This window comes from Opitutus sp. ER46 (assembly GCF_003054705.1).
GTDB lineage: Bacteria > Verrucomicrobiota > Verrucomicrobiia > Opitutales > Opitutaceae > ER46.
Genome location: NZ_QAYX01000023.1, coordinates 574,121 through 631,791, shown reverse-complemented (window position 1 = coordinate 631,791; position 57,671 = coordinate 574,121). Strand labels below are relative to the sequence as shown.

At 68.8% G+C, this 57,671-nt stretch carries 42 protein-coding genes and 1 tRNA gene (2 of these 43 running past the window's edge); 22 read left to right on the top strand and 21 right to left on the bottom strand.

Translation table 11 applies throughout. The annotated features are described in order from the left end of the window. The 11 genes from DB354_RS15435 to DB354_RS15385 form a co-directional block, all read left to right on the top strand. On the top strand, positions 1-291 hold the 3' portion of the coding sequence (locus DB354_RS15435; RefSeq protein ID WP_107836523.1) for a polysaccharide biosynthesis/export family protein. It extends 2,838 nt beyond the left edge of the window; only the last 291 of its 3,129 coding nucleotides appear in the window; its start codon lies beyond the left edge, outside the window; the stop codon is at positions 289-291. Positions 292-325: 34 nt separating this feature from the next. Continuing rightward, entirely contained in the window at positions 326-1,453 is a 1,128-nt protein-coding gene (locus DB354_RS15430; protein ID WP_107836522.1) for a polysaccharide biosynthesis/export family protein, read from the top strand. Positions 1,454-1,619: 166 nt separating this feature from the next. Next, positions 1,620-3,521: a PAS domain-containing sensor histidine kinase gene (locus tag DB354_RS15425; protein ID WP_158277558.1), complete on the top strand. Its 1,902-nt coding sequence runs from the start codon at positions 1,620-1,622 to the stop codon at positions 3,519-3,521. Beyond that, on the top strand, positions 3,518-4,009 hold the full coding sequence (locus DB354_RS15420; protein ID WP_107836520.1) for a response regulator: 492 nt from the start codon (positions 3,518-3,520) through the stop codon (positions 4,007-4,009). Before DB354_RS15425 ends, DB354_RS15420 begins: the two co-directional genes overlap by 4 nt. Positions 4,010-4,284: 275 nt before the next feature. Beyond that, entirely contained in the window at positions 4,285-5,448 is a 1,164-nt protein-coding gene (locus DB354_RS15415) for an acyltransferase (protein ID WP_107836519.1), read from the top strand. 434 nt (positions 5,449-5,882) lie between these two features. Continuing rightward, complete coding sequence (locus tag DB354_RS15410) at positions 5,883-12,344, top strand: glycoside hydrolase family 9 protein (protein WP_107836518.1); 6,462 nt, start codon at positions 5,883-5,885, stop codon at positions 12,342-12,344. A gap of 437 nt (positions 12,345-12,781) precedes the next feature. After that, entirely contained in the window at positions 12,782-14,413 is a 1,632-nt protein-coding gene (locus tag DB354_RS15405) for a hypothetical protein (protein ID WP_107836517.1), read from the top strand. Between the two features lie 188 nt (positions 14,414-14,601). Next, positions 14,602-17,727 carry a glycoside hydrolase family 9 protein gene (locus tag DB354_RS22530; RefSeq protein ID WP_199226861.1) on the top strand — a complete coding sequence of 1,042 codons (3,126 nt, stop codon included), beginning with the start codon at positions 14,602-14,604 and terminating at the stop codon, positions 17,725-17,727. A gap of 203 nt (positions 17,728-17,930) precedes the next feature. Then, on the top strand, positions 17,931-19,784 hold the full coding sequence (locus tag DB354_RS15395; protein ID WP_158277557.1) for a fibronectin type III domain-containing protein: 1,854 nt from the start codon (positions 17,931-17,933) through the stop codon (positions 19,782-19,784). 185 nt (positions 19,785-19,969) lie between these two features. Next, entirely contained in the window at positions 19,970-21,097 is a 1,128-nt protein-coding gene (locus tag DB354_RS15390) for an NAD-dependent epimerase/dehydratase family protein (protein ID WP_107836515.1), read from the top strand. A 17-nt stretch (positions 21,098-21,114) separates the two neighbouring features. Then, positions 21,115-21,906, top strand: a complete 792-nt coding sequence (locus DB354_RS15385) for a glycosyltransferase family 2 protein (protein WP_107836514.1) — start codon at positions 21,115-21,117, stop codon at positions 21,904-21,906. A 79-nt stretch (positions 21,907-21,985) separates the two neighbouring features. Here DB354_RS15385 and DB354_RS15380 read toward each other — a convergent pair whose 3' ends face one another. The 3 genes from DB354_RS15380 to DB354_RS15370 form a co-directional block, all read right to left on the bottom strand. Further along, positions 21,986-22,477: a VOC family protein gene (locus DB354_RS15380; RefSeq protein ID WP_233256655.1), complete on the bottom strand. Its 492-nt coding sequence runs from the start codon at positions 22,475-22,477 to the stop codon at positions 21,986-21,988. Positions 22,478-22,780: 303 nt separating this feature from the next. Further along, positions 22,781-23,800 (bottom strand): N-acetylmuramoyl-L-alanine amidase, encoded by a 1,020-nt coding sequence (locus DB354_RS15375; protein ID WP_146180274.1) that lies wholly within the window; start codon positions 23,798-23,800, stop codon positions 22,781-22,783. A 121-nt stretch (positions 23,801-23,921) separates the two neighbouring features. After that, positions 23,922-24,887 (bottom strand): LysR substrate-binding domain-containing protein, encoded by a 966-nt coding sequence (locus DB354_RS15370; RefSeq protein WP_158277556.1) that lies wholly within the window; start codon positions 24,885-24,887, stop codon positions 23,922-23,924. Between the two features lie 64 nt (positions 24,888-24,951). On the opposite strand from DB354_RS15370, the gene DB354_RS15365 reads away from it, so the two are divergent. The 3 genes from DB354_RS15365 (at position 24,952) to DB354_RS15355 (ending at position 30,529) form a co-directional block, all read left to right on the top strand. Beyond that, entirely contained in the window at positions 24,952-25,617 is a 666-nt protein-coding gene (locus DB354_RS15365; RefSeq protein ID WP_107836510.1) for a cysteine hydrolase family protein, read from the top strand. A gap of 169 nt (positions 25,618-25,786) precedes the next feature. Beyond that, the gene (locus tag DB354_RS15360) at positions 25,787-28,291 is read left to right on the top strand and encodes a hypothetical protein (RefSeq protein ID WP_107836509.1); all 2,505 of its coding nucleotides are present in this window, start codon (positions 25,787-25,789) and stop codon (positions 28,289-28,291) included. 150 nt (positions 28,292-28,441) lie between these two features. Continuing rightward, positions 28,442-30,529: a methyl-accepting chemotaxis protein gene (locus tag DB354_RS15355; protein ID WP_107836508.1), complete on the top strand. Its 2,088-nt coding sequence runs from the start codon at positions 28,442-28,444 to the stop codon at positions 30,527-30,529. Positions 30,530-30,621: 92 nt separating this feature from the next. On the opposite strand, the gene DB354_RS15350 is transcribed toward DB354_RS15355, so the two are convergent. From DB354_RS15350 to folB, 10 genes are all read right to left on the bottom strand, one after another. After that, the gene (locus DB354_RS15350) at positions 30,622-31,416 is read right to left on the bottom strand and encodes a GDSL-type esterase/lipase family protein (RefSeq protein ID WP_199226860.1); all 795 of its coding nucleotides are present in this window, start codon (positions 31,414-31,416) and stop codon (positions 30,622-30,624) included. 138 nt (positions 31,417-31,554) lie between these two features. Then, positions 31,555-33,954 (bottom strand): ABC transporter permease, encoded by a 2,400-nt coding sequence (locus DB354_RS15345; protein WP_107836507.1) that lies wholly within the window; start codon positions 33,952-33,954, stop codon positions 31,555-31,557. Positions 33,955-34,062: 108 nt separating this feature from the next. Beyond that, positions 34,063-34,875, bottom strand: coding sequence for a class I SAM-dependent methyltransferase (locus DB354_RS15340; RefSeq protein WP_107836506.1), 813 nt, complete (start codon positions 34,873-34,875; stop codon positions 34,063-34,065). A gap of 228 nt (positions 34,876-35,103) precedes the next feature. Beyond that, on the bottom strand, positions 35,104-36,303 hold the full coding sequence (locus DB354_RS15335; RefSeq protein ID WP_107836505.1) for an FtsX-like permease family protein: 1,200 nt from the start codon (positions 36,301-36,303) through the stop codon (positions 35,104-35,106). A 94-nt stretch (positions 36,304-36,397) separates the two neighbouring features. Continuing rightward, a complete protein-coding gene (locus tag DB354_RS15330) occupies positions 36,398-37,555 on the bottom strand; it encodes an FtsX-like permease family protein (protein WP_107836504.1) in 1,158 nt (385 codons plus the stop codon). A 50-nt stretch (positions 37,556-37,605) separates the two neighbouring features. Next, positions 37,606-38,316 (bottom strand): ABC transporter ATP-binding protein, encoded by a 711-nt coding sequence (locus DB354_RS15325; RefSeq protein ID WP_107836503.1) that lies wholly within the window; start codon positions 38,314-38,316, stop codon positions 37,606-37,608. Continuing rightward, positions 38,313-39,542 (bottom strand): efflux RND transporter periplasmic adaptor subunit, encoded by a 1,230-nt coding sequence (locus tag DB354_RS15320; protein ID WP_107836502.1) that lies wholly within the window; start codon positions 39,540-39,542, stop codon positions 38,313-38,315. Before DB354_RS15320 ends, DB354_RS15325 begins: the two co-directional genes overlap by 4 nt. A 120-nt stretch (positions 39,543-39,662) precedes the next feature. Next, positions 39,663-40,973, bottom strand: coding sequence for a folylpolyglutamate synthase/dihydrofolate synthase family protein (locus DB354_RS15315; protein ID WP_107836501.1), 1,311 nt, complete (start codon positions 40,971-40,973; stop codon positions 39,663-39,665). Between the two features lie 5 nt (positions 40,974-40,978). Next, entirely contained in the window at positions 40,979-41,497 is a 519-nt protein-coding gene (gene folK, locus DB354_RS15310; protein ID WP_107836500.1) for a 2-amino-4-hydroxy-6-hydroxymethyldihydropteridine diphosphokinase, read from the bottom strand. Next, positions 41,494-41,868 carry a dihydroneopterin aldolase gene (folB, locus tag DB354_RS15305; RefSeq protein WP_107836499.1) on the bottom strand — a complete coding sequence of 125 codons (375 nt, stop codon included), beginning with the start codon at positions 41,866-41,868 and terminating at the stop codon, positions 41,494-41,496. Before folB ends, folK begins: the two co-directional genes overlap by 4 nt. A gap of 220 nt (positions 41,869-42,088) precedes the next feature. Between folB and DB354_RS15300 the strand changes: the two genes are divergently transcribed. After that, complete coding sequence (locus DB354_RS15300) at positions 42,089-43,069, top strand: dihydropteroate synthase (protein WP_107836498.1); 981 nt, start codon at positions 42,089-42,091, stop codon at positions 43,067-43,069. A 129-nt stretch (positions 43,070-43,198) separates the two neighbouring features. Here DB354_RS15300 and DB354_RS15295 read toward each other — a convergent pair whose 3' ends face one another. Both DB354_RS15295 and DB354_RS15290 read right to left on the bottom strand, forming a co-directional pair. Further along, the gene (locus DB354_RS15295) at positions 43,199-43,612 is read right to left on the bottom strand and encodes a response regulator (protein WP_107836497.1); all 414 of its coding nucleotides are present in this window, start codon (positions 43,610-43,612) and stop codon (positions 43,199-43,201) included. A 76-nt stretch (positions 43,613-43,688) separates the two neighbouring features. Beyond that, positions 43,689-44,090 carry a hypothetical protein gene (locus tag DB354_RS15290; RefSeq protein WP_146180273.1) on the bottom strand — a complete coding sequence of 134 codons (402 nt, stop codon included), beginning with the start codon at positions 44,088-44,090 and terminating at the stop codon, positions 43,689-43,691. A gap of 266 nt (positions 44,091-44,356) precedes the next feature. On the opposite strand from DB354_RS15290, the gene DB354_RS15285 reads away from it, so the two are divergent. Beyond that, positions 44,357-45,085: a response regulator transcription factor gene (locus DB354_RS15285; RefSeq protein ID WP_107836495.1), complete on the top strand. Its 729-nt coding sequence runs from the start codon at positions 44,357-44,359 to the stop codon at positions 45,083-45,085. A gap of 95 nt (positions 45,086-45,180) precedes the next feature. Here the strand turns inward: DB354_RS15285 and DB354_RS15280 are convergent, their stop codons facing one another. The 4 genes from DB354_RS15280 to DB354_RS15265 form a co-directional block, all read right to left on the bottom strand. Next, entirely contained in the window at positions 45,181-46,536 is a 1,356-nt protein-coding gene (locus DB354_RS15280; protein WP_107836494.1) for a PepSY-associated TM helix domain-containing protein, read from the bottom strand. Positions 46,537-46,673: 137 nt separating this feature from the next. Next, positions 46,674-47,153: a hypothetical protein gene (locus DB354_RS22380; RefSeq protein ID WP_158277555.1), complete on the bottom strand. Its 480-nt coding sequence runs from the start codon at positions 47,151-47,153 to the stop codon at positions 46,674-46,676. Positions 47,154-47,236: 83 nt separating this feature from the next. Continuing rightward, a complete protein-coding gene (locus DB354_RS15270; protein ID WP_107836492.1) occupies positions 47,237-47,710 on the bottom strand; it encodes a DNA starvation/stationary phase protection protein in 474 nt (157 codons plus the stop codon). Between the two features lie 108 nt (positions 47,711-47,818). After that, a complete protein-coding gene (locus tag DB354_RS15265) occupies positions 47,819-50,050 on the bottom strand; it encodes a TonB-dependent receptor (RefSeq protein ID WP_158277554.1) in 2,232 nt (743 codons plus the stop codon). Between the two features lie 1,166 nt (positions 50,051-51,216). On the opposite strand from DB354_RS15265, the gene DB354_RS15260 reads away from it, so the two are divergent. After that, on the top strand, positions 51,217-52,437 hold the full coding sequence (locus DB354_RS15260) for a multidrug effflux MFS transporter (protein WP_107836490.1): 1,221 nt from the start codon (positions 51,217-51,219) through the stop codon (positions 52,435-52,437). Between the two features lie 83 nt (positions 52,438-52,520). Here the strand turns inward: DB354_RS15260 and DB354_RS15255 are convergent. Both DB354_RS15255 and DB354_RS15250 read right to left on the bottom strand, forming a co-directional pair. Beyond that, a tRNA-Cys gene (locus DB354_RS15255) sits at positions 52,521-52,595 on the bottom strand. Positions 52,596-52,701: 106 nt separating this feature from the next. Then, positions 52,702-53,082, bottom strand: a complete 381-nt coding sequence (locus DB354_RS15250; RefSeq protein WP_107836489.1) for a hypothetical protein — start codon at positions 53,080-53,082, stop codon at positions 52,702-52,704. Between the two features lie 206 nt (positions 53,083-53,288). Here DB354_RS15250 and DB354_RS15245 point away from each other — a divergent pair, with 206 nt between their 5' ends. The 5 genes in view from DB354_RS15245 to DB354_RS15225 are tightly spaced (at most 6 nt apart) and all read left to right on the top strand, a layout consistent with a single transcriptional unit that may run on beyond the window. Then, entirely contained in the window at positions 53,289-53,867 is a 579-nt protein-coding gene (locus tag DB354_RS15245; protein ID WP_107836488.1) for a YceI family protein, read from the top strand. Further along, positions 53,864-54,838, top strand: coding sequence for a polyprenyl synthetase family protein (locus tag DB354_RS15240; protein ID WP_107836487.1), 975 nt, complete (start codon positions 53,864-53,866; stop codon positions 54,836-54,838). The genes DB354_RS15245 and DB354_RS15240 overlap by 4 nt, the downstream gene beginning before the upstream one ends. A 6-nt stretch (positions 54,839-54,844) precedes the next feature. Beyond that, entirely contained in the window at positions 54,845-55,957 is a 1,113-nt protein-coding gene (locus DB354_RS15235; RefSeq protein ID WP_107836486.1) for an ABC transporter permease, read from the top strand. After that, positions 55,950-56,633: an ABC transporter ATP-binding protein gene (locus DB354_RS15230; protein ID WP_107836485.1), complete on the top strand. Its 684-nt coding sequence runs from the start codon at positions 55,950-55,952 to the stop codon at positions 56,631-56,633. The genes DB354_RS15235 and DB354_RS15230 overlap by 8 nt, the downstream gene beginning before the upstream one ends. After that, a protein-coding gene (locus tag DB354_RS15225; RefSeq protein WP_107836484.1) for a hypothetical protein crosses the window boundary here: on the top strand, positions 56,630-57,671 show its 5' portion. 197 nt of this gene lie beyond the right edge of the window; only the first 1,042 of its 1,239 coding nucleotides appear in the window; it begins with the start codon at positions 56,630-56,632; its stop codon lies beyond the right edge, outside the window. The genes DB354_RS15230 and DB354_RS15225 overlap by 4 nt, the downstream gene beginning before the upstream one ends.

Genomic DNA, 57,671 nt, shown 5'->3' with positions numbered 1-57,671 from the left:
ACGCTCGGCGCCATCGCCGCCCGCGGCGGCTTCGCCGACAAGGCCTGGCGCACCCGCGTCCTCGTCATCCGCGGCTCGCTCCAGCGGCCCGAGACCTTCGTCGTCAACGCCAACACCGTCCTGACCGGCGGCGCCGCCGACGTCCGCCTGCAGCCGCACGACATCGTGTACGTCAGCAAGCGCCCTTGGTCCCGCGCCGAGGAGCTCCTCGACGAGGCCGCCACCGCATTCGTGACCTCCGCTGTCGTCACCTGGACCGGCATCCACGTCTCCGCCGAGTTGCACGACTGACGCCACCCGCCCGCCCCCGCTCCTCTTGTCGCCCATGAAACTCGCCCCCGCCCCGCGCCTCGCCGGCTTCGCCGCTCTCGCCATCGCCGTGCTTCTGTCCGGCTGCTCGACGTTCTCCCGTCGAGCCAAGGCCCCGGCGCCGGCGAACTTCGCCACCTTCACCCCCACCGCCGTCTCGGAGCTGCCGCCGCTCGATCCGACGCTGCTGCAGAAGCCCACGACGCCCTACCGGCTCGGACCCGGCGATCAGCTGGAAATCCAGGTCCTCGGCGACGTCGACACCCGCAGCCTCACGACGGTCGGCCCCGACGGGAAGATTTACTTCTACATGCTGCCCGGAATCGACGTGTGGGGCCTCACCGTCCCCGAGGCCCGCGAGCGCATCGTATCCGAATTCCAACGTTTCGTCCGCGACCGCCAGCCCGTCTCCGTCACGCTCCGCGTCGCCAACAGCCAGCGCGTGTGGGTCCTGGGCCGGCTCAACAAGCCCGGCGTGTACCCGATCGCCGGCCCCACCACGTTGCTCGAAGCCATCGCCGAGGCCGGCGGCCTCTCCCCGCGCTCCGCCGCGAGTTCCCTCGCCGGTCCGATGCCCCTCGCCGCCAGCCGCGGCACCCAGGGCACCGACGAGGCCGCCGATCTTTCCCGCGCCTTCGTCATTCGCCAGGGTCAGCTCCTGCGCGTGAACTTCTCGCGGCTGCTGCGTGAGGGTGACCTTTCGCAGAACATCTACCTCCAGCCCGACGATTTCGTGTACCTGCCCACCGGCGCGTCCTCGACCGTCCACGTCCTCGGCGCCGTCCTCCAGCCGCGCGCCATTGAGAGCGACTCCCCATTGTCCCTCGTCCGCGCGGTCGCCGAGGCCGGCGGCACGATCAAGGACGCCCATCTCACCCACGTGGCGATCCTGCGCGGCTCCCTGAGCGAACCCAAGGTCGCGATCGTCGACCTCAGGGCCGTCATGCTGGGCCAGGCACCCGACATCGAGCTCGCCGCCGATGACATCGTGTACGTGCCCTACACGCCCTACCGCGTGCTCACCCGATACGTGGATATGATTCTCACCACGTTCGCCCGCACCGTCGGCGTGAACGAAGGCGCCCGCGCGATCACCAGTCAGGCCGTGCCGGTCGGCGTCAACGTCCCCGTGGGCGGACTGTAACCGCCTCGGGTATTTTCCGACCCCGTAAGCGGGAGTTTCCCGCCGAGATCGGACTGGCACGATGCCGCCTCCGCCCGAAGATTTGGCGCCTCCGCCGAACGCCCGCTCCCACCGGTCCCGCACCGGACGCCAATCAGTTGTGCGTCCGCGGCGGCACGCGCAGCCGATGCGTAACCACTCACCGAGTTCCTCCCACGAATCCGACGCCTTTCTCGCTGCGATCATCACGTCTTCGCACGACGCGATCATCAGCACGGACACCCGCGGGCTCATCACCTCCTGGAACCCGAGCGCTGAACGGCTCTACGGCTACCCGGCATCGGAAGTGATCGGCCGCCCCATCTCGATTCTCTATCCCCCCGGGCGGGAGGCGGATGCCGCCGAGTCGCTGCGCCGCGCGCTAGCGGGTGGTTCGTTCCAGGAACAGGAAACCCTCCGACGCCAGCAATCCGGCGCCCTCGTGCCGGTGGCGCTCACCATCTCACCCATCCGCGACGCCGAGGGCACCATCATCGGCGTCTCCAAGATGGCGCGGGACCTGCGACAGCAAAAACGCGCCGAGGAACGGTTCCTCGTCACGCTTGCCAGTATCGGCGATGCGGTGATCTCGACCGACCTCGAGGGACGCGTTGTGTTCATGAACGCCGTCGCCGAGCAGCTCACGGGCTGGCCGCAGGGAGAAGCAATCGGCCAGCCGCTTGAGAACGTCTTTCGCATCGTGAACGAGTTTACGCGCGTCACCGTGGACTCGCCCGTCCGCCGGGTGCTTCGCGAGGGCAACATCGTCGGGCTCGCCAACCACACCGTCCTCGTCGCGCGAAATGGCCGCGAATGGCCCATCGACGACAGCGCGGCCCCGATCCGCTCGACCGATGGTGAGCTGCACGGCGTGGTCCTGATCTTCCGCGACGTCACCGCCCGCCATGAGGCGGAGATCCAATCCCAGCGCCTCGCCGCCATCGTCGAGGGTTCCGACGACGCCATCATTGGCAAGGACCTCAACAGCGTCGTCACCTTCTGGAACCCGGCCGCCGAGCGGATCTTCGGGTACACCGCGGCGGAGATGGAGGGCCAGTCGATCACCCGGATCATCCCGCCGGAGCGGCTCGACGAGGAACGGCTCATTCTCACGCGCATCCGGGCCGGCGAGCGGGTCGAACACTTCGAGACGATCCGGCTCCGCAAGGATGGCCGCACCTTCCACGCTTCGCTCACCATCTCACCGATTCGCGACCGCGAAGGCACGATCGTCGGCGCCTCGCAGATCGCCCGCGACATCACCGCGCAAAAGGAGGCCGAATTCGCGCTGCGCGCCGCGCAGGCGAAGCTGCAATCCCACGCCCAGGAACTGGAGCGCATCGTCGCCGAGCGCACGGCCCGGCTGCGCGAGATGGTGGGCGAACTCGAGTCGTTCTCCTACAGCCTTTCCCACGACATGCGCGCGCCCCTTCGCGCCATCCAGGGTTTCAGCGAGATCGTACTCACCGAGTACGGCGACCAGATCCCCGAGGGCGTCGACTACCTGCGCCGCGTCGTCAACGCCGCGAGCCGAATGGACCGACTGATCCAGGACGTCCTTGCTTTCGCCCGCGTCTCGCGGCAGGAGATCCGGCTCGAGCGCGTCGAAATCGAGCGCCTCGTGCGCGAGATCATCGAGGAACGCCCGGGCCTGCAGCCGCCCAACGCCGAGGTTGCCGTCGTCACGCCGATGGCCCCGGTCAAGGGCGACGACGCGTCGTTGGTGCAGTGCATGGCCAACCTGCTGGAGAACGCCGTGAAGTTCGTGCAGCCGGGAACCGTGCCGCACGTGAGGGTCTTTACGACCGCCGAGGACGGGCGGGTGCGCGTGTCCGTCCAGGACAATGGCATCGGCATCCCGCCCGAGAACCAGTCCCGGCTCTTCAGCGTGTTTACCCGCCTCTCGGGCGCCCAGGGTTACGAGGGCACCGGCCTCGGGCTCGCCATCGTACGCAAGGCCGCTGAGCGCATGGGCGGAACTGTCGGCGTGACCTCCAGCCCGGGCGCCGGCAGCACCTTCTGGGTCGAACTGCCCCGGGCCGACGCATGACCGAACAAGCCACGATCCTCCTCGCCGAGGACGACGACACCGACGTCCTGCTGCTCAAGCGCGCGTTCGCCGAGGTCGGCATCGCCAACCCGCTCCAGGTCGTTTCCGACGGCCAGGAGGCCGTCGACTACCTGACCGAGCTGCAGCAGGCGCCCGGTCCCCGCGACCGCCTGCCCGCCCTGATGATTCTCGACCTCAAGATGCCGCGCATGACTGGCCTGGACGTCCTGCAGTGGGCGCGCAGCGATCCCGGCACGCGGTGCGTCCCCGCGATCATCTTTTCCTCGTCGTCACACCCGCTCGACATCGAGCGCGCGTACGCCGCCGGCGCGAACGGCTTCATTGTGAAAGCCCCCGCCACCAGCGAACGCATCGAGTTCGCCCGCTTCATCCGCAGCTGGCTCCACTTCAACTTGCTCCCCATGGCGTGCACCGAAGGCTATCGCGCCGCCCACTCCCTCCACTCCGCCCCCCTCCTCCCCCGGTAAGGGCCCTGGGGCAGTCTTCCTCTTTCTCTTACTCTTCCTCTTTCTCTCGAGGGATTGAGGGATTGAGGGAAGCAGTCGGATCGAGAGAAAGAGAAAGAGAAAGAGTACGAGAAAGAGAAAGACCGGCCACTATCCTTCACTCCCTGGCCCGCCTCCGGCCACTTTCACTCTCACTTTCACTCTCACTCCCGGGGGGGCCGGGCCGCAGCGCGGCCCGGCCCCCGGGGTACTCACCCACTGGGGCACGGAGCGGTCGCGCGCATAAACTCGCGCGCATGACCCCCGACGCGAGTCTCGCCGCCGGCTACGAACGTTTCTCGCGCACGTCCTTCTTCACGTCGCTCGATGGGCTGCGCGCGATCAGCATCCTCGCGGTGATCTGGCACCACGCGTCCGAGTCTGCCTTCCCCGCCGCCACCCGGCTCGTCCACGAGGGCAATCGTGGCGTGCACCTGTTCTTCGTCATCTCCGCGTTTCTCATTTCCACCCTGCTCCTGCGCGCGAAGCGCCGCGGCGCACTCGACGTGCCGCGCTTCTGGTGCCGCCGTGCCCTGCGCATCCTGCCGCTCTACTACGCCGTCCTCCTGGGCTACGTCGGACTCGTATGGTATCTCGAACGCGGCCCCGCCGGCCAGGCCTTCTTCGCCAATCTGCCCGCCTTCGCCACGTTCACCTCCAACTGGTTCGTCGAGCTGGATGGGCGCGTGATTTTCTACTTCGCCTGGTCCCTTGCCGCCGAGGAGCAGTTCTACCTTTGCTGGCCGTGGGTCGAACGCGGCTTTGGTCGCGCCTCCCCCGCCTTCCTCGCGCTCGGCCTGCTCGTCGTGACGCAGCTCGCCGGGCTCGCCTACGTGGCCGGCGCCCAGACGCTCCCGCTCAAGATCCTCAGCAGCGTCCCCGCCGCGATCCTGCTCGGCGTCATCCTCGCCCACGTGCTCGACTCCGCGCGGGGCTACCACGCCGTCGCTCGGTTCGCGGGCCGCCGCGGGTCCGCCTGGGCCGCCGCGACCGCCGTCCTCGTCGCGCTCTGGTTCCAACGCGATCTTGGCTTCTTCGGCGAACTCCTGGTTGCCGTGACGCTCACCTTCCTCGTCGCCACCTGCGTCGTGCGCGAGGACAACGATTTTGCCCGCGCCCTCCGGCTGCGGCCGGTCGCCTGGATCGGCACCATCAGCTTTGGGATCTACCTGCTCCACGTGCTGTGCATCCGCGCCGTGCGCGGCGTCCTCGCCGCCGCGCACCTCGAGTCCGTCGGTCTCCTGTTCCTCGGCAGCACGCTCCTCAGCGTCGCGATCGCGTCGGTCAGCTACCTCACGTACGAGCGCTTTTTCCTGCGCCTGAAGGACCGTTGGTTCAGCGACCGCCGCCCTGCGGTCGTTGCGCCCCCGCCACCGGCCGCCACCAAGGTCCCCGCCGTCGCCACGTCGTTGCCGGGCTGACCCCGGCCGACGCCGCGCGCGCGTGGAAAAAGGCAGCGCTCCATCCGACGCTTACTCTTTCTCTTCCTCGTACTCTTTCTCTCGATGTCCTACTCGGCCAGCCCGGTCTTCTCTGTGACCTCCGTGCCTCCGTGGTTCATACCATCGGGGTAACGAGATTCAGATTCTGTGACCGGGCCTCAGGCCCCCACGGGCCAGCCGATCGAAAGAAAGAGGAAGAGGAAGAGTAAGAGAAAGACCGCGATCCTGCAGAGCACCTTGCGGGTTTTCGCTCCGTGTCGCCTGCCCTTGACCGCCCCCGCGCCGCGGCGCCCCCCCGCGGGTTGGGCGTTTTGTCAGACAGACACTGACAGCGAACCTGCGCGCAGACTGACAGGTTTATCAGACCCGCGCGGATAAAGGCATTTGCGCGAGTCGGGCATGCTGGCGGGGCTATGATTCGATTCCTCAGTGCCGCGGTCGCTCTGCTGACCGCCATCACCCTCAGCCTCACCTCCGCCCACGCCGTGGAAAACGTCTGGGACTACAGTGTCCAGGTGAGTTCTGCCGTCCAGCCCGCGCCCGCCAAGATCACCTTGAGCTGGCCGCAGGACACCAACGGCACCCCTTCAAGCTACACGATCTACCGCAAAGCCCCCAACGACACCTCCTGGGGTTCCGGCACCACGATCGCGGGTAGCTCCACGTCGTACACCGACACCAACGTCGCCGTCGGCACCGCCTACGAGTACCGCATCGTCAAGGCGGCGGGCTCGTACACCGGCTACGGCTACATCCGCACCGGGATCCAGACGCCCCTCGTCGAGAACCGCGGCAAGGTCGTCCTGATCGTCGACAACACCTTCTCCACCGCACTCGCCTCCGAGCTTGCGCGGCTGCAGCAGGACCTCGTCGGCGACGGCTGGACCGTCCTCCGCCACGACGTCGGCCGCAATGACTCGGTCGCGTCGGTCAAGGCCCTCATCAAGGCCGACTACGCCGCCGATCCAGCCAACGTGAAGTCCGTCTTCCTCTTCGGCCACGTCCCCGTGCCCTACTCCGGCCAGTTCAACCCCGACGGCCACTCCGATCACATCGGCGCCTGGCCGGCCGACGTCTTCTACGGCGATGTCGACGGCGACTGGACCGACTCCTCGGTCAACTACACGCAGACGATCAACACCGATCCCGCCGACGCGAAGCGCATCAGCAACGTCCCCGGCGACGGCAAGTTCGACCAGTCGGACATCCCATCCAACGTCGAGTTGCAGGTCGGCCGGGTCGACCTCGCCAACATGCCGGGCCGCAAGGAATGGGGCGCCGCCGCCTCCTTTCCCACCGAGCTCGATCTCATGCGCAAGTACCTGAACAAGGACCACGCGTTCCGTACCCGCGCCAACAACCCGCCCCGCCGCGCCGTCCTCGGCGATTACTTCGGTGCCCGCGGCGGCGAGGCCTTCGGCGCCTCCGGCTTCCGCAGCTTCGCTCCGCTCGTCGGCGCGTCCAACATCCGCGATCTCAACCGCGAGTACAACGATCAGCGCGGCGTCTGGATTCCCCAGGCCGCCCAGAACGATTACCTCCTCGCCTACGGCTGCGGCGCCGGCAGCTACGACGCCGTTTCCGGCATCGGCAACAGCGGCCTCTACAACGCCGGCACGACCTACGATCTCGTCACGGCCAACACCCGCGGCGTGTTCAACCTGATCTTCGGCTCCTGGCTCGGCGATTGGGACCACGAGGACAACTTCCTCCGCGCCCCCCTCGCCACCGACTCCGGCCTCGTCTCCGTCTGGTCCGGCCGCCCCCACTGGTTCCTCCATCCCATGGGCGCCGGTGAAACCATCGGCTACGTCGCCCAGCTGACGCAGAACAACGTCAACAGCTACCAGACCCAGATCAACACCGCCGCCCACCGCACGCACATCGCGCTCATGGGCGACCCGACCCTGCGCCTGCACCCGGTCATGCCGGTCTCCAACCTCCGCGGCACCGTCAGCGGCAGCGCCGTGGCCCTCAATTGGACCGCCGCCGCCGACACCAACGTCGTCGGTTACCACGTTTATCGCGCCACGTCCGCCAACGGCCCGTTCACGCGCCTGACGTCGTCCGTCGTCACCAACCCGCTGTTCACCGACACCTCCGCTCCGAGCGGCGCCACCTACATGGTCCGCACCGTGAAGCTCGAGGACACCACCAGCGGTTCCTACTACAACGCCAGCCAGGGCGCCTTCTGGTCGGTTTCCGGCGGCGGCACCACGCCGACCCCGACGCCTGACACCACCCTCCCGACGGTCTCCCTCACGTCGCCCAGCAACGGCGCCACCGTGTCCGGCACCGCCGTGACCGTCAGCGCCAACGCCAGCGACAACGTCGGCGTCACCGGCGTGCAGTTCAAATTCGACGGCGCCAACCTCGGCGCCGAGCTCACGAGCGCCCCGTACCAGACGACGCTCAACTCGACGTCGTTCAGCAATGGCACGCACACGATCACGGCCCTCGCTCGCGATGCCGCCGGCAATATCGCCACCGCGGCCGCCTACACGGTCACCGTGAGCAACGCCACCACGAGCCCCGGTGACACCGGCGGCGGCACCACCTCGCCCACGCCCTCCACCGGCCCGACCATCCCCGGCACCACCGCCGGCACCACGGTCTGGATCGACGACGCCCTCCCGGCTGGCGCCGGCGGCCTCGGCACGAATGGCGACACCTGGAACTGGGTGACCTCGCCCACTCCCGCCACCGGCACCAAGGCGCACCGTTCGGACGCCGCCACCGGTCTCCACGAGCACTGGTTCGGCTGGTCCGCCAGCCCTCTCGCGGTCGCCAAGGGCGATCTGCTCTTCACCTACGTGTACCTCGACCCGGCCAACCCGCCGTCCGAGATCATGCTAAGCTGGTCCACCAGCTCGTCGTGGGAACACCGCGCCTACTGGGGCGCCAATCAGATCGATCGCGGCTCCGGCGCGGGTCGTTACTACGCCGGCGCCCTCCCCGCCACCGGCCAGTGGGTCAAGCTCGAGGTCCCGGCCAGCGCCGTCGGCCTCGACGCCTCCACCGTCACCGGCATGGGCTTCTCCGCCTTCGGCGGCGGCGTCACTTGGGACACCTCCGGCAAGCGGCTGCCCAGCGCGCCGTCCATCCCGATCGTCACCACGCCTTCCCCTGGTTCCGGCAGCACCACAGCCAAAGACACCGTCTGGATCGATGACGCCCTCCCCTCCGGCGCCGGCGGTCTCGCGACCAATGGCGATACCTGGAACTGGGTGAGCAACCTCGCCAAGTACGGCACCAAGTCGCACCGCTCCGATGTCGCCACCGGCCTCCACGAGCACTGGTTCGGCTGGTCCGGCGCGACCCTCCCAGTCGCGGTCGGTGACAAGCTCTTCACCTACGTGTACCTCGACCCGGCCAACCCGCCCGCCGAGATCATGATCAGCTGGTCCACGAACACCTCGTGGGAACACCGCGCCTACTGGGGCGCCAACCAGATCGACCGCGGCAGCGGCGTCGGCCGCTACTACGCGGGCGCTCTGCCCGCCACCGGCCAGTGGGTCCGCCTCGAAGTCCCGGCCAGCGCCGTGGGCATGGAGAAGGAAACCGTCGTCGCCATGGGCTACTCGCTCTTCGGCGGCGCGGCGAACTTCGACGCCTCCGGCAAGTCCACCCCCGGTACCTCCACCGGCGAGACTCCTTCCGGCGGCGGCACCACGTCGCCCACCCCGACCACGCCCGGGCCGACCACGTCGGACACCGTCTGGATCGATGACACCCTGCCCACCGGCGCCGGCGGTCTCGCGACCAATGGCGACACCTGGAACTGGGTGAGCAGCAATCCGACGCCTGTCTCCGGCACCAAGGCGCATCGCTCCGACCTCGCCACCGGCCTCCACGAACACTGGTTCGGCTGGTCTGGCAGCTGGTTGTCCGTCGCCACCGGCGACAAGCTCTTCGCCTACGTGTACCTCGACCCGGCCAACCCGCCGTCCGAGATCATGCTGAGCTGGTCCACGAACTCCTCGTGGGAGCACCGCGCCTACTGGGGCGCCAACAAGATCGACCGCGGCTCCGGCACCGGCCGTTACTACGCCGGCGCGCTCCCCGCGACCGGCAAGTGGGTTCGCCTCGAAGTCCCGGCCAGCGCCGTGGGCCTCGAGAACGAGAAGGTCGTTGCCATGGGCTTCGCACTCTTCGGCGGCGCCGCCACCTGGGATGCCTCCGGCAAGACCGGCAGCACCAGCTCGGGCGGCGACACCTCGCCGGGCACGCCTTCGGGCGGCGCCCCCTCCGGTGGCGACTCCTCCTCCGGCACGCCTACGACCACGCCATCGACCATCCCGACCGATCCGAATGGGTCCGACACTCCCCTGCCTCCGTCCACGTGGGGCGAAAACGTCCTCGCGCGCATTCCGCAGGTTGGTGATCACGAGCTCCGCGTCCTTTCGCCGACGCTGCTCGAACTCCGCCGCGTGCTCGCCAAGCCCGCCGAACCCGCAACGTTCGCCGACTGGAACTTCGTCGACGCGTCCGGCAACCTGAACGCTCCCGCGACGTCGCAGTTCGCCGTCACGTCCAACGGTCAGGCGATCAGCGTCAGCTCGGTCGGCTTCCGCCGCCGCGCCGCCTACGCCCAACTCAACGTTCGCGACCTCCGCGTCGAGGCCAGCTTGTTCCTCAAGTTGTCCGCCCCGATCACCGAGGGTCAGACCGTCGAGGTGAAGAATCCCGGCAACGCGCTGTGGGGCTCCGCCTTCACGTTCTCCAGCAAGGCTGAAGCCCTGCGCTTCAACCCTGCGATCCACGTCAACCAGGAGGGCTATGTCCCCGGCTTCAGCAAGAAGGCCATGGTCGGCTACTACCTGGGCAACCTGGGGGAGATGGACGTCGACGCCGCCAAGGGCTTCAAGCTCGTGAACGCCGCCACCGGCGTCACCGTGTACACCGGCACGCTGACCAATCGTCGCGATACCGGCTACCAGACCAGCCCGATGCCTTACCAGAAGGTGTACGAGGCTGACTTCACCAGCTACAAGACGCCCGGCGAGTACCAGGTCGTCGTCCCCGGCATGGGCGCTTCGCTCCCGTTCGTCATCAACGAAGGCGTCGCCATGGCGTTCGCCCGGGCTTACGAACTCGGCCTGTATCACCAGCGCTGCGGCGGCTCCAACGAGCTGCCCTACACGCGCTTCGTCCACGCGGCCTGCCATACGGCCGCCGCCGAGGTCCCGACGTCCGATCCCGCCTACGACTTCACGTGGCGTGTGATCACCTCGTACAGCAGCGGCAACAGCCGCCAGACCGCGCCGGTCCTCACGGGCCCCGCCACCCAGCTCTATCCGTTCGTGCGGCAGGGCAAGGTCGACGTCTCGGGCGGCCATCACGACGCCGGCGACTACAGCAAGTACACCATCGATGTGGCGCTCCTCGCGCACAACATCCTGTTCGCCGCCGACTCGATCCAGGGCGCCGGCAGCCTCGACAATCTCGGCATCCCCGAGAGCGGCGACGGCATCGGCGACATCCTCCAGGAAGCGAAGTGGGAGGCCGACTACGTGGCCAAGCTGCAGGACTCCGACGGCGGCTTCTACTTCATCGTGTACCCGAAGAATCGGGAATACGAATACGACATCTCCCCGGAGAAGGGCGACCAGCAGGTTGTCTGGCCCAAGAACACGTCCGCCACGGCCGCCTCGGTCGCCGTGCTCGCCGAGTTCGCCTCGTCCCCGGCCTTCAAGAAGGCTTACCCGGACCTCGCGGCCTCGTACCTCGCCAAGGCCAAGCTCGGCTGGCAGTTCCTCATGAACGCCATCGCCAAGTACGGCAAGGACGGCGCCTACCAGCGCATCACGTTCTACGGCGATGAGTTCATGCACGACGACGAGCTCGCCTGGGCCGCCGCCGCCATGTTCGTCGCCACCGGCGAGGCGCAGTACCAGCAGAAGCTGCTCGAGTGGTTCCCGAACCCGGCCGACCCGAACACGCTCCATTGGAGCTGGGAACGCCTGTACCAGGGCTGGGGCGCCGCGATCCGTACCTACGCGTTCGCCGCCCGCTCCGGCCGCCTGGCCGCGAGCCAGTTGAACGCCACCTACCTCGCCGCCTGCGAAGGCCAGATCACCGCCGCCGCCGAGGAGGCGCTCAAGTGGACCAAGGGCAGCGCCTACGGCACCGTGTTCCCGGACAACATCCGCCGCACGATGCAGACGGGTTGGTACTTCTCCATGGAGTCCGCCAACGCGATGGCCATGGCGTATCAGATCAACCCGAAGCAGGAGTACATCGACGCCCTCGTCACCAACATGAACTACGAGACGGGCGCCAACCCGGTGAACGTCTCGTTCATCGCGGGCCTCGGTGTCCGCCGGCCCACCCAGATGGTGAGCCAGTTCCGGAACAACAATCGCTGGGTCCTCCCGCCGATCGGCCAGCCCATGAGCAACGTGCACTCCAGCTTCGCCTGGCTGCCGTTGTACGGCAGCGAGCTGACCGGCGTCAGCTTCCCGGCCGACGGCAGCAGCGGCACGAGCTACCCGCTCCAGGACCGGTTCAGCGACATCTGGAACGTCACCACCGAGTTCGTGACGCTCAACCAGGGCCGCGCGCTCATCGGTGCCGCGTTCCTGGCCGCCCAGACCAGCGCCAAGTCCACGCCGTGGAAGCCCACCGCCTCCACCGTGCAGATCGTCTCGGGCAGCACACCCAAGGTCGGTCAGCCCGTCACGCTCGCGCTCAACCTGAACGGCCTCGACGTCACCGGCGCCCGCATCACGTGGGAAGCCCGTGACCAGCTGCCGGATTTCGGCTCGACGTACACCATCACGCCGAAGAGCACCGGCGCGAACTGGGTCGACGTGGAAATCATGTACCCGGACGGCCGCCGCGTCTTCGCGACCGGCAGCTTCACCGCCCAGTAATCATCGCCGCGGCCGGCGGCGCGGGTGCGCCCGTCGCCGGCCCCTTTCCTTTCCCAGCAAGGCATCCAGGCAAGCATCAACTTTCGGAGCGGTCGCACTACCGCTACCGAACATAGCATCGGCGCCGGGTGGTTATCGAAGCCACCCGGCGCTTTGCCGTCTGCACCCGCCCCACCTCTTTCTCTTACTCATACTCTTCCTCTTTCTCTCAAAAGCCCCTGCCAGTCGCGGACCCCGCGACCGGCAGACGTGGGAGAGAAAGAGAAAGACCGCCGGTGGTCCCCCCCGCCGTCGGTCCGAACGTTAAACCTTAAACCTTGAAACCTTAAACAGCGGCGCGTCCGCGCCGCGTCCGCGCGGCGCTACGGTATTCACCCACCTTCGCCCCACTCGTCCACACGCTAGAGTGACGCTGCTCCCCCCGGCCCCCGTTGCCCGTGCGCCCATCCTCCTCGCTCTTTCCCGTTCGCTCGCCGCACGACGCCGCCCGCTGGCGGCGTTTCCTTCTCGGCTGTTTCCTGTTCGTCGTCGGCGTCCGCTGTTTTCTCGTCGAACGCCTGGGCGCGAGCATCGCGCTGGTCGACGAGTGGGAAGCCACCGGACGCGAGGTGCTCTCCGCCTGGGCTCACGGCACGTTCTCGCTCGCCGCGTTGTTCGAGGCTCACAACGGCGACCACCGCATCGTTGCCACCCGGCTCTGGGAAATCTTCTGGTTCACCGTCAACGGCGCCTGGGACCCCAAGTTGGTCATGATTGCGAAGACGGTGATCTTCGGCGCCGCTGCCACCGGCTTCATCCACCTCCTCGCGGGCGCACTCGATCGCACCCGTTTCGCCCTCGGCACCCTGCTCGCCGCGCTGTTCGCCTTCCCCTTTGGCTACCGCAACCTGCTCTGGGCGTTCCAGTCGCAGTTCGACTTCTTTCTTCTCACCGCCGCCGGCGCGCTCTGCGCCGTCGTGGCCGGCCGGCGCTGGCTCGCCCTTGCCCTCGCCGCCGCGGCTCCGTTCACGCTTGGTGCCGGCCCCGTCGTCGCCGCCACCCTCGCACTCGTCGCGCTGCTCGCCGGCGTGTTCCGCCTCTGGCCCGCGCGCGCTGCGGTCGGCTACGGCCTGGTTGCGCTCGCGCTCGCCGCCGGTGGCGCCGCTCTCCGTGCCGCCCACGCCGCGCCACTCGGCCCACCGGGCGATCAGGCGTTCACCTTGGCCAAGCTGCTGGCGTGGCCGTACAGCAACTTCCTCCTCATCGTCGCTCACCTGCCCGAAACCGCCCGTCTCGTGCCTGGGTTCGTCCTGCGCCTTCCCAGCGCCGAACAGAGTCTCGTCCTCGCCGCCGCCCGCACGCTCCAGGCGCATCCCGCGCTCCACGTCACGCTCCACGTTCTCCTCGCGCTGCTCCTCACCACACCGCTGCTGCTCCTCGCCGCCCGCATCGCCCGAACGCGCCGGCTCCCTAGCGCCGCCATTGGCATCGTCGTCGTCGGGCTCCTCGCCCTCCTCCTGCAGGGTGCGTCCGCCGTCGCGCGCTCGACCGAGATCCTCGTGCAGACGCGCTTCCTCGACGTCGTCGCCCTCTTCGGCTTCACCGCCATGGCCGCCGCCGTATTCCTCGCCCGCTCCGCGCCGCGCCTGCGCCGCTGGCTGGTCCTCTGGGCCGCACTCATCGTGCCCGGTTACCTCGCCACCATGGGCGCCACCGCCATCCAACTTGCCCACGGCAAGGAGCGCGAGTGGGTCCCTGCCGTGCGCGCGTTCTTCCCGAGCCGCGACCTCGCCACGCTGCCGGAAAACACGAACTGGCAGCTCCCGATCCTCGAGCGTGATCCCACCGCGTTCGCGGCGCTGCTCGCGGATCCGGCGATGGCCGCGGTCCTCCCGCGCTCAATTCTCGCACCCGAGGAGCCGCCGCGACCCGTCGCCCGCATCGTGTTCGCCGTCGCGCGCCTCGGCTGGCTACTCGCCCTCGCCGGCACCGTGCTGCTCGCTACCGCCACCCGCGCCCCGCGCCACTGTCACGTATTGCGTGACACCTCCCGCCGCCGTTCCCCCGCCGAAGTGTCACGTATTGCGTGACACTTTTCGCGGCCTTTCCCTCGTACGCCCGCCGCCAGTGTCACGTATTACGTGACACTTTCCGCCCGAGACGCGTCCGGCGACTGTCACGTAATACGTGACACTTCCGGGGTGGCGCCACCCACCCGGGAATGGGGTGTGGACCTCCTTCCGGGAGCGGACGCCGCTTGGTGTGATTGCGAGCCAACATGCCTCCGCCGTTGCGTTTCGTCTCCCGGCTCGTCGCGCTGACGCTGCTGCTGGCGCTGCCGCGATCCGTCGGCGCGGCGCCCATCGACGAAGCGAGCCCGCGGCTGCCCGCGCCAGGCGACGCGACGCTGCGCCTCCTCTCGCCGACACTCCTGGAACTGGTGGTGATTTCCGCGCCCGGCCCCGATGATCCGCCGCTCCCGCTAGAGGCGACGTTCCGCGCCGCGGACTTCAAAGTCTCCGTCGCCGGCCAGCCCGTTACGGTCACCGGTCTCAGCTTCAAGCGCCGCGTGCTCTACGCGCCGATCAAGCGCCGCGATCTGCGGGTCGCGACGCACCTCATCGCGCAGCTCAGCGCGCCGGTGTCAGACAACCAGGAGGTTCGCCTCTCGCACGCAAACAGCCCGCTGTGGCCAGCGAGCAAGGTTTTCCACACCCGATCCGAGCCGCGCCGCTACAGCCCGGCGCTGCACGTCAACCAGGAAGGCTACGAGCGCGGCCAGCCCAAGGTCGCCTTTGTCGGGTACTATCTCGGCACAGGCGGTGAACTGCCGATCCCGGCCGAGGCAGGTTTCGACCTGCTCGACGCACGCACCGGCGAGCGCGTGCATCACGGCGAGCTCCGCCGGCGGCGCGAACAGGGGTTCGCCGTCGTGCCCCAGCCTTACCAGGCCGTTTACGAGGCGGACTTCAGCGCGTTCGATCGCGCGGGCACCTACCAACTCGCCGTCGCCGGGCTCGGCGCCTCCCTGCCGTTCCGAATCGGCGACGGCGAACTCCTGGGCGTCGCGCGCGCGTACGCACTCGGCCTTTACCACCAGCGCTGCGGCTGCGACGAAGGTCCGCCGTTCACGCGGTTCGCCCACGCCGCGTGCCACACCGCTCCGGCCGACGTGCCGCTGCCGGTCGACGCGTTCGCCAAAACCTGGGGAATCATCGCCGATCTCTACAAGGACGCCGGCCAACCCGAGCGCCCCGAGCAGCAGATCCACCGCGCGTCGGACCTCCTGTATCCGTTCGTGCGACAGGGCAAGGTGGACGTCTCCGGGGGGCATCACGACGCCGGCGACTACAGCAAGTACACGATCAACAGCGCCACGTTGATCCACGCGCTCGTGTTCGCCGTCGACTCGTTCCCCGGCGTCGCCGCCCTGGACAATCTCGGCATTCCCGAGAGCGGCGACGGGATCAGCGACCTTCTGCAGGAGGCCAAATGGGAGGCCGACTACCTAGCGAAGCTCCAGGATGACGACGGCGGGTTCTACTTCCTGGTGTACCCGCGCGACCGCCGCTACGAGAACGACGTGCCGCCCGATCGGGGTGACCCGCAGGTGGTGTGGCCGAAGACCACGGCGGCCACGGCCGCGGCCGTCGCGGCGCTTGCGCAGTGCGCGGGTTCACCGGCGTTCAAGCGGCACTATCCCGACGTCGCGCAGCGCTATCTTGCCCAAGCCACGCGCGGCTGGGCGTTTCTCGAGCGCGCGCTCTCGCAGCACGGCAAAGCCGACGCCTACCAGCGGCTCACGCACTACGGCGACAGCTTCCAGCACGACGACGAACTTGCCTGGGCCGCCGCCGAGCTCTTCGTCGCCACCGGCAACCGCGCCTACGAGCGTCGCCTCTTCGAGTGGTTTCCCAACCCGGGGGATCCCGCCACCCGCCAGTACGGCTGGCGCCGCGCCTCATTCGCCTACGGCAACGCCCTGCGCAGCTATGCCTTCGCCCCCCGCAACGGCCGGCTCGCCCGCAACCAGGTCGATGCGAACTATCTTGCCCGCTGCGAACTCGAGCTGCGCCGCGCGGGCGACGATGTCCTCCGTGCCTCCCAGCAGAGCGCCTACGGCGTGAGCTTTCCCGAGGCCTCGAAGCGCATCGGTCGCGCCGGCTGGTTCTTCGCCAGCGACGAGGCGTTCGACCTGACCGTCGCCTACCAACTGCAGGCGCGCCCGGCTTACCTCGCCGGGGTCCTCGCCAACCTGAACTACGAGCTCGGCGCCAATCCCGTGAACCGGGTGTTCGTCACCGGACTCGGGATACGCCGGCAGCACGAGATCGTGCACCAGTTCGCGCAGACCGACGACCGCGCGCTGCCCCCGAGCGGCATTCCGCTCGGCGCGGTGCAGTCGGAGTACCACTACAGCGGCCTGTACCGCGCCCAACTCGCCGATGAAAGCTGGCCGCGCGACAGCGGCGCGGGGCCGATCTACCCGCTCTACGATCGGTGGTCCGACGCCTACAACCTCTCCACCGAGTTTGTCGTCACCAACCAGGCGCGCAGCCTCGCCTCACTCGCATTCTGGGCCGCGCAAACCCCGGCGCGCACCCAGGCGTGGCGCCCGACGCCTGCGCGCATCATCGGCGCCGCCGGCACCGTCGCCGTCGGCGCTCCGCTGACCTTCCGGCTCGAGGCGGGCGCGCTCGATCTCGGCGCCGCCCGCATCGTCTGGGAGGCTCGCGACCAGCAGCCGGCGTTCGGGCCCACGTTCACCTTCGCCCCGACTGAGACCGGCGCACAATGGGTCGAGGCCGAGGCCGCGCTCCCCGACGGCCGGCGCGTCGTCGCGCGGCATGAGTTTCGCGCCACCGCCCCCGTCGTGTACTGGATCAACGGCGCGCTCCCCCGCGGCGCCCGCCCCTCCGCCCAGGGCGGTGACAACTGGGGCTGGATCAAGCCCGCCAGCAAACCGCCGGAGCTCGCTGCCGCGCACAGCACCACACCCCAGCACGAGTCGGCCCTCGCGCCGGCGATTCACGAACACGGGTTCGACGAGGCCGAGACGCGGCTGGAAGTCGATCCCGGCGACGTGCTCTTCGCCTGGATGTTCATCGATCCGAAGCACCCGCCGAAAACCATCATGCTCGAGTGGAACGACGGTTCGTTCGAGCACCGCGCGTACTGGGGCCCGAATCTCATCCCGTGGGGCAAGGCGAACACGCCCGGCCAGTGGCCCATGGGCCCCGTGCCGCCAGCCGGCCGCTGGGTCCGACTCGACGTGCCTGCCAAGGCCGTCGCGCTCGAAGGCCGCACCCTCAAGGGCATGACCTTCCGCCTGCACGGCGGGCGCGTGCGTTGGGACGCCGCCGGCAAGCGGACGCCGCCCGCGCCGCCCGACGCGAAGCGCTGAGCCGCCGACGCCCTCTCCTCCGATCGACCGCGCCCGCTGGGGTCGCGGCCCGGCCTTGCTTCGGGCACGCAACCCATTCTGGCGCGGGGAGAACCCGGGTAGGATCGCGCGCGACACCTGTGCCCATGATTTTCTCTCCCGATCGCGCGCGCCTTTCCTCGCCGGCCCCTCGCTCCGCGTCGCACTGTCGACGCGCGCCGGCCTTGTCCCGCGCCACCCCCTTTTGGCGGGAGGTCTGTTATTGGGGCATCGGCTGCCTGCTGTCGGGCACATTCCCGGCGCAGGCAGCCGATGCCACTTGGAACTACGCTGTCCAGGCCCACGCGACCGTCAGCACCTCTCCCGCCCGCATCACGCTCTCGTGGGTCGAGGACACCACCCCGGGGCGCAACGGCTACGTGCCCTCGTACACCATCGCGCGCAAGGCACCCGGCGAGGCGGCGTGGGGTTCGCCGCAGTCGGTGTCCGCGGGCCAGACGACCTGGACCGACGCCAACGTCCAGCCCGGCGTCGCCTACGAGTACCAGCTTGTCCGCGTGTTCGCCGATCCGGCCGTGCCGGACTGGGACCACGCCGCCTACGGCTATCTGCTCAGCGGCATCAACGTCCCCTTCTCCGACCAGCGCGGACGCGTGATCCTCGTGGTTGAGCAGACGATTGCCGACGACCTCACCGACCGCGTGCAGCGGCTCCGCAGCGACCTCGTCGGCGACGGCTGGCTCGTCACCCAGGTGAACGTGAACCGCAACGACACGCCCGCCAGTGTCCGCGACCGGATCCGTTCCGTGGGTGCGAGCTCGGGCGCCGTTGTCCTCCTCGGTCGCGTGCCCATCGCGAAGGCCGGCAACTACGCGCCCGACTTCCACGAGGACCGCGCGATGCCGACCGACGCCTACTACGGCGATGTCGACGGCAACTGGGTCGACGCCGATCGCAACGGCGTCTTCGAGGGCGACGAGATTCCCTCCGACATCGAGCTGGCCGTCGGCCGCATCGACTTTGCGGAGCTCGGCGGCATCGGCGCCGGACTCGACGAGGTGCCGCTCACCGCGCGCTACCTGGACAAGGACCACGCCTTTCGCCACGCCGCCCTGCGCTTCGACCGCCGCGCCCTGATCGGCGACCGCGTCGGGCTCGACCGGGGGCGCGTCCCCGCCGCAGGGGCGTATCGCGCCTTCTCCGCGATGTTCGGCGCGGAGAACATCTTCCTGGCGAACACCGAGGACGCCGCGGCGGACCAAGAGCGCTGGATCACGCTCCTGCAGCAAAACGCGCCGGCGTGGGCCTTTGGCAGCGGCGGCGGCGGCAATTCCGCAGTCGCGAGCCTCGGCCTCCAGGGCGAGTTCAAGTCCGCCACCAGCGCGGACGTCGCCCGCGCGCGCGCCGGTTTCTATCTCCTTTTCGGCAGCTACTTCCTCGAGTGGCAGCAACCAGACAACCTCCTCCGCGCCACGCTCGCCGCGCCGAACGGCGGCCTCGGCGCAGCGTGGTCGGGCCGGCCCAGCTTCATCCTCCACCCGCTCGGCCTCGGCCAGCCCCTCGCCGAGGGCATCCGGCTCACGCAGAACAACACGACGCTCTACTACAGCCCGGCCAACGCGTACCGCCGCGGCGTGCACATTGCGTGGCTCGGCGACCCCACGCTGCGCCTCGAATACACCGCGCCCATCAGCGGCCTGACCGGCTCGTGGCAGAACGGCACCGTGCAACTCGCCTGGAACGCCTCGCCCGACGCCGAAGCCGGGGGCATGGCGTACGTCGTGTACCGCGCGGCCGCCGCCGAAGGCCCCTACGCGCGCGTCAGCGCGCAGGCCGTTACCACCACGCAGTTCATCGACCGCACGCCCGCGACCGGCGCCACGTACATGGTGCGCGCGGTGCGAACGCACACGACCGCCAGCGGCACCTACGAGAATCCGAGCCAGGGGGTGTTCTGGAACACGACCGCCGCACCGTCCGACCCGCCGCCGCCCGCGCCGAAACCTGACGCCCCCGTCCGCTTCGGTCTGCCCCTCTTGTTCACCCCGCGCTCCGACGCGATGGGGCCGCGCCCGTGAGCCGCACCCGCGCGCATGCGCGTCGCGAACCTGCCGCCCTTCCAACTCCGCCGTAGCGCCACCTTCGGATGGGGTTCGCGCCCCGTTCCTCGGCGTGCCGCGATCCGGCACACTCTCGTCGCGCACCTCGGGCCGCGGCCCCACGCCGCATCCACCCCTGGTCCGAGTCGCGTTCCCTCTCCCGCATGAAAACCCTTCTCGTCACCGGCTCTTCGGGCCTGATCGGGTCCGAAGTGTGCACTTACTTCGCCCGCGAACTCGGCTACACGGTCCACGGCATCGACAACAACCAGCGCGCGACCTTCTTCGGCCCGCAGGGCGACACGCGCTGGAACCAGCGGCGGCTCGCCCGCGACCTCCGCGGCTTCCAGCATCACGAACTCGATATCCGTGATCGCGCTGGCGTGCTGGACCTCGTGCGGCGGCTGAAGCCGGCCGCCATCGTGCACACCGCGGCCCAGCCGAGCCACGATCGCGCCGCGGCCATCCCGTTCGACGATTTCGACACCAATGCGGTCGGCACGCTGAACCTGCTCGAAGCGGCGCGCCAGGCGTGCCCGGAGTCGCCCTTCGTGCACATGAGCACGAACAAGGTATATGGCGACGCCCCCAACCGCATCGCGCTGCAGGAGCTCGAGACCCGCTGGGACTACGCCGACCCGCATTTCGAGCACGGCATTCCGGAGACGTTCACGATCGACCAGTCGAAGCACTCGCTCTTCGGCGCGTCCAAGGTCGCCGCCGACGTGATGGTCCAGGAGTACGGCCGCTATTTCAATCTGCCGACCTGCGCCCTGCGCGGCGGCTGTCTCACCGGTCCCAACCACACGGGGGTCGAGCTGCACGGTTTCCTCAGCTACCTCGTGAAATGCAACCTCGAGGGCCGCGAGTATCGGCTCTTCGGTTACAAAGGGAAGCAGGTGCGCGACAACATCCACTCCCTCGATGTTGCGCGCTTCATGGCGGCCTTCGTCGCCGCGCCGCGTGCCGGCGAGGTGTACAACCTGGGGGGAGGCAAGGGTAACGCCTGCTCCGTGCTCGAGGCGTTCAAGCTCGCGGAGAAGTTCTCCGGCAAGCCGCAGGTGTACACGTACGTCGAGCAGGCCCGCGCCGGGGACCACATTTGCTACTACAGCGACCTGCGGAAGATGCGGGCGCACTATCCCGCCTGGGACATCACCCAGTCGCTCGAAGACACCATTCGCCAGATCGTCGACGCCTGGCCGCGCCGCGGCGCCGAAGCCACGGCGCCGGAATCGGCGGCGTTAGCCGCGCCGGTCAACCACGCGCCCCTCGCCGCGGCCGTCGCCTAACCTCCCCATTGCCGCCCATGCCCACTCCCGCCCCGCTCTCGCTCTACTCGGTGATCATCCCCGCCCGCGACGAGGAGGAGTCCCTGCCGTCCACGATCGCGGACATCGTGCGCGCCTTCACGGCGGCCGACATCCCGCACGAGATCGTCGTGGTGGATGACGGCAGCCGCGACCGCACCTGGGCCGTGTTGCAGGACCTGAAGGAGCAGTACCCCACGCTCGCGCCCACACGGAATACCGGAGAGCACGGCTTTGGCCGGGCCATTCTCTGGGGCCTCGATCACAGCCACGGCGACGCGGTCGTGATCATGATGGCGGATGCGTCGGACTCACCGGAGGACGCCGTCACCTACTGGCGTCTGTTGAACCAGGGGCACGAGTGCGCGTTTGGCAGCCGATTCATGCCTGGCGGCCACGTTTACGACTACCCGCGGGTGAAGCTGACAGTGAACCGCATCGCGAACTTCCTCGTGCGGGTCGGGTTCGGCATTCCGCTCAACGACACCACCAATGCCTTCAAGGCCTATCGCCGCACGGTGATCGACGGCTGCCGGCCGTTCCTGAGCGCGCACTTCAATCTCACGGTGGAGATTCCACTCAAGGCGATCGTCCGCGGTTACCGTTTCGCCATCACGCCGATTTCCTGGCGCAACCGCCGTTTCGGCGTCGCGAAGCTCAAGATCAAGGAAATGGGCAGCCGGTACTTCTTCATCTGCGCGTACGTGTGGCTCGAGAAGTACTTCAGTCGCGGGGATTATCGACGCCGCGAGCCGCGGGAGAGTCAGCTCCTCACGCTCGCGCCCCGCTGAGCGTCGCGCCGCCCCTTCGGCGGCGCCGCACGGCAGGAGATCCACGGGGTTCAGCCGTGGATCTCCGTTTCGGAAGTGATCAAGCGCCGAACATCTGGCGCAACGCGTTCGCCATCTCCTCGTGGCTTACGTCCCGGAGATGCGTCGCGACGCCCCAGCGATGGCCGAACGGATCGTCGATCGTACCGTAACGGTCGCCCCAGAATTGGTCCGACGGCGGCATCACGACCTTGGCGCCGGCCTTCACCGCCTGGTCGATGAACGCGTCCACGTTGGGCACCTGCAGATGGATCGTGACGGGCGTTCCCTTGAGGGTGGTCGGGCTCAGCGCGCCCCACTCCGGTGCCTCCTCGCCGATCATCACAATGGAGTCTCCGATCTGGATCTCGGCGTGCACGAGCTTCCCGTTAGGTGCCTTCATCGCCATGAGCTCGGTGGCACCGAACGCCTGCTTGTAGAACGCGAGCGCCTCGAGCGCGTTCTTGATGACGAGGTGCGGCGTTACCGTGTGGCGGCAGCCGGCGGGTTTGGCCGTGGCGTTCGGCGCGTCCATAGTGGTGGTATTCTTCATTGTGGGTGTGGGATTTACGGCAGGGCCCCTCATTGGGCCGCACCACCCCTACAACGAACCAGCCCGGGGTTTCCGGACACGGGGGGCAAAGTGCCCCCCAAATCTTTCTCTTACTCTTCCTCTTTCTCTTACTCTCGAGGCCTTGGTTCTCGTTCTCGGCCGGCGGACGTCGGCCGATCAGGTCGGAGAGAAAGAGAAAGAGTACGAGTAAGAGAAAGACCGGCCAGTCGCGGACCAGGTCCCTGCAACGTTCCAACCTGCAACTTGCCAACTCTGGCGGTGGCGGCCACCGCCGGCGCCGGCTCAGCCGCGACTGGCAGCCTGCCGGGTCGTCCGGTGGGCCTTTACCGCTGTCGCGATGGCCTCGGCGATCCGCTGGCGGTGAGCGGGATCGGCGACGCGCCGGCCTTCGGTGTCGTTGGAGAGGAAACCGGCTTCGACCAGCACGGCCGGACAAGACACGGAGCGCAGCACGCTAAACCGGAAGCGCTTCAACCCGCGGTCCTCGGCATGCGTGCCCATGACCAAGGCCCGCTGCATCTGGTAGCCGATGACCGCATTCCAGTGGTCGTGCGCGTTACCCGGGAAGCGCGTCCGCAGCATCTCCAGGTCGCGCTCCCGTTGCGGCGTCGAGCGGTCGCGCAGGGGCGTCATCACGAACGTTTCCACCCCGGAGACGGTGCGGTCCGAAAACGCGTTGAAGTGCAGGCTGATGAACAGATCGGGCCGATGGCGGTCCGCCAACGCGGCGCGCTCCTCGAGCGAGACGTACCGGTCGCGCGTGCGGGTCATCACCACGCGAAAGCCCGCCGCCGTGAGCAGGCCCGAGAGCCGGCGGGCGATGTCGAGCGTGAACGTCTTCTCGTGCAGCCGCAGCCGGAGGTTCTGGTTGCCGGGATCCCGCCCGCCATGCCCGGGATCGATCATGACCGTCCGCAGGGGCGAAATCCGCGGGCCGAGTCGTGGCACAAGAATCGGGGCGAACAATCGTTCGGCGTCGTTGCGCGCGATGTACAGCGAGCCGAGCCGCGCCACCACGGGCTCGCTCAGGAAGACCGTCACGCCGTTCAGCCGCGCCTCCACGCGCCGCACCGTGAACTCGAGCGTCGTCCACGTGCTGCGCAGCCGCAGCGTGTCGCGCGCGGTGATCCACTGTGGCGCCAGCCCATGACGCCGACCGACGTCGCGGACATCCACGTAGTCGACCCCAAACAGCCGCACCGCCTCGTACGCCGATGCCGCCCGACTTGCCGGCGCGAGCGCCAGGACCACCAACGAAATGAAGAGCGCGAAGCGAAGAAGGGAACGAAGGGGACGAAACATCACGACGAGCCGTCCACGCTGCCGGTCGTCCCGCGGCTGTCGATGCTCGATCGCGAGCTCGGAACCGACATCAGCCGACTGGCCGCCGACATGGAGACGTCGATTCGCGACGCCGAGGCTTTCATCCGCGGCCTGAAGCAGGAGCCGTCGCGGTAGGCGTCCGCAGGCCGGCACCCTCGCGCGAACCCTCGGCCAGGGTCGCGGCCAGCTCCGCGAGCACTGCGGCATGGCGGGACTCCCGTCGCCACGCCGCATGCATTTCAAAGCAGATGGCCGGCGGCTGGAGCCGCGCGAATACCACGCCCGAGTGCGGGAGCTTCCGCGTCATCGGCAGCACATACCCGACCGCCCCGCTCGTCGCGACGGCGACGAACATGGAGGCGACGCTGTCGACGCCCGCGACCACGCGCGGCGTGAACCCCGCCTTGGCGGCCGCGGTGCGGAGCAGGTCCACGCGACCGGGAAAGGCATGCTCGTCCCACACGACCCAGTCTGCATCGCGCAGGTCCGACAGCGTGAGCCGGCGGCGCTTCGCGAGCGGATGGTCGGCCGCGAGCGCCAGCACGGCATCAAGGGCACAGAGCCGCCGCGTGGCGAATTCCCGCTCGAGCCGCGGGCTCACGCCACCCACGAGCGCAAAATCGAGTTCGTCCCGCCGCAACGCCGCCACCAGGTCCACCGGCGTCAGCTCCACCGGAGTCAACGAGAGCTCGCGATGCGCCCGGGAGAATCGCCGCAGCGCGGCCCCGAAGTAGTCGGTCCACAGCGTGCCGTAGTGCCCCACCCGCAGCGATCGCCCGAGCGTGCGCACCTCGAGCACCGCCTCCTCCGTCGCGGCCAGGATTTCCCGCGTGCGCCGCAGAAACTGCTCCCCCGCCGGCGTCAGCGCCGTCTGCGTGCGGTGGCGGCGCAGGAGCGTCACACCCAGCTCGCCCTCGAGATCGCGGATCTGGCGCGAGAGCGCAGGCTGCGTGACGTGCAGCCGCTCGGCGGCGCGCGAGAAATGAAGCGTTTCCGCCACGACCGCGAAGTACCGGAGATGCCGCAGTTCCATGTCCCCCCAGCAGGCGACATAACCAAAAGGCATACGAACAAAAAATCCCGGCATTAGCCGCGGCGCGCCGGATCCGCTAGCATCGCGTTCTCCGCTCATGAAACCACTCCTCCTGCTTCCCGCCTTCTGGACCCTGTTCTCCCTCGCCGCCACCGTCTCCGCCGCGCCGCAAACGCTCGTGCAGCTCGGGGGCGGCCAGCCACGCGCCAGCCGGCTCTCCGAGAGTGTGGTCGTGATCATCGATGCGCAGCGCGAGTACCTGCCGAGCGGTCGGGTACCCCTGGCGGGCATCGACGCCGCGTTGTCCGAGATCGACCGCCTCCTGCAGCGGGCCCGGGCCGCCCATGTGCCGATCATCCACATCCAGCACCTGAGCCCCGCGGACAGCCGCCTGTTCGCCGCCGGCTCGCCTGGCGCGGAGTTCGCCCCCGGCGCGCAGCCGCTCGCGGGCGAGACGGTGATCCCCAAGCAGCGGCCGAGCGCCTTCGCCGGCACGACCCTAGCCGAGTCGCTGCAGCGGCTCGGACGCCGTGAACTCATCCTCGCCGGGGCCATGACCCACATGTGCGTGAGCACGACGGCCCGCGCCGCCATCGACCATGGCTATCACGTGACCGTCGTGGCGAACGCCTGCGCCACGCGCGACCTGCCCGACCTGCGGGGCGCGACCGCCCCGGCGGAGACGGTGCACCGCGTGGCCCTAGCAGAACTCGCCGACCGGTTCGCCACGGTCGTTGCGAGCACGACCGACCTCCCGAACTAGGCCGGCCGCCAGCCGGGCTGACCGCGCGGCGGGCAACGTGCCCGGCCGCGGCCTCACCTCGCCGCGGCAGACCCACAGCGCGGCGACGTGGCGGCGGCGCCAACCGACACATGCCGGTGCGCCGCAAACAAATGCAACCAACCGCCGTTTATCGCGTCAGAACGGGCGCATGACCCTCCTCCGCGCCTGGTTGCTGCGCCTTCGGCTCCTGCCGGCGGGATGGACGATCGCGCTCCTCGCGGCCGCCGGCATGGTGTTCAGCGCCTATCCGGTCGTGTTCCTGGGCAAGAGCTACGTTTCGCCGCACTACGGTTCGCCGCTGCTATACGAGTCGCCGCCGATGCTGCCGCAGGCGCGGCCGGCGCGGACCACAACGGTGCAAGGCTCCGACGTCGGGGCGCTGATGTGGCAGCACGTGCCGTATTCGATGTTCCAGCACCGCGCGCTGGCCGGTGGTGAACTACCGGTGTGGAACCGCTACTCCGCGTCCGGCATCCCGCTCCTGGGCCAGGGCCAGACGATGTTTGGCGACCCGCTGCACTTTCTCGTGATCGCCGCGCGGGGGGCCGCGTGGGCCTGGGACCTCAAATTTCTGCTCGCGAAATTCCTCCTGGGTCTCGGCCTCGGCTTGACCGTGCTGGTCGCGACCGGTCACCACGGCGCCGCCGGTTGGGTCGCGTTCGCCGCGCCGTGCATCGGGTTCTTCGTCTTCCGCGTGAATCACCCCGCGGTCTTCAGTCTCTGCTACGCCCCGTGGCCGCTCTACTGCTGGCTCCGTCTCGCGCGCAGCACCCGCCGGCGCGCCTGGGCGGGCTGGCTGGGGGCACTGCTCCTGGCGAACTTCGCACTGCTGCACAGCGGCACGATCAAGGAGGCGTATGTCCTGCTCATGGCGCTGAACCTCACCGGGGCGCTCGTGCTCCTGCTGGACTGGGCTCCCTGGCGGACGCGTCTCGCCAAACTCGCCTTGGCGGCGTGGGCCGGCGTCCTGTTCGTCGTCCTCACGCTCCCGACGTGGTGGACGTTCCTATCGGTGCTTCAAGATGCCCGCACGAGCTACGATCTCCCGGGCGCGCGGCAGCTCTCCCTGTCCCTCCTGCTCGCGAGCTTTGACGAAGCCCTCTTCCGTCCGCTCACGCCCGGCACCGTCGTGCTCGATCCTTCCGCCAACTTCCTGGTCCTTGGCGGCTGCCTCTACCTCGTGGCGGGCTGGCGTCGGTTTCGCGCCGACCGCACGTTCCTGGCACTCGTCGCCGCCACGCTGCCGGCGATGGCGATCGTGTACGGCCTCGTGCCGGCGCGCTGGATCAGCGCCGTGCCGTTCCTCGGGCAGATCATCCACGTCGATAACACATTCTCCTGCGTGCTGATCATCCTTTGGAGCGTGCTCGCGGGCTATGGCTTCGCTGCCGCCGCGGCCCGGCTGCGGAAGCCGGTCGGCCGGCGGGACCTGCAGATCGCGGGCGCCGCGCTGGCGGTTCTCCTCGGCGCCTACGTCGTCGGGCTCCTCACCTATGTCTCGCCCGAAACGAAGCCCGTCGCGGGCCGCCTTGGCAGCGAGCCTTTCGTCTGGGGCTATCTCGGCGTGCTCGTGGCGGCGCTGTTCGGCTTGAGCCTCGCTATCCGCCGCGTGCTGACGGACCGCCGCCCCACGCGCGGGCGCGCCGCCGGCATCGCGTTTTGCACGCTCGTTCTACTCTGGCGTCCGGGTCTCCACGCCGAGGTCGGCTTCTCGCACTTCACCGTCCGCCCCGGTCCGCGCGCCGACCTGCACGCGCCGTCGCCTGCGCTGGAGCAACTCCGCCCGGAACTCGCGCGAGAGCCGGGGCGGGTGGTCGGACTCCGCCGCACGCTCATGCCCGGCTGGTCCGGTGTGTACGGCATTGAGACGATCAGCGCGCCCGACGCGCTGATGAACGTGGCGTACCGGGAACTGATGGAGGCGTCGCCCCTCCGACGCGAATGGGACTGGCGCTATCACCTGGAAGCCGCGGACGCCGCCCGCTGCCAGCGCTTCCTCGATTTCCTGAATGTCCGTTTCTGCGTGCTCGACGCCGGCAAGGCTCCAGCCGGCCTCCCCGGCTGGGTGGTGCGAGGGACGCAAGACCTGGGCGTTTACGAAAGCCCATCAAGCTGGCCCCGCGCGTTCTTCACCGATCGCGCGCGGCGGTATGAGCACGCGACCGACCTGGTGCGCGAGATCGAAACCGGAGACGGACGTCCCTTCGCGGCGGTGCAACGCACCACCGCGCAATCGCTTCCGGCAACGTTGCGGCTCGATGACACCGTTGGTCCCCGCCGCATCGTGCCAGCGACCCGTTACCGGCTGACCGAGGCCACCACCACCTTTCACATCGCGGCGCCCACCGCCGGCCTCGTGGTGCTCACAGAGGCGCGGTGGCCCCGCCACGGGCAAGTCCGGGTGGATGGGCAAACAACCGCGTTGCTGCAGGTTAACCATGCCTTCCAGGGCGTCCTGGTGAACGCGGGCGGGCACGAGATCAGCGTTTCGTATCAGCCGGAAGGGCTGGCGTCGTCGCTGCGTCTGAGTGCGGGCGCCCTGCTCCTGCTGATCATCAGCGGGGCCGCGCTCTTCGCGTGGCCTTCCCGGCGGCTCGTCGGCGGCAAACCGGCCATCCAAGCCGGCCCGGATCGTGCAGGATGCAAGGTGTAACCTGATTTTGGAGACGCTCCGCAAGGGCCGAGCGTGATTTGGCAAAAACCGCGCTACGGTCCGCGCCGAGGTGGCCGAAAGATAGCGATCCACCAATCAATCCCGCTGTTTTCTGCCACCGGCGAGCGGGGAAGTTCGCTGTCTTTCGCCATGAAGAAATGGAGTCTCCGCAAACGCATCGGAGTCGGCTTCGGCCTGCTCTGCCTCACCTTGATCGTGCTCGGCAGCTTCGCCCTCGTGCGCCTGCGCGTCGTCGGCCGCCACGCCAGCGATGTCAGCTCGCTCTTCACCAAGCAGGGCGCGCTGGCCACCGAAGTGCTGGCGCGCGCCAACGCCGTGGCGATCAGCGCCCGCGGGTACGACGTCACTTCGGACGACACCCATTGGCAGGTCGTGGAGAGTGATCTCGAGCACACGCGGGCGGCGGTGAAGGCGATCGAAGCCTTCAGCCGCGCGCACGGGGAACTCACCAGTCTGCGCGACGGTCTCGCCACCGCCTTGCCCGCCTTCCAGCGCTATCAGACCACGCTCGCGGAGTTCCGGGAGTCCACTCTCGCCTTCCAGGCGCAGTGGAACGAGCTCGTCCCCGCCGGGGGCCGGTTGTTCGAGGCAATCATGGCCGTCACCACCCAACTGGAGCAGGCCAGCACCGAACTCGCCAAGGGTGGTTCCGCCGCGGCCGTCCATGAGAACGTGGTGCTGATGAAGCTCCTGGCCGACGCTTTCCGCGATGCGGCCGAAGTCCGCATGTCGTGCTGGCGCGTGGTTGGCACGCAGGATCCGCAGCACGCGGTCGCAGCGAACGCCCGCGCAAAAGTCGCGGCGTTGAAGCTCCTGCAACTGAAGGAGCGCTCCCGCAGCGCCGCGATCGTCGCACGGCTGGACGAAGCCATCGCGGCCCTGCGGACCTACGAGCAAGGCACCCTCAGGCTGAAGGACGCCATCGACCACAAACTCGCGGCCCGCGACGCGCGGACCACCGCCTATGGCGTGTTCGCCGCCGCGGTGAAAACCATTCAGCAAGGCTCGACCAACCTCGTGGATGCCGGCGCGACCGATACCACCGCACGCGTCAGCAGCCTCATGGTGCTCCTCGTCATCGGCGGCGCGGTGGCCGTCGTCATCGGAATCGCCACGGCCGTCATCGTCACCCGCCAGACGAACCGCGTGCTTTCGCATGTCGCCCAGATACTCTCCGAGAACTCCGAGCAGACCGCGTCCTCGTCCGACCAGGTTTCAAGCGCCAGCCAGACCCTCGCCAACGGCGCCAGCGAACAGGCCGCCAGTCTCGAGGAAACGAGCGCCTCGCTCGAGGAGCTCTCCAGCATGACCAAACGCAACGTGGAGAGCGCCGAGCAGGCGAAGACATTGTCGGACCAGACGCGGCTCGCCGCCGAGACCGGCGCGAAGGACATGCGCCAGATGGAGGCGGCCATGGACGCCATCAAGACCTCCTCCGACGGCATCGCGAAGATTATCAAGGCCATCGACGAGATCGCGTTCCAGACGAACATCCTCGCGCTCAATGCGGCGGTCGAGGCCGCCCGCGCCGGCGAGGCCGGCATGGGTTTCGCCGTGGTCGCCGACGAGGTGCGCAACCTGGCCCAGCGTTCCGCGCACGCCTCCAAGGAGACCGCGCAGAAGATCGAGGAGGCGATCAGCAACAGCGAAGCCGGTGTCCGCATCTCGCACGCCGTGGCCAAATCGCTCGGCGAAATCGTCGAGAAGGCGCGCCGGATGGACACGCTCGTCGGCGAGATCGTCCTCGCCTCCACCGAGCAGAGCCAGGGGCTCACGCAGGTGAACACCGCAGTGGGTCAGATGGACCGCGTGACGCAGTCGAACGCCAGCAGCGCCGAGGAGACCGCGGCCGCGGCCGAACAGCTCAAGGAGCAGGCGTCGGTCCTGCGCACCAACGTCGCCGAGCTGCTGGCACTGGTCCACGGCGTGAATGAGCAGACCGCTGCGTTGGCGCAGACCCGACGGGCGGAGCCGGTCGCGGGGGCCGCGGGCAAGCCAGCGCGCATCGCGTCCCAAGCCGCACCCCGTTCGAAGCCAGCCCCGCACGCACGCAGCACGCCCGAACTGACCTTCGAAGATGTCGATCCGCGGCACGGGGCTTCGCACCGCAACGGCAACAAGAGCGCCGGAGCCGACCTGAACTTCGAGGATTTCACCTCGCGCCCCACGTCCCGGGTCAACGCGACCAACGGGCGAGGGCGCAACGGAAGTCACTAACGCCGGCGGGCGCGGCCTCGCCGCGCCCTGCCGACCGAACGCGCCGGGCGTGCCCCGGGGTATCCACCCGCGTCGCACGCCCGCGCCGTCACTTACTTCAGCATCTCGGTCAGGAGCGGCTGCATCGCCTCGGCCCAGAGCTGGTAGCCCGCCGGGGAAGGATGGAGCTGATCGGGCATGATGAAGTGCGGGATCTTCCCGTCCTGTCCGAGGAAACGCTCGTTGATATTCAGGAAGCGCACGGTCTTGCCGTCATCGAACTTCGCGAGGCCGGCGTTCACCGCGTTGATGACCTCCATGCGGCGGTTGGAATCGGCTTCGTCGAGCACGCCCTTGACCTTGCGCGGCCCGCGCGGGAACACCGCGAGCACGAGCACCTTCGCGCCGGGGACCTTGGCGCGGATCATCTCCACGATCTTCTTGTCGGCAGCGATGATCTCGTCGGCCGTGTGCTGGCCGGTGTTGTTGGTGCCGAGCATGAGCACGACGACCTTGGCCTTCACGCCGTCGAGTTCGCCGTTCTCGATGCGCCAGATCACGTGTTGGGTCTGGTCGCCGCCGATGCCGAAGTTGGCCGGCTGCAGCATGCCGTAGAAATAGTCCCAAATGTGCGGCGCCTTCCGCCAGCCCTCGGTGATGGAGTCGCCCAGGAAGAGGACCTGGATGGGCGACTTGGCCCGTTCGAGGAACTCGGCGTGGAGCCGCTGGAAGCGGCCGCGCGGATCCTTCTTCTCGATGGCGGCGCTGGCGTCCTCCCTGGCCGCGGGGGCCGCGGCGGCGGGCGCGGCCGGCGGCGGTGTGGTGGGCGCCGGCTGGGCGCAGACGAGGGACGCGAGGACCGTGGCGGAGAGCGCCACGCAAAGGCGGCGCAGGGTATTTTTATTCATATTGGAGTCGAACTCGCCTCCGGTTCAGCCACACGGCCCGGGAAAGCTCAAGCCCCGCGGGTGGCATGTCGTCGACACCACCGACGACGCTGCCGCGAGCGCGGGCGCATCTCGGCGGAGCCTTCCCCGCCCCACGCCTCAATCCGCCCGCAGCGCCTCGAGCGGGTCGAGCCGTGCCGCACGGAAGGCCGGGAGCCAGCAGGCGATGCCGCCGGCGAGCGCAACCGCGACCATCGCGGCCAGCACGGGCCCGAGCGTCAGGCCGTCCATGTGGTACACGAGCGTCTTGAGCACGGAGGCCAGGGCGAAGCTGCCGGCGACGCCGAGCGCGAGTCCGATCGCCACCCAGCGGCCGCCCTGGACCAGCACCAGGCGGAGGATGTCCCGTCCGACGGCCCCGATCGCGATGCGCACCCCGATCTCCCGCGTGCGCTGCTGTACGTGGTAGGAAAGCGTGCCGTACAGGCCCACCGCCACGAGGCCGAGCGCCGTGATCATGAAGAAGTTCACCAACCCGGCGACCGCACGGTGACCCTGCGTCGACTCGCCGACGACCTGCCGCATCGTGCGGACCTGCCGCAGCGCAAGTTCGGAATCGATAGCCGCCAACTCGCGCCGCAGCAGCGGCGCCAACTGGTCGAGGGGCCGCGCCGTGCGAACAATGAGGCAGGCGTTGACGCCCCAGTGGCCCTCGGGAGTCGTGTACATCTCGGGCTGCACCGCGGCCTCGGCGCTCCATTGTTTCACGTTTTCCACCACGCCCACGACGCGCGCCGTGAACCACGGCTTGCCGGAAGTGTTGCCCCGGATCAACTGCCCGATGGGGTCCTTGTCGGGCCAGGCCTTGGTGACGAACTCCTGGTTCACCACCACCCCGCGAATGTCCCCTGTCCGATCCTCCGCGCCGAGTAGACGTCCGCGCAGGAGGCGCACGCCCATCGCGGCGAAGTAGTCCTCGGTGACCGATGAGCGCTCGACCAGCGTGCGGCGCTGCGTCGGATCGTAGGTCTCGTCGTTGACGAGGACGTTCGTATTGCTGCCGCCCTCGAGCGGGAGCTTCGAGGTCAGGCCCACCTGCGTCACCCCGGGGAGGGCCCGGACGCGCTCGGCAATTTGATACCAGGTGCGAACGCGATCGGCGTCCTCCTTGTACCGCGGGCCGCGCAGCGCGATGCGCGCGGAGACGACCTCGTCGGTCGCCAGCAACCGGTTCTCCTCCCACAGCCGCGAGTAGCTGGCGGCGAGCAGGACGGCCCCGTTGGCGAGGACAAACGCCACGGCGACCTGCGCGATGATCAGGAAACGCAGCATGCGGTGACGCTGCGACGAACCGACGGCGCCGCGCGCGTCGCTGCGGATCGCCCCAAGCGGAGAGGTGCGCAGCGCGGCCAGGGCGGGCGGCAGCCCGGCCAGCAGCGCGGACACCAGGGTCGCCACGACCGCAAAGCCGAGCGCGAAGAAATCAACCGCGATGGCGGCCTTGCGCACGTCGCTCACGGGCGTGAGCACCCGTAGCACCTCGACCCCACCATAGGCCAGCGCGACGCCGAGCGCCGCGCCGGTCGCGGCCAGCACGAGGCTCTCCAGCAACGCGAGTCGGATCAGGTGCGCGCGCGCCGCCCCCAGTGCCACGCGCACGGCGAGTTCGCCCTGCCGCCGGGCGCTGCGGGCGAGCAGCATGCTCGCGACGTTGCCACAGGCCACGAGCAGCACGAGCGCGACCGCGGCAGACAGCATCCAAATCTGGTTCTTAATCCCGCGCGTGATCTCGAAATGCAGCGACCGCACCAGGAATTTCTTGTGCGTGTTGCTTTCCGGATACTGCGCCGTGAGCCGCCGGCCGATCGTCTTGATCTCGGCGTCGGCCATGGCGACCGAAACGCCCGATTTCAACCGGGCAATGCCCAACAGGCCGTGGTTGTCCCGCCGCGCCTTCTTCGGATCGATGGCATACGGCAGCCAGAGCTGCGGGCTGTCCGCCCGCATCCACGGGCTGACGAACTCGAAGCTCGGAGGCATGACGCCGACCACCTGGTAGTCGGCGCCGTTGATCCTCACCTTGCGGCCGAGCGCGTCGCGACTCCCGCCCAACACCTGTTGCCAGAGCGCATGGCTGATGATGGCCACCGGCGGCGCGCCGGTCTCGTCATCCGCCTCCGTCAGCAGCCGGCCGAGCATCGGCGCCACGCCAAACGCCCGGAGCACATCGGCCGTGCCGGAGATGGCGGAAACCGACTGGGCGTTTTCCTGCCCGAAGTTGACCGGCATCGGCTGGTACACGCCGAAGGCGGTGAAACACGAAGCCTGCTGCCGGAGGTCGAGAAAGTCGGCCTGCGAGAGCGGCCAGCGGTCCCCCGACCACACGTGCACGAGCTGCTCACTCTGCGGGAAGTGAAAGGGGGTGAGCACGAGTGCGCGCAGCGCACTGAAGATGGTGGTCGCGGCACCGATGCCGACCGCCAGCGTCAGGACGGCGGTCAGCGCGAAGCCGCGCGATTTGGCGAGCGTACGAACCGAGAGACGGAGATCCGAGAGCATGCGTCATCACGAAAACCCGCGGGCGGCCGAAACGTTACAGGGCCGTTTTCGCTGCCGTGCAAACGGAAGGTGGAAAACAAGGAAATGCGGAGCGGCGCTCCGCGGGACTCAAGCCGGGCGGCAGCCGATGGTAACCAAGCCCTGGCTGAGCAAGGGTTGGCGCTCGACGAGACGCGCGATGGCGAGGAGGCGGTCCAGCTTTGCCGGATCGGCGACCGCCGCGGCGGCGTCCGGGGTGTTCCAGCCGGGCCCGGCGACGCCGAGCGTCTGCTCCACGGCAAAACCGTGCACGCGCAACTCCGCCTCGAGTTCGTCGGGCAGGTGGAAGTACGCCTTCAGCATCGAGCGGATGCGCGGTGGATTATTGTCCCGCACTCCCGTGCTCACCTCGTGTTCGATGACGGAGTAGTAGGCGTCGTCGAACACCAGATTCTGCGAGAGCCCGTACACGAGCCCGGCGTGGCGTGAAATTGCGAAGCCAAAGACAAGCCCGCGCGGGCGCAGCAGCCGCCTAGCCTCCGCCCACACGCGGTCGCGATCCGCGCGTGCAGCAAGGTGATACAACGGACCATGCAGAATCACCGCATCGGCACTGCCGTCCGGAAACGGCAGCGCGCGAGCATCCGCGACGACACAGCTGCGCAGCGGATGGACGCGGTCGTTGCGCTGCCGCGCCAGGTCCACGTGCCGGGGCACCAGATCGACGAGGTGCACGGCGTAGCCGAGATCAGCGAGCCAGAAAGCGTAAGGGCCCGTCGCGCCGCCCACATCGAGAACGTCGGCGGGAGCCGGCGGCAGATACCGGCGCAGGATTTCTTCCGTATGCCGACGTTGCAGCACGCCATACGGATCCGCGAGCCGCTTGTCTTCGTCGAAGTGCTCGTAGCTGCCCAGGATTTCATCCGCGGCATGATCTTTCATGCGCCCCGATGTAGCCCCCGCCGGGCACGCCGGCGAGTCTCAGCCGAATTGGCCGCGCGCCCGAGCGACGGAATCACGCGTTGGTTCGGGAAAGCCAACGATGCGAGGGCAGGAGGGCTGCAATTATAAAACCCCGTCGGACGGAAACTTATCGAATAATGTCCAGATACTCCGGAATAATGTCCGGATACTTTCCTGCGGCATTATGAAGAAAGCCGCCGCGCGCGCTCACAGTTCGCGCAGGGCCTTTGCGACGGGTTGGCGCGCGGCGCGCACCGCCGGCAGCAGACCGCCGATGATTCCAATCACGGTGGCGAGCACGACTCCCTGCAGGAGCAGCGCGGGGGTGACGGCAAAGGCGAAGGTGACTTGGCTGAAACTCTGCCAGTTCACCGTGGCAGCCTGGAAACCGTTGAAACCCAGATAGGCGACCACCGCGCCCAGCGCGCCGCCGACCAACGCGAGCGCGATCGACTCGAGCATCACCGCCACGACAACGGCACCGCGCCCGAAACCGAGCGCCCGCAAGGTGGCGATCTCCCGTGTGCGCGCAGCCACCGAGCTGTACATCGTGTTCAGCGCGCCAAACACCGCGCCCACGGCCATGAGCGCGGCCACGAGATAGCCGAGCGTCGTGATCAGCCGCACCAACGCAGTGGACTGCTCCGCGTAGTAGTCCGCCGTGCGCAACACTTTCACCTCCAGGCGCGGGTTCGTCGTGAGCGCATCCTTGAAAACGCGGAAGGCCTCGGGCGATTCGAGCCGCGCGGCAACCGACTGGAAGCTGTCGCCACGCTGGTAGGCAGACTGCAGGACCGTTGCGTCGCTCCAGATCTCCGATTCGGCCGCCCCGCCCTCGGCGGAAAACACGCCGACCACCGGCCACTCGCTGCGGCCAACCTTGAGCCGGTCGCCAACGCGCAGGCCGGCAAATGTCCGCGAGGCGCCGACACCCACGATCACCTCGTTCTTGCCCCAGGCAAACGCCCGCCCCTCGACGATCCGCACCTGGTCCCGCACGAGGAACGCGGGACGCTCCACGCCGCGCAACGGGACATTGGCATCGGTGCCGGTCGAGAGCTTCGGGAGATTGATGATCACGAACAGTTCCGCCGAAGAAAGCGGCCCCTCCGCGCGGCGCACGATTCCGGGCGTGTCCGCAATCAGCCGCGTCTGCTCGCGTGACAGCCCGCTCACCATCTCGGTGTCCGCGCCGCTGCGCAGCACGATGACGGTGTCGGGCGCGCCCGAGGACATCATGGCCCGCCGGAAGCCGGCGCCGATCGACAAGACGCCCACCAGCACCGCCACGACCCCGGCGATGCCGCACACCGCCGCCGCCACCGAGCCGCGACGCTGGGGGATGCCGAGCAGACCGAACGTCGTCACGGCGCCGATCTGGGAGAGCCAATTGAAGAGGGAGGACAACGGGGAAGTGAGAGTGAGAGTGAGAGTGAGAGTGAACGTGGGTGACGGAAGGGATGAAGGACGGAAGCAGGCGAGGAGGGCGGGGAAAGGGCGGTCAGGCGAGGCGGCGGAGGGCGTCGGCAACACGGAGGCGCATGGCCTGGAGCGCGGGGAAGAAGCCGGTGACTAGGCCGAGGGCGAGGCTGAGCAGGACGCCGAGCAGGAGGTCGCGCGTCGGGAACGCAAACATCGGCAGCATGCCGCCGGTGGGATCGCCGTTGGCCGTCACGAGCGCGGCGAGCCCGAGTCCGCCGCAGCCGCCCACGAGCGCGAGGCAGCAGGACTCCGCGAGGACGAGGGCGACGACCTGGCCGTTCGTGAAGCCGATCGCCTTGAGCACGCCCAACTCGCCGGTACGCTCGCGCACGGCCTGCGACATCGTGTTTCCGGTGACGAGGAGGATGGTGAAAAAGACGGCCCCGAGGATCGACGCGGTGATGAGGGCGATGTCGCCGATCTGGCTCGCCCACCCCTGGATGAACGCGCCCTCCGGCTCGGTCTTCGTCTCAGCCGGAGAATTCTCGAATTCGGCGTCGACCCGCTGGGCGACGGCGGCGGCCTGCGCCGGGTCCTCGATCTTGATGGCGTACCAGCCGACCCAGCCGCGGATCTGCTCCGGCCGCGACTCGTTGAAGTAGTCGTACCGGAAAAACATGCTGGTCGTGTCCGTGTTCTTCTCCCGGCCGTCGTAGATGCCGACGAGGTCGAACTGCCACTGGTGGGTGCCGTCGGCGTTTCGCCAGATGGGGGCCGTGAGCGGGATGCGATCGCCGACTTTCCAGCCGAACCGCTCGGCCGTCTTGCGGCCCACGATCGCGCCGGTGCGGGTGCGCCGCCACGTGGCCAGTTGCTCCGGCGCCAGAACGATCTCGGGGTTCATGGCAACGAATTCATCCGGGATCACCGGCTGCTGCATGAAAAAGTTCTTCGGGTCCTGATAGATGCCGCCAAACCAGGTATAGTGGGTGGCCAGCGCCACGCCGGGGATCCGCTGCATGCGCGCCTGGTAGCTCTCCGGCAGCAACTGGATGATCGAGACCTTGTGGCGCACGATAAGCCGGCTGGCGCCGGCGAGCGTCACGCCGCCGAGCAGGCCCTGCTTGATCGCAGCGAGCAGCCCGAACAGCAGGAACGCCACGACGATCGACAGCAGCGTGAGGCCGGTGCGGAGCTTGTGCCGCTTCAGGTTGGCCCAGACGAGGTGCGCGTACATGGCGTGGTGATACGGGCGGCGGCGGAGCGAAGGCGGCGGGGCACGGCGGCCTACACCCCCGGGGTGGCCTCGATTTGGCCCTTGTTGAGGTACACGGTGCGCGACGCACGGGCCGATGCATGCGGGTCGTGCGTCACCATGATGATCGTCTTGCCGTGCTGGCGGCTGAGCGCCTGCAGGAGGTCGAGCACCTCGTCCCCCGCCTTGCGGTCGAGGTCGCCGGTGGGCTCGTCGCACAACAACAGCGTCGGATCAGTGACGATCCCGCGGGCGATGCCCACGCGCTGCTGTTCGCCGCCCGAGAGCTCGCGGGGGAAGTGCGTCGCACGATGCGAGAGCCCCACGACCGCCAGCGCCGTGGCCACGTGCTTCCGCCGCTCGGCCCGGCCCAGGTGCGTGAGCAGGAGCGGGAGCTCGACGTTGCGCTCCGCGCTCAGGACCGGGAGGAGATTGTAGAGTTGGAAGACGAAACCGATGTGCCGCGCCCGCCAGCCGGCGAGCCGGTGATCCGAAAGCGTGTGCACGCTCTCCCCTGCGACCTCGACGACGCCCTGCGTCGGCCGGTCCAGTCCGCCGATCAGGTTCAGCAGCGTGCTCTTGCCCGAGCCCGACGGGCCCATCAGCGCCAGGAACTCGCCCGGCGCGACGGTGAGGTTCACGTCGCGCAGCACATGGATGTCCTCCGCGCCGCGGTGGAAGACCTTTTCGACGCCGGTCAGCCGGACGACGGCGTCGCCGGCAGTGAGGGGGGACGTGCTCATGGGGTGAGGAGATCGACGCGCGTGCCGTCGGTGAGGCCCGGAGGTGGACGAAGGATCACGCGTTCGCCGGCGGCGAGCCCGGCGGTCACCAGGGCGTCCTCGCCCTGCCCGGCCGCGACGGTGACGGCGCGGCGCTCGGCGACGCTGCCGCTCACCACCAGCACGACGGCGCGTCCGCCGTCGGAGATCACCGCCGCACGGGGCACGAGCACGCCGCGGCGGGCGGACGACGGACCGACGACGCCGGAGGCCGCTTCGCGGAAGCCCACCTTGGCACTCATTTCCGGCAGGATGCGCGGATCGAGGGCCTCAAAGCCGATGCGAACCCGAACGGTGGACTTGTTGCGGTCGGCGGTCGGGATGATCGCGACGACGTGGCACGGGATGCGCCACTCGGGATAGGCGTCGAGCGTGGCCTCGACCGGCTGACCGGCGCGGACGCGGTTGATGTAGCTCTCGTTGACGTCGATTTCGATCTCGAGGGACTGCATGTCGACGATCGTGCAGATGCCGGTGCGGGTGAAGCCCCCGGTCGACATCGGGGAGATCATTTCGCCCGGCTGGGCGTTCTTGGAGGTGACGGTGCCGGCGAACGGCGCGCGGATTTCCATATCGTCGAGCTGCTGCTGCCAGACCGCGGCGTTGCGCTCGGCGACGGCAAGTTCGGCCTGCTGCTGCTCGAGCCGGGCGCGCAACGCGTCGGTGGCCGCCTCCGCGCGATCAAGCTCGGCCTGGGCGGCAACGGCCTGCGTGCGCAACTGCCGCTGGCGCTTGAGATCGAGTTCCGCCTCGCGCAGGTGGGCGCGGGTTTCGCCCAACGCGGCCCGGGCGGCGTTTACCTGAGCCTGGGCCAGATCGAAGCTGGCGCGCACGTTGGTGTCGTCGAGCCGGGCGAGCACCTGGCCCTCGGTCACGGTCATGCCCTCCTCGATGAGGATACCGGCGACACGGCCGGTGACTTTGGAGGACACGGTCGCCTCGCGGCGGGCCACCACGTAGCCCGACGCGTTGAGGACAACGCCCGGGTCGGCGCTCGTGGCGGCCGCCTCGCGCGCGACAGCGACGCGGACCTCGACGGCGCGGCTGCGCGAATACCACCACGTGCCTCCCGCGACGAGGACCGCCGCGACGGCGGCGAGGGCAACAGGCAAAAGGGCCGAGCGGCGGCGCGGCGCATTCTCACGCGCAATGCGCAACCCATCCAGGTTCGGGAGCGGCTGGCTCATGGCAGGAGGCGATACCAGCCTCAGTCTGGCCCCAGTGACAAGCCAGGAGGAGCCAGGCCCGGACGCAGGTTCACGGGATCTGGCTCTGCCCACCTCTCCCGCCCGCGCCGCCGCGAGCCGCTAGAAGTCCTGCAGGTCGGATTCGAGCGGCCCGCGCTGCGGCTCGAGCCGCGCAAGCACTTCGCCGGCGAGATAGATCGAGCCCGTGACAACGAGGGGGACCTCGAGCGGCACACCGGACAGGCAGAGGCCCGGAGCCGGAAAGATCCGCGCGATCTCGTCCCGCACCGCCCGCCCCCGCCACTCCGCCGGCAACAGCGCCTCGAGTGCCTCGAAGCCGCAGGCCCGGGACTGCGCGGGGACGACGAGATGCAGGGCGGAGGCGTGCCGGCCGAGCACTTCCAGCAAAGGCCGCGCGCGGGCGGCGCCCAGCACGCCCGTCACCACGACGGGCCGGTGGCCGGTCTCGCGCCGCAGCTCGGCCAGGTTGGCATCGAGCACCTGCGCGCCTTCCGCGTTGTGAGAAGTGTCGATCAGGACCCGACGACCGCCGACCTGCAGCGTTTGCCACCGGCCGGGCCAGTCGACCTGCAGCAACGCCGCGGCGATCACCTCCGGCGTGAGTCGCCAACGCGCGGGCAACTGGCGCGCCGCGAGGGTCGCGGTGGCCGCGTTCACCCGCTGGTAGTTGCCAGGCAGATTCGTCGTGGGATACGTCGCAAGGTCGGGTCCAAATTCCGCGGCGACCGACCCGACGGGGGCGCCCTGCGCGCGGGCGACGAGCCGCACTGCCTCCTCGGCCTCGGCGGGGAGGCGGCCGATCACGACCGGGCGCCCCGGCTTGATGATGCCCGCCTTCTCGCGCGCGATCGCCGCCAGCGTCGTGCCCAGGAAGTCACAGTGATCGAGGCCGATGGAGGTGATAACGCTGACCTCGGGCATCACGAGGTTGGTCGCGTCCAACCGGCCGCCCATGCCAACCTCCACCAGCGCGATGTCGCAACGTGCCTGGGCAAAATGCCGGAGCGCGAGGCCGGTCATGAACTCGAAATAGCTCGGCCCGGCGGACACACCGCCGGGCGCGACGAGCGCATCCACCGTCGGGCGCAATTCGTCCACGAGGCGGGCGAGTTCGGCGGCGCCGAGCGGCCGGCGGTCCACCTGCACGCGTTCGCCGAGCCGCACCAGATGCGGGGAGGTGTAAAGCCCGGTGTGCCAGCCGGCGTGCCGCAAGATCGCCTCGAGCATCGCCGCCACTGAACCCTTGCCGTTGGTCCCGGCGACATGGATCATGGGCAGGTCGCGCGGGAGACCACCGGCTGCGGCCAGGAACGCCTGCATGCGCTCGAGTCCCAGCGCCACGCCGCGCTGCTTCAGCCCGTGCAGGTACCGCCGCGTGTCGGCGTCGAGCGGCGGCTCCGGTGTGCTCATGCGGCTCAGCGCTCGGGCGCGCACCCGAGCTGCCACACGCCCGACTCGTCCGCCAGCGGCTGCGCGACCTGGGCGCGGAGGGCATCCCAAGCCGGCCGCTGGAAGGAAGGACGCGCGAGCAGCTCGCGCAGCGGCACGAGCACGAACGCGCGCTCGAACAGCCGCGGATGCGGCAGCGTCAGCCCCGGCGAAGCGCGCACCTCGCCCTCGTAAGCCAGCAGATCGAGGTCCAGCGTGCGGGGGCCCCAGCGCACGGAGCGCTCCCGACCAAACTCGGTTTCGATCGACTGCAGCATTTCGAGCAGCGTCTCCGGTGAAAGCGCGGTGGCAACGCCGGCCGCAAGGTTGAGAAAGCGGGGCTGGTCGGTGAGTCCGACGGGATCGGTTTCGAAGAGACCCGACATCTCCAAATTTAGGATACCGGGCATCGTGCGCAGCCGCTCCATGGCGTCGCAGAGGACGGCGGCGCGGTCGCCGAGGTTGGAGCCGGCGGACAACAGGGCCTGGCGGACGATCGGGCTCATCGGGCGGCCCCTCCCTGCTCCCGGCGGATCTTCACGCTCACCCCGGCAAACTGGAAATCGACCGGCGGCCGCGGCTTCACCACCTCGACCACGACCGCGTGCACCTCGGGAAACGCGGCGAGCAGCCGCCCCGCGATCTGCTCCGCCAGCGTCTCGATCAGGTGTTTCCGCGAGCCGCCGATGACATCGCGCACGACGCCCTGCACCTTGCGGTAATCGATGGCGTCCTCGATCCGGTCCGAGGCGCCCGCGCGGGCCGTCGACAGCTCGAGTTCCACGGTCGCGGAGAACGGCTGGTCGTTCTCCGCTTCGGCCGGCAGCACGCCATGTCGGGCCGAAAAGTGCATTTCACGCAGGATGAGTTTGTCCATCGGGGAGGAGGTGACGCGGGACCATAGCGGCCGGCGGTCCCGAATAAACGGGAAAGTGAGGAGTGAGAGTGAAAGTGACAGTGGGGACCTTCACGGCGATCGGGGTGGTTGAACGCCGGCCCTGACCTTTGGTCGTCCCCGCTCAGGAGACGTATCTCCGGAGTGGCTCGTCCGCTTCCGGCCTTGTCAGCGTGCGGCGCTCGGGTTTCGTCTCCCGGGCATGGCGCAATGGATGAGTCCGCATGGTCGTTCGCTGCCGGTCGTTGGCCGGCGGACGCTGGTCATGGGCATCCTGAATATGACGCCGGACTCGTTTTCCGACGGCGGCCAGCTGCGGGACCTCGACGCGGTGCTGGCGCGGGCGGAGGCAATGATTCTCGCGGGGGCCGACGTGCTCGACATTGGCGGCGAGTCGACGCGACCCGGCGGCGCGCCGGTCGCAGAGGCGGACGAGCGGGCGCGGGTGCTGCCGGCGATCGAGGCCATTCGGCGGCGGTTTCCCGCGGTGGCGATGTCGGTTGACACGTTCAAGCCCACGGTCGCCGCCGCGGCCATCGAGGCGGGCGCGGACATCGTGAACGACGTCTGGGGATTCACGCACGGGATGGAGGTCGCGACGCGCGCGCAGGCGATTGCGGCACTCGGAACCGGCGAGGTGATTCCAACCTGCGCCGCCTCCGCAATGGCAGCAGTCGTCGCGCGGCTGGGTTGTCCGGCGATTCTGATGCACAACCGGCCGGACCGGGAGTACCGCGCTTTCTGGCCCGACGTGCTGAACGACCTGCGGCTGAGCCTCGCGCTGGCGGAACGGGCCGGCGTGGCGGCGCATCAGCTCTGGCTGGACCCGGGATTCGGCTTCGCGAAGTCGCCGGCGCAAAACCTCGAGGTGATCAAGCACCTCGAGCGCATCGTCGCGCTCGGGTTTCCCGTGCTGGTAGGAACCTCGCGCAAGTCCACGCTCGGCAAGGTGCTGGGCGGCGCGGCGGTCGACGACCGGATGGAAGGATCGGCGGCGACGGCGGTGTGGGCGATCCAACGCGGGGCCGCCATGGTGCGCGTGCATGACGTTGCGACCATGAAGCGGATCGCGGTCGTAACCGACGCCATCGCCGCCGGCGAAGCGTGGAGTGAGGACGGAAGCCAGAAGCCGGAGGTCGGAAGCCGGAAGCCCGAGGCCAGAAGCCAGAAGCCTGAAGCCTGAAGCCAGCGGCCGGATGGCGGAAGTCGGAGGCCGGAGGACGGAATCCAGAGGCCAGAGGCCGGAAGCCAGAAGGCGGAGCGGGATGATCAGACAGATCGGTCGGATCTGTCGGATCTCAGCTCTCGATGGCTAGGCGACGCAGTCGCGGTCGCCTTTCGCGTCCTCGGCGCGGTCGCGGCTGGCCATGTGCACCTCGACGATGGAGCCGATGCGCAGCCATTCGTCGTAGTTTAGGAAGCTGGTCGCGCCGGCATCCAACGCCGCCTTTTCCCGATCGATGCCGGACACCATCACGATGGGCACATCGGGATCGACCTCGCGCAGCGCGCGCACGAGATCGGCGCCAGCGGTTTCAAAAGTGCGATGGGTGACGATGCAGGCGACGTCCTGCGTGCGCGCCATCTGGATCGCCTGCTCGGCATCCTCGCATTCGCGGATGACCGCCTGCGGAAACTTCCGGAGGAGGGTCTTCACCAGCAAGAACCGACTCTCGCGTTGGAAATCAACGACGAGGAAGATCGGGGCTGTGCCAGAGACGGACATTATACCGGGGAATACTGTGCCTCGGTTCGGTTGGCGGCTCCAGTAGGTTGACACCCCATGCCTGAGCGGGTGGCGGTCAGGGCCGCGAACGGAGCTCCGCCTCGACCTCAACGTCGAACTGCGCGCAGCTTCGCTCGATCAGCGCCCGCGTGCACGGCGCCACCTGCTGCCAGAGGCTGAACGCGACCTGGTAGTCTTCGGGGTCATCAAGTTGCGCGCAGCCGATGGCGATCAGCACGCCGACCCGGCGGCCGGCGGCGAGGAACTGCACCCCGCCCCCGTCGACGATCTCGGCGGCGTCGAACTCGAGGACATGACCGTCGTCGAGCCTATCACCATGCGCCGTGAACCAGAACACGCGGTGGGCATCGATCCACCGGAACGAGCCGACCAGGAAGGTGCGCGTCGGCGCGGGTCCGACCTGAAGCACGGCGCCACTCGCCGTGAGCCGGGAGGTCGTTGATTGCAGGGTAGTCATGAACGTGCTCGGTCTGGGGTCGTCTCCCCCTGCTCCCGGTCCAGGAGGGATGCGGCTGCCGACACGACCGCCCGCAGGCGGTTCCGCGCGGGATCCCAGGCGCCGCGGCAGGTGGAGGCTCCAACCCGGAAACCCGCGGGCAACACCTGCTTCCGCGCGGGGCAAATCCCACGGCAGTTTTCGCCGCGAATTTGCGGTGAGACGGAACATCACTGCCGCACTCGCAACGGTGAGGCGTGCCCGGCGATTGCCGGTGCACCTCTCTCATGAACAACCCGGGAAAATCACAACGTGTCTCCACTGTATCCACGATCAGCGTATCCGGAGAGCCAGAACACTCGTCGAAGGTCCGCGTGCTGCTGGTCGAGGATCATCCGATCACGCGCCAGGGACTGAAGGCGCTGGTCAACCAACAGCTCAACCTCGAAGTCTGCGGCGAAACCGATTCCGCCACCGATGCCGTGGAACTCGTGGCGCAACTGCGGCCCAATATCGTCGTCGCCGACGTGTCGCTGAAGAACGCGAGCGGCCTCGATCTCACCAAACTCCTGAAGGAGCGGTATCCCGAGCTCCCCGTCCTGGTCGTGTCGATGCACGACGAAGCGCTCTTCGCGGAGCGCGCGCTGCGCGCGGGCGCCATGGGTTACGTGATGAAGCAGGAGGCGGGGGAGAAGATCGTCACCGCGATCCAGCAGCTGATCCGCGGCGAGCTCTACCTCAGCAACAAGATGAAGGAGCGCGTGCTCCACCGCTTCGTCAGCAAGAAGAGCGACGGGATGGTGTTCGCGATGGATACGCTCAGCCACCGCGAGATGGAGGTGTTCCAGCTCATCGGCAACGGCTACAGCACGCGGCAGATCGCGGAGAAGCTGAACCTCAGCTCCAAGACGATCGATTCGTACCGCGAGCACCTGAAGCTCAAGCTCGGGCTGGATTCCGGGGCGGACCTGATGCGCCACGCGATCCAATGGGCGCGGGCCGAGGTCGCGGTCTGACGCCCGCGCTCGAAGCGGGAGCAGGACGCAACGACCGCCCGGCCACCCGCTCGGGTCGGAGGCGCGGCCCGCGCTTTAGGAAGCGGAGCGGCACGTCATACCGAGGGCGTCACCTTGCGCGAGAAGAAGCGCCGCCACGACAGGGCGAAGCCGGTGTAGACCAGGACAACCGCGCCGAGCGACGCCAGGCCGGCTATAAGTTGCCCGAGCCAGCCGAGCGCCTCGCCCGTATGCAGGAAACGCGTCCACGTGCGCACCTGGCGGGCGAGTTCCTGGTCGGCGAAGCCCTCGCGATGCAAGGCGCTGCCGGTGTACGGATCAAGTGACAGCGTGGTCGTGGCGGTGCGCGGCCAGGTGCCGGCCTCCTTGAGCGTGATCACGACCGCGCCGGTCGCGCCCGGGCCGCGCGACGAGCCAGCCTTCGACGCGGCGCTGCTATTGGCCTCGGCGCGCGACGGCCGCTCCCCTTCCATCCGGCGCGCAGGCCCCTCGCCCATGGCGCCTTCCGTCCGCGCCCCCATGCGGCCCGCGCCCTCGGCGCGGCTCCCGCCGGCACCCCGTTCCGGCTGTGCGCCGGGCAGGCGCAGCGTAAGCTGCTCCCAACGCGGATGGAGCTTTTCCACGGCGACGACGAGGGCGTTGTAGCCGAGACGTCGCGCGCCCTCGGGCGGCGCGGGCACCTGGATCTGCGGGGCGTTCGTGGCGGGTGGTCCGCCGCGCCCGGCCCCGGGCGCCGGCGGCTCGCTGCCCGTGAGCCGATAGATGGCGTCACCAGCCCAGTGATACGAGATGGGCAGGGCGGTTGCGGTGAGGACGATCAGCACGAGGACCGACCAGATGCCGATCGCGTTATGCCAGTTGAAGTCACGGGCCTTGCCATGCGCCCGCGGGTTCAGCAGCGCGATGGCGCGCAGAACGCGAACGCTCCACGCGCGCGGCCACCAGAGGTAGAGGCCGGTGAGTCCCAGCCCGAGAAAGGCCACGTTGCAGGCGCCGGTGATCGCCTTGCCAATGGCGCGACGCTCCTCGCCGGCGCCGAGCCAGCGATGCCACGCCGTCATCGTGCGCAGGAAGGCGCGGGTACGCGGGGCGGCGGCCTCGCGCACCTCGCCCGTATAGGGGTTGGCATACAAGGCAGTGGCGGCGCCGCCCCCGCCCCCCGGGCCGCGGCCGCCGGCGGTCAGCGCAATCGCGGCGGTGGGATCATTTGTGAGCACCACGTTGCTGATGCGGGCGTCGGGCCGCGCCGCGCGCACCTGGCGCAGCAACTCCTCGAGCGGCAGGGCCTGGGCGCCGGCCGGGACCTCGACCCGGCGCGCGTCGCGCTCGGCGTACGCGATGAGTTCCTTCTCGAAGGCGAGCGCCGCGCCAGTGAAGGACATGATGGCGATCACGACGCCGGCGATGACGCCACAGATGAGGTGCAACCAGAACAGGGTCTTGCGAAACATGGAGGCTGGAACGGACGTTGAGTGCGGGAGGAAAGAGTAGAACGACGAGTCGGGGAATGGACGCGGACGCAGCAGGAAAGTGAGACAAAAAGGTCCCGGCGGAGCGCGGCGCCCGCGGTCGCCCGAACGGTCGACCCTCAGCGGCAAGCTGCGCTCACGCCAGTTGCACGGCGCGAGGCGGCAGCGAACGTGAAGCGGACCTGGGCGAATGGCGGGATGCCACCGGCGGCGTCGGCGAACGCCGCGAGCGCCTCGTTCACCACCTCGTCGACTCGCGCACCGTTGCGCGGGAACGGAAGCGAACGCCAGGCGGCCGCGCGGTGCGGCCGCACCTCGACGCGAAGCGTCCGGTGGGCCCAACAGCGCACCCGGTAGAACGCGAGGTAATGCACGTCGCCCAGCAGGGCGCGGACGCGGAACAGTTGGTCGACGCAGGCCGCCGCATCGCGCCCCTTCTGCGCGAGCGTGCGCAAGTCGAGGACGGCATCGAAGCGGGCCGGCTCGCTGGGGTTAAGCTCCGCGAGCAAGGCGTCGAGCGTGTCGAGGCCATCGTGAAACGGACAAATGGAAGGCGAATGGGCCGGGCGAACGATGGGAGTGGAGAACAAGGCGGGCATTTGGCAGGCGAGCGAAACTCAGTCGCAGGGATCAGACTCAAAAAAAGCGCGCCGACAAACGGGCCGGCGCGCCGAGCGAGGCGTTACTTCAGGTAGCTCTTGAGCATCCAGGCCGTCTTCTGGTGCCACTGGATGCGGCCGATCGCGAGGTCCTGCGTCTCGAGGTCGTCGGCATTGCCGGCGGCGTCGCGGAGCGTGACCGCATCGGCGATCGCCTTCTCGTGGGCGACGACGAGAGCGGCGACGAAGTCCTTGGCCGCGGCCGGCGTCTTCAGCTCATCGATGCCAGACTCACTGGAAAAGTTGCGCAGTCCACCCATGGCGTAGGCATCGAGCGCGCGCACGCGTTCGGCGACCTCGTCGACGGCTGCGAAGAGCGACTCGTACTGTTCCTCGAAGGCCTTGTGCAGGGAGAAGAAGCCTTCGCCCTCCACGTTCCAGTGCGCGTAGTGGGTGTTCGCCATCAGCGCGTAGGAGTCGGCGAGGAGTTGGTTGAGTCCCTTGACGACGGACGAATCAGTGCGGGTTTTCGAGGTGGATTCAGTGGTAGTTTTCATAGTGCGGAAGTGAGACCTCACCGCCGGCGAGGCGTTGCGACGCACGGTGTTTCGCCGGACAAACGTCGTCACGGCGGGCAAGTGTCTCGTTAAGCGTACGCCGCACCATCACCAGGTTCGGGAAACCCGCAACGCGTAGGACCGGGGATTAACGGGGCTAAAGGCCACCCCCGTGGATCCGGCGAGGAGGTAGTACTCATTAGTGATGTTCTCGATGCTGAGCGCGAAGCGCCAGCCGCGGTAAACGTAGCCGAGTCCGGCATCGATCCGGTGGAAGCTCTCGAGCAGCAGCGGGTCGGGCGCGGTGGGCGTGCGGGACGCGGCCCAGCGCTCACTCTGCCAGATCACCCCCGCGCGGAAGCTCAGGCCCTCGAAGCGGCCCTGCGTGATGGCGTACCGCGAGTAGGCGCTCACGGCATGTCGCGGCGTCATCTCGGCCGGCGTGTCGGGCAACGCGGCCGTCGAGCCGCGATCGAACGCATCGATGTAGGCGTAGGTGAAGGTGGTGTCCCACGCCTTGATGGGGCTCACGGTGAACTCCGCCTCGACGCCGCGGGCTTTCCGGCCGTTGTCCATCTGGCGATAGAACCGGTTGCCGTTGGGGTTGAGCTCGTTGACCTGCGACTGCACGAGGACGCCGTTCAGCTCGGTGTCGAAAACGCTCAGGCTGGCGGCGACGAGTTCGTCCCAGAGGGCGGCCTTGGCGCCGACCTCGTAGTTCTCGCCTTCGATCGGATCGAAGGCGCCGGTGCGGCCGGTGACATCCTCATAAGTGGAATCGGGCAGCGAATAGCTGGTCGAGTAGCTGGCGTACACCGAGAGATTCTTGGTGAGCCGATGGAGCAGGGCGACGTTAGGGGTGAGCGAGCTCTTGCGATCAGGCGGTTCGGTCACGACGCCGGCCGGCGTGGTGGTGCGGCTGCGGTCGCGGGCGGTGCCGAAGCCGAGGGTGAGGACGGTGCGGCCGAAGAACTCGGTCTGGCTCTGCGCGTAGGCGTTGGCGGTGAAGGTGTCGGTGCGGTTGCCCGGGACGAGCGCAGGCGCGTTGGCGACGAGCGGCGCGGCGGCGACACCGGTGTAGATGTTCACCGGCGACTGGTCGGCGCCATTGCCGCTGGAGGCAGTCGTATTGAGATTGCGGCGACCATTGACGCCAAGCTGAAGGAGACTCTTGGCCCAGGCGGCCGGACGGAATTCGTAGGTCGTGGAGGCATCGAAGCTGGTGGTGCGGTAGGTGTTGGCAGCGCGCGAGTGGCGGCGCGACACGACCCAGGCGCGGGGATCGGCGGCGTTGGTTTGCCGCAGCGTGGCCGTGTTGAGCGCATAGGCGTCGTTGACGTAGTCGCGGTCGATGTAGCGGAAGCCAACGTTGGCCTTCCAGACAGAGGTCAGGTTGGCGGCGAGGTCGGCGCCCCAGGTTCGATTGGTGTCGACGCGGCCGCCGGCGACCAGGTTGACGCTGCGGGAGTTGACGTCGGCGAACGTGTAGTCGGTGCGACCGTCGGCGGTGGTGCGGGACGACGCGGGCGAGATCGTCGGGGCGCGCTGGGCGCGGTCTTCGCGGGTCCACTCGTAGCTCGGGGTGAGGTCGAAACGGCCGGCCGCGTCGAGCTTGTAGGAGAAGGCGAGCCGGTAGAACTGGTTGTCGTCGGCGGGAGACTCGGCGGCGAGCGCGCTGCGCTCGAGGCTGGCGAGGGCGCGATAGCGCAGGCGGGCGTCGGCGGTGACGGGCCCGGTGGTGTCGAGTTCGACCTCGTTGGACCAGCGATCGGCGAGCGGCACCTCACCACCGCCGAAGGTGCGGACGCGGGTCTCGATCGTGGTGCTGGCGACGTCGCGCGGCTTCTTGGAAACCAGGTTGATCATGCCGCCCGGGGAGCTGGTGGCGCCGTAGAGGAGACCGGCCGGGCCTTTGAGAATGCTCACCTGCTCGACGCCGAAGAGATTCGGACTGTAGCTGCCGCCGACGACGCGGCCGGCGAAGCCGTCGACGCGCCAGTCGTTCGGCACCATGCGGTAGCCGCGGGCATAGAAGTGGTAGCTCTCCTGGACGGCGCCGTTGGTGTTGAGACCGGGGACCCAGAAGAGCAGGTCGCCGCCGGTCTGGATGTCCTGCTCGCGGAGCCGGGAGGCGTCGAACACGGTGACGCTGCGCGGGGTGTCGAGGACGGTGGTCGACAGCTTGAGCGCGGTGGCATCGCTCGCCTGGGGGCGGGTGCCGACGACCTCGAATTTGGACAGGGCGACCACGTCGCGGTCGACGTCTTCGGCCTGCGCACGGAGCGGCAGGGCGAGGAGCAGCGAGAGGCCGGCCAGCAAGGCGGCGCGACCAGGAGACATGGGACTCAGGGTATGGGCTTTCATGAGGTAAGGAATGTGCGGCAGCTGTGGCTCGCGCCGGACGCGGAGGGCGGCGCGGGCCATTGGCCAGACAGTGACGGCACGGCCCGGCCGTGGGCGCAGAGCAAGGCTCCGGCGGACCAGGCGGCGGCAGGGGGGTGGCGCGGGAGGTTCGCGTCGGCGGCAGCAACCGGACCGGCGGAACGGGAAAGGAGAGCGGAACAGCGCGCTAGGCGCGCAACGGTAACGGAGGAAGGCAGGGCAACTTCGGAGCAGTCCGTTTCCGCGGTGAAGTTGCCGGAGGTGAAGGCGGCGACCGCGGTCGGTTGGACGTGGCGGGAGCGCGACGGGGGGCCAACGGCGAAGGGGAGTCGAAGGTGCGCGCAGGAAACAGGAACGAGGAGGGAATCGAGACCGGGTGGGAGGGGCGTCGCCACGGCGCGAAGACGCGGAGGCGGCGGGCAGACGGGAGCCGATGCAGGCGGAGCGTCCCCGGAGTACGAAGCGAGGATGCCGGCCAGGGTGTCGGGGGCAGACGGGGCAGACGCCAGGAGCCAGGCGCTGGCAAAAGCAGCCGGTGAGAGCCAGGGCGAGACGTAGCTGGGCACGACGGCGTACGAGGTTTGGTCACGGTCCGGCGCCCGGTCGACGACGCAGCCGGCGTCGTGCGCATCGGCGGCGAGACGGCTGGATTCTATCTCGGACTCCGTGCGGGCGAGCCCCGCCGCAGCGGCCAGCGCGATCAGCGCGGCGCACTGGGTCGATAGCAGGGAGCAGGCGCACGGGAACATGGCTGCATCTGTTAGCGAGACCTATTCTCACCTAGCAAGCTTCAATTAATCCTAGATGCATAAAAATCGCTACCTTTTAATCATATGGTATTTATGAAGAACAATGTCCACGCATGCCGTCGCGCACTAGAGACCTAATCTCACGAAATTGTGCTCGGCCGTGCAATCCTTGCGCGGATGGTGATCGCCAATACGGGCGGTCCCTACCCTGCCTAAAGGCTTCCCTAAGGTGGCCACCCGGGTGTTATGATTGCCCGCTATGTCTCCAGTCAGGTCAGTTGAACAGGACGCTGACACGTTGCCGGGCCAAGGGTCCGGCCTGCGCGTGGCGTGCTCGCATCCGGCGCGGCCGGATCGCGTCCCGGTCGGTCGCGGATGAGCGCGGCCAGAAATCAGGCCCATCACCATCGCGGGTTGGCGATGCTGTTGGCGGGATTGTCGGCCATCGGGCCGTTTTCGACCGACACCTACCTGCCCTCCTTTCGCGAGATTGGGAAGGAGTTCGCCGTGCCGCAGCTCGTGGTGCAGCAGACGCTGACTGCTTACATGGTCCCGTTTGCCGCGATGACGATCTGGCAGGGGGCGATCTCAGATGCGCTCGGACGCCGGCGGGTGACGTTGACGATGCTGGCACTTTTCTTCTGCGCCTCGATCGGCTGCATGTTTGCCTGGAACATCGGTGCGCTGCTGGCGTTTCGGGCGCTGCAGGGAATGACGGCCGGCGCGGGCATGGTGATCGGACGGGCGGTCGTCCGCGACGTGCTGGACGGGGCGGAGGCGCAGCGGCTGATGAGCCATGTGGCGATCATGTTCGCGCTGGCGCCGTCGCTCGGCCCGGTGGTGGGCGGATGGCTGCACGTGTGGTTTGGCTGGCGTTCGGTGTTCGCCTTCCTGGCGCTGTTCGCGGGCACGATGTGGTACGCCTGCTGGCGGGCGATGCCGGAGACGCTGCCACCGCACCTGCGGCAGCCGCTGCAGGCGAAGGCGCTCCTGCGCGGCTACGTGGACGCGCTGCGCTCGGTGCCCTTCGTGGCACTGGTGCTCGCGCTGACGCTGAACTTCTCGGCGAGCTTCGTGTACATCGTGTCGGCGCCGGCATTTCTGCTCGGCCACCTGCACCTGGCGGAAACGCAGTTCCTGTGGCTTTTTGCGCCGATCTCGCTCGGGATTCTTTTCGGCACCTGGATTTCGGCCCGACTGGCGGGGCGGGTCAGCCGCGGGCGCACGGTCGCATTCGGTTACTCGATCATGGGCGTGGCGGCGCTGGGCAACCTCGCCTTCAATACCCTGCACGCGCCCGCGCTGCCGTGGAGCATTGTGCCACTCGTGCTTTACCTGCTGGGCAACTCGATCGCCGTGCCTTCACTGACGCTCATGGCGCTGGACCTCTTTCCCACCCGCCGCGGGCTGGCGTCCTCGTGCCAGAGCTTCAGCCAGAGCTCGGGCAACGCGATCGTGACCGCGATCATCGCGCCACTCGCCTGGGGCACCGCGCTCAACCTTTCGATCGCGATGGCGACACTCCTGACGGGCGCGATGACGATCTACGTCGGATACTTGTTCATCCAGCGACGCAAACAGGCTGCAGCGGTGTAGGGCAGGTGCCGTAGGCCGACTATCTGGGATGCCGTATTCGCCTCAGCATTCGCATCTAAACACCTGATAATCAGGAATAAGCTTGGAGGCGCGGGTCGGAATCGAACCGACGCATAGAGGTTTTGCAGACCTCGGCCTTACCACTTGGCTACCGCGCCCTAACAAAGCCTGGGAAGCGGCGAAAGTGGCATTTACTGCAGACGCGTCAAGTAGAACGGCGGACAAGCTTCCGCCGGGCCGCCAACCGCGTCTCAGCCTGCCCGCTCAGCGCTCCCGGGTCGCGAGAAAGGCGGCGAGGTCGACGACGCGGACCGTGTGCTCGCGGACCTTCTCGCCCGCGACCTTCGTGCCGCGGTTGGGAATCGCCTTGGGGTCAAAGCCATCCGGATACAGCCGGTTCTGCACGACCACGGTGTCCTTCACCCGGTAAAACGTCCACGCCCGCGCGGCGGTGCGCTTGTCACCCGAAACCAGCAGCGCGGTGCGCTTGGTGTCGCCGAGCAACTTGCGCAGTTCGCGGTACCACGCGGTCTCCTGCTCCCCGGTGGGCTTCCCAGTCGGAACCTGAAAGGCGTCCGTGAACGAACCCGCCTGGATGCGGGCAAGGCGTTTGCGGCGATCGACAAACTGAAGGGTGAAGGCCATGGCGGGTAAGAGATCAGGGTGCGGACGACAGAGGCAGATATACGAGAAGACACCCGGCGCCCGCAAGTGGCGCTTTCGACCGCTGCCACCATCGTGCGGACGCGTGCCCCCGCCGCACCCGCGATCGCCCCAAAGTGCGCCGCCACGATGAACAGAAATTCATCTCCGGTTAAACCGGCATTCATCTCCCTGCGGTATCAAGGGGCATGTTCCCCCGGTTCGCCCTTCTGCTCGTCTGCCTCAGTCCCGGCGTCTTGCACGCCGGCGAACGTCCCCTCGCCATCGACTTCGCGCAGTCCCAGGTCGAGGTGCTCGTCAAAGCCACCGTCGATTCCTTCACGGGCCATCTGACTCGATTCGAGCCGATGATCACTGTCGGCGACGACGGGATGGTCTCGCATGCCCGGCTTGCGTTCCACTTCCGCGACGTCGACACCGGCAAGCCCAAGCGCGACGAGGCCATGCACGAGTGGCAGCACACGTCCGAACACCCCGACGGCGAGTTCATCCTCGGGTCGCTCCACGCCAACCCCGACCAGGGATTCACGGCGGCCGGCTGGCTGACATTCCACGGGGTGCGCCGCGAGCTCTCGTTCCCCGCGACGGTGACGAAGGACGGAACGCTCTACGCGATCGATGGCAACGCGGCCGTGGACACCCGCGAATACGGTCTGCCCATCATCCGGATGTTCGGCCTCCTCAAGGTCGACCCGGTCGTGCATGTGCGCTTCCACGTGCAGGGACGGCTCCCGGCCTCCGCCGCCACCGCCGCGGTTTCGCCATGAGCGCGCCCTCTCCCACCCTCGTGAACGTTGCGCCCCTTCAGCCCGCGCCAGCCCGGCCGGGCGGCGCAGATCTCCAGGCGCGTCTGGCCGCGGCGCTCGTCGAACATGCCCCGGTCAACCCGGCCACGGAGCCCCGGTTGCGCGCGGCGATTGGCATGCTTGCCGGCCGCCCGGGCAAGCTTGTGCGCGCCCAACTCGCGTATGCCACGGCCACGGCGCACGGCGTCGCCGCGCCCGTAGGTCTCCAACTCGCCGTCGCGGTCGAGTACTACCATCTGGCGTCCCTGATTCTTGACGATCTGCCCTGCATGGACGACGCGGCGGTGCGTCGGGGCCAGCCATGTGTTCACCGGGTGTACGGCGAAGCGACGGCCGTCCTCGCCGCGCTGGCCTTCATCAACCGGGCGTACGCCACGTTTGGCGAAGCCTTCGCCAGCTTTCCGCCCGCGGTGCGCCGGCGGGCGCACGCGGCCCTCGAGGCGAGCCTGGGGCCCAATGGGCTCGTCGGCGGGCAGGCGCGCGATCTCGGTTTTGCGCGCGGGCCGCGCACGACCCGCGAGGTCGGTCGGGTGGCGCTCGCCAAGACCGGGACCACCTTCCGCCTCGGGCTCGCGATTCCGGCCCTGCTGGCCCGCCCCAGCGCCGCCGAGCAGCACGCGCTGAACGCCTTGTGCACGCACTGGGCGCTCGCGTTCCAGGCCCTCGATGACCTGCAGGACGTGCTGGGCAACAGCGTGGACACCCAGAAGACCACGCAACGTGACCGCGCCCTGACCCGGCCCAACCTGGCCCTCGCCCTCGGAGTATCGGCATCCCGGGTACGCATCAACCGGCTGCTGACGCTCGCCGCGCGCCAGGTCGACCAGCTTGGGCGGCTCCGCCCGGCCTGGGGCTACCTGCACGGCTTTCAGCGCAGTTTTGCCGAAGCCGCCGCCCCGCTGGCGGGGAAACTCCGCCGGCTCGCCGCCTGAATCCGCATGCAAGTTCTCTCCCTCGTCTTCACCAACCTGCGCCGGCACCGCGGCCGCGCCCTGATCGGCACCGCCGGCATCGCCTTCGGCGTCGCCGCCATGCTCACGATCGTCGCGATCGTGACCGGCGCCATCGGGATGTTTCAACGGTTGCTCTCGAGCGACAGCCACTACCTGGTCTTTGAGCGCAACGTGTCGGACCTGTTCTTCAGCTCGGTCACCCGCGAGCAGGTCGCGGCCATCCGGGCCCGCCCCGAAGTCGAGTCCGCCCACCCGGTCCTGTTTGGCGTTGTCTCCGCTCCGGACCATCCGGTCATCACGTGCTTCGGCATCGAGCCGTCGGACCCGCGGTTGGCGCGGGCGAAGTGGCAGTCCGGCACGCCGGCGGCGTTCGGAGCGCGTGAGGACGAAGTGTATCTTGGCTCGCGCGCGGCCGAGTTCCTGCAGGCCCGCGCCGGTGAAACCATCGCGATCGGCCGCGGCCAGTTCCGCGTCGGCGGCGTGTTCCAGACCGAGAACGGATTCGAGGACGGCGGCGTCTTCATGCCGCTGGCGCAGGCGCAGGCATTCTTCCACCGCGGCGACGCCGCCTCGGTCGTCACGGTCAAGCTGCGCGACCGCCGCCGCGGCGACGCGTTCAAGGCCGGCATCACGACCGCAGAGCCGGGCGTGATCGCGCTCGAGAACCGCGAGTTCAACTCCACGTACAACAGCTTCAAGATTCTCAACTTCACGGCCTGGGCCGTCGGCATCTGCGCGTTCTGCCTCGGGGGGCTGGGCGTGGCGAACACGATGCTGCTGTCGGTCTTCACCCGGATCCGCGAAATCGCGGTCCTGCGGGTCTGCGGCTTTTCCCGCGCCCAGGTGGCCGGCCTCATCTTCGGAGAGGCCGCCTCGGTCGCGGCTGCCGGCGTGACCGCCGGCTTTGCCCTTGGCTTCGGGCTGCTCGCCGTGCTGCAGCGGCTCCCGCAGTTCCAGGGTTACGTCCGCTCCGGCATCGATGTGCCGGTGCTGCTGGGCATCATCGGCACGGCATTTGTGACCGCCGCGGCCGGCGCCCTCTATCCAGCCCGCTTCGCCGCGCGCATCGAGCCCGCCGAGGCCCTTCGCTATGAGTGAACCACGCCCGCTTCTCGTCCGCGCCCGCCACGTCTCCAAGAGTTACGATCGCGGTCGCATCGCGGTCCTGCGCGACGTCAGCCTTGATGTCCGGGCCGGCGAACTGGTCGCGTTGTGGGGCGCGTCGGGTTCCGGCAAAAGCACGCTCCTGCACCTCCTGGGCGGGCTCGACGTGCCGGACCGGGGCGAGCTTGCGGTGTGCGATCTCGATCCACGGCCGGAGGCCAACCGGATCGTGCTGCGGCGCCGGCGGCTGGGCTTTGTCTTTCAGCTGCACAACCTCATCCCCGACCTCACCGTGGCCGAGAACCTGCGGGTGCCGGCGCTCGCGATCGGCACGCCCCGGGCGGCCGCCACCGCGCGGCTCGAGCAGCTCGCCGGGCACCTCGGGATCGGTCATCGCCTCACCCATCGCATCCAGGACCTCTCCGGCGGCGAACGGCAACGCGCCGCGATCTGCCGGGCGCTGATGAACGCCCCGTCGCTCCTGCTGGCGGACGAGCCGACGGGCTCGCTCGACGAGGCCACGGGCGCGACGGTGTTCGGCTTGCTCCGCGACTTGGTCGAACGCGAGGGCATCGCGGTGGTGCTCGCCACCCACGAACGTCGTTTCGCCGAAGCGTGCCATCGGATCATTCGCGTCCGCGACGGCGGCCTCGACGAGATCGCCACATGAGTGCCGTGGTTGCGGCACCGCCCCCTTACGGTCGCACGGTCGCTCGGTACTGCCTGGGCTGGCTGGCGGCGGCCAACCTCGTCGGCGTCTGGCTCGCGCTGAGCCTGCTGTGGCCCGCGCTCGGCAACGCGCTTGCGCCGCTGACGTTCGGCCGCTGGGCGCCGCTGCATCTCGACTGGCAACTGTACGGCTGGTGCTCGCTGCCGCTCGTGGGCGCGCTGTTCGCCTGGTACCTCGATCCCGCGGATTCCAGGGCGACGCGCGATGCCCGGCTCGCGCTGTTCGTCTGGAGCCTGGCGCTCCTGCTCGGCGGCGCGTCGTGGCTCGCCGGCAACGTGAGTGGCAAGCTGTTCCTCGACTGGCACGGCTGGGCGCGCCCGCTGCTGCCCGCGGCCATGGTGGTGCTGTGGGGCGTGCTGGCGCGCCAAACCTGGCGGCGTTGGCCCATGCTCCCGCCGCTGGCCCGCGCCGGGCGGGCCGGTTTGCTCGCGCTGCTGGCAGTCGTGCCGGGCGTCCTCTTTCACACGCTGAGCCGGGACATCTATCAGCCGATCAACCCGGATAGCGGCGGGGCGACCGGCGCGGCGCTGCTCGGTTCAACCCTCGGGATCGTGGCCATCTTCATGCTCGTTCCCCTCTGGCTGGGGCTGCGCACCCGCCGCCCGGTCCGCTGGTTCTACGCCGTGCTCGGACTGGGTTGGCTCGTGTTTGCCACCGTGGATCGCGGCTACGTCTCCCACCACGTGCGCGGCACGGTGCTGACGCTGACGACCCTGTTTCTCTGGATTCCGCTCCTGCCGCTGTTCTGGCGTCACCACGCCTGGCCGGACTCCGCCCGCATCTGGCTCCGCGCCGCCGCGGTGTGGTGGGCGGTGCTGATCCTCACCGGCTGGATCACGTACCTGCCCGGGATCTCGGAGCGCCTCAAGTTCACCCACGCCATGGTCGGCCACGCTCACCTGGCAATGGCGGGCCTGGTGACCTGCGTCCACGCCGCCATCCTGACCGTGCTCACCGGCCGGCCCGCGCCGCGCGGCG

What these genes read in the sequence shown, in the direction of transcription:
- DB354_RS15430 (WP_107836522.1), top strand. Translation starts at nt 326, where the DNA reads ATGAAACTCGCCCCCGCCCCGCGCCTCGCCGGCTTCGCCGCTCTCGCC.
- DB354_RS15425 (WP_158277558.1), top strand. Translation starts at nt 1,620, where the DNA reads ATGCGTAACCACTCACCGAGTTCCTCCCACGAATCCGACGCCTTTCTC.
- DB354_RS15420 (WP_107836520.1), top strand. Translation starts at nt 3,518, where the DNA reads ATGACCGAACAAGCCACGATCCTCCTCGCCGAGGACGACGACACCGAC.
- DB354_RS15415 (WP_107836519.1), top strand. Translation starts at nt 4,285, where the DNA reads ATGACCCCCGACGCGAGTCTCGCCGCCGGCTACGAACGTTTCTCGCGC.
- DB354_RS15410 (WP_107836518.1), top strand. Translation starts at nt 5,883, where the DNA reads ATGATTCGATTCCTCAGTGCCGCGGTCGCTCTGCTGACCGCCATCACC.
- DB354_RS22530 (WP_199226861.1), top strand. Translation starts at nt 14,602, where the DNA reads ATGCCTCCGCCGTTGCGTTTCGTCTCCCGGCTCGTCGCGCTGACGCTG.
- DB354_RS15390 (WP_107836515.1), top strand. Translation starts at nt 19,970, where the DNA reads ATGAAAACCCTTCTCGTCACCGGCTCTTCGGGCCTGATCGGGTCCGAA.
- DB354_RS15385 (WP_107836514.1), top strand. Translation starts at nt 21,115, where the DNA reads ATGCCCACTCCCGCCCCGCTCTCGCTCTACTCGGTGATCATCCCCGCC.
- DB354_RS15380 (WP_233256655.1), bottom strand. Translation starts at nt 22,477, where the DNA reads ATGAAGAATACCACCACTATGGACGCGCCGAACGCCACGGCCAAACCC.
- DB354_RS15375 (WP_146180274.1), bottom strand. Translation starts at nt 23,800, where the DNA reads ATGTTTCGTCCCCTTCGTTCCCTTCTTCGCTTCGCGCTCTTCATTTCG.
- DB354_RS15370 (WP_158277556.1), bottom strand. Translation starts at nt 24,887, where the DNA reads ATGCCTTTTGGTTATGTCGCCTGCTGGGGGGACATGGAACTGCGGCAT.
- DB354_RS15365 (WP_107836510.1), top strand. Translation starts at nt 24,952, where the DNA reads ATGAAACCACTCCTCCTGCTTCCCGCCTTCTGGACCCTGTTCTCCCTC.
- DB354_RS15360 (WP_107836509.1), top strand. Translation starts at nt 25,787, where the DNA reads ATGACCCTCCTCCGCGCCTGGTTGCTGCGCCTTCGGCTCCTGCCGGCG.
- DB354_RS15355 (WP_107836508.1), top strand. Translation starts at nt 28,442, where the DNA reads ATGAAGAAATGGAGTCTCCGCAAACGCATCGGAGTCGGCTTCGGCCTG.
- DB354_RS15350 (WP_199226860.1), bottom strand. Translation starts at nt 31,416, where the DNA reads ATGAATAAAAATACCCTGCGCCGCCTTTGCGTGGCGCTCTCCGCCACG.
- DB354_RS15345 (WP_107836507.1), bottom strand. Translation starts at nt 33,954, where the DNA reads ATGCTCTCGGATCTCCGTCTCTCGGTTCGTACGCTCGCCAAATCGCGC.
- DB354_RS15340 (WP_107836506.1), bottom strand. Translation starts at nt 34,875, where the DNA reads ATGAAAGATCATGCCGCGGATGAAATCCTGGGCAGCTACGAGCACTTC.
- DB354_RS15330 (WP_107836504.1), bottom strand. Translation starts at nt 37,555, where the DNA reads ATGTACGCGCACCTCGTCTGGGCCAACCTGAAGCGGCACAAGCTCCGC.
- DB354_RS15325 (WP_107836503.1), bottom strand. Translation starts at nt 38,316, where the DNA reads ATGAGCACGTCCCCCCTCACTGCCGGCGACGCCGTCGTCCGGCTGACC.
- DB354_RS15320 (WP_107836502.1), bottom strand. Translation starts at nt 39,542, where the DNA reads ATGAGCCAGCCGCTCCCGAACCTGGATGGGTTGCGCATTGCGCGTGAG.
- DB354_RS15315 (WP_107836501.1), bottom strand. Translation starts at nt 40,973, where the DNA reads ATGAGCACACCGGAGCCGCCGCTCGACGCCGACACGCGGCGGTACCTG.
- folK (WP_107836500.1), bottom strand. Translation starts at nt 41,497, where the DNA reads ATGAGCCCGATCGTCCGCCAGGCCCTGTTGTCCGCCGGCTCCAACCTC.
- folB (WP_107836499.1), bottom strand. Translation starts at nt 41,868, where the DNA reads ATGGACAAACTCATCCTGCGTGAAATGCACTTTTCGGCCCGACATGGC.
- DB354_RS15300 (WP_107836498.1), top strand. Translation starts at nt 42,089, where the DNA reads ATGGCGCAATGGATGAGTCCGCATGGTCGTTCGCTGCCGGTCGTTGGC.
- DB354_RS15295 (WP_107836497.1), bottom strand. Translation starts at nt 43,612, where the DNA reads ATGTCCGTCTCTGGCACAGCCCCGATCTTCCTCGTCGTTGATTTCCAA.
- DB354_RS15290 (WP_146180273.1), bottom strand. Translation starts at nt 44,090, where the DNA reads ATGACTACCCTGCAATCAACGACCTCCCGGCTCACGGCGAGTGGCGCC.
- DB354_RS15285 (WP_107836495.1), top strand. Translation starts at nt 44,357, where the DNA reads ATGAACAACCCGGGAAAATCACAACGTGTCTCCACTGTATCCACGATC.
- DB354_RS15280 (WP_107836494.1), bottom strand. Translation starts at nt 46,536, where the DNA reads ATGTTTCGCAAGACCCTGTTCTGGTTGCACCTCATCTGTGGCGTCATC.
- DB354_RS22380 (WP_158277555.1), bottom strand. Translation starts at nt 47,153, where the DNA reads ATGCCCGCCTTGTTCTCCACTCCCATCGTTCGCCCGGCCCATTCGCCT.
- DB354_RS15270 (WP_107836492.1), bottom strand. Translation starts at nt 47,710, where the DNA reads ATGAAAACTACCACTGAATCCACCTCGAAAACCCGCACTGATTCGTCC.
- DB354_RS15265 (WP_158277554.1), bottom strand. Translation starts at nt 50,050, where the DNA reads ATGTCTCCTGGTCGCGCCGCCTTGCTGGCCGGCCTCTCGCTGCTCCTC.
- DB354_RS15260 (WP_107836490.1), top strand. Translation starts at nt 51,217, where the DNA reads ATGAGCGCGGCCAGAAATCAGGCCCATCACCATCGCGGGTTGGCGATG.
- DB354_RS15250 (WP_107836489.1), bottom strand. Translation starts at nt 53,082, where the DNA reads ATGGCCTTCACCCTTCAGTTTGTCGATCGCCGCAAACGCCTTGCCCGC.
- DB354_RS15245 (WP_107836488.1), top strand. Translation starts at nt 53,289, where the DNA reads ATGTTCCCCCGGTTCGCCCTTCTGCTCGTCTGCCTCAGTCCCGGCGTC.
- DB354_RS15240 (WP_107836487.1), top strand. Translation starts at nt 53,864, where the DNA reads ATGAGCGCGCCCTCTCCCACCCTCGTGAACGTTGCGCCCCTTCAGCCC.
- DB354_RS15235 (WP_107836486.1), top strand. Translation starts at nt 54,845, where the DNA reads ATGCAAGTTCTCTCCCTCGTCTTCACCAACCTGCGCCGGCACCGCGGC.
- DB354_RS15230 (WP_107836485.1), top strand. Translation starts at nt 55,950, where the DNA reads ATGAGTGAACCACGCCCGCTTCTCGTCCGCGCCCGCCACGTCTCCAAG.